General features: G+C 67.0%; 46 protein-coding genes and 1 tRNA gene (1 of these 47 only partly in view). 33 read left to right on the forward strand and 14 right to left on the reverse strand.

All coding sequences use genetic code 11. The features are described from left to right. Positions 1-698, reverse strand: a 698-nt coding sequence (locus JSV65_03860) for a hypothetical protein (GenBank protein UCH35496.1), incomplete at its 3' end; no start/stop codon positions are given. Positions 699-1,162: 464 nt separating this feature from the next. Beyond that, positions 1,163-2,233, reverse strand: a complete 1,071-nt coding sequence (locus JSV65_03865; protein ID UCH35497.1) for an acyltransferase — start codon at positions 2,231-2,233, stop codon at positions 1,163-1,165. A gap of 761 nt (positions 2,234-2,994) precedes the next feature. On the opposite strand from JSV65_03865, the gene JSV65_03870 reads away from it, so the two are divergent. The 27 genes from JSV65_03870 to JSV65_04000 all read left to right on the forward strand — a co-directional run bounded on the left by JSV65_03870 (position 2,995) and on the right by JSV65_04000 (position 36,080). Beyond that, on the forward strand, positions 2,995-4,650 hold the full coding sequence (locus JSV65_03870; protein ID UCH35498.1) for an FAD-dependent oxidoreductase: 1,656 nt from the start codon (positions 2,995-2,997) through the stop codon (positions 4,648-4,650). Between the two features lie 126 nt (positions 4,651-4,776). Further along, positions 4,777-5,895, forward strand: a complete 1,119-nt coding sequence (gene rodA, locus JSV65_03875) for a rod shape-determining protein RodA (protein ID UCH35499.1) — start codon at positions 4,777-4,779, stop codon at positions 5,893-5,895. A gap of 63 nt (positions 5,896-5,958) precedes the next feature. Continuing rightward, positions 5,959-6,468 (forward strand): DUF1844 domain-containing protein, encoded by a 510-nt coding sequence (locus JSV65_03880; GenBank protein ID UCH35500.1) that lies wholly within the window; start codon positions 5,959-5,961, stop codon positions 6,466-6,468. A 231-nt stretch (positions 6,469-6,699) separates the two neighbouring features. Then, positions 6,700-6,939 (forward strand): BON domain-containing protein, encoded by a 240-nt coding sequence (locus JSV65_03885; GenBank protein ID UCH35501.1) that lies wholly within the window; start codon positions 6,700-6,702, stop codon positions 6,937-6,939. Positions 6,940-6,968: 29 nt separating this feature from the next. Continuing rightward, positions 6,969-7,589: a guanylate kinase gene (gmk, locus tag JSV65_03890; GenBank protein UCH35502.1), complete on the forward strand. Its 621-nt coding sequence runs from the start codon at positions 6,969-6,971 to the stop codon at positions 7,587-7,589. 23 nt (positions 7,590-7,612) lie between these two features. Further along, on the forward strand, positions 7,613-8,830 hold the full coding sequence (gene coaBC / locus JSV65_03895; protein ID UCH35503.1) for a bifunctional phosphopantothenoylcysteine decarboxylase/phosphopantothenate--cysteine ligase CoaBC: 1,218 nt from the start codon (positions 7,613-7,615) through the stop codon (positions 8,828-8,830). A 52-nt stretch (positions 8,831-8,882) separates the two neighbouring features. Beyond that, on the forward strand, positions 8,883-10,025 hold the full coding sequence (locus JSV65_03900) for a methionine adenosyltransferase (protein ID UCH35504.1): 1,143 nt from the start codon (positions 8,883-8,885) through the stop codon (positions 10,023-10,025). Positions 10,026-10,222: 197 nt separating this feature from the next. Then, the gene (priA, locus tag JSV65_03905) at positions 10,223-12,685 is read left to right on the forward strand and encodes a primosomal protein N' (protein UCH35505.1); all 2,463 of its coding nucleotides are present in this window, start codon (positions 10,223-10,225) and stop codon (positions 12,683-12,685) included. Between the two features lie 338 nt (positions 12,686-13,023). Beyond that, positions 13,024-13,617 (forward strand): peptide deformylase, encoded by a 594-nt coding sequence (def, locus tag JSV65_03910; GenBank protein ID UCH36693.1) that lies wholly within the window; start codon positions 13,024-13,026, stop codon positions 13,615-13,617. A 34-nt stretch (positions 13,618-13,651) separates the two neighbouring features. Next, positions 13,652-14,602, forward strand: coding sequence for a methionyl-tRNA formyltransferase (locus tag JSV65_03915; protein ID UCH35506.1), 951 nt, complete (start codon positions 13,652-13,654; stop codon positions 14,600-14,602). A 28-nt stretch (positions 14,603-14,630) separates the two neighbouring features. Further along, the gene (locus JSV65_03920; protein UCH35507.1) at positions 14,631-15,002 is read left to right on the forward strand and encodes a tetratricopeptide repeat protein; all 372 of its coding nucleotides are present in this window, start codon (positions 14,631-14,633) and stop codon (positions 15,000-15,002) included. A gap of 195 nt (positions 15,003-15,197) precedes the next feature. Continuing rightward, positions 15,198-17,063: a DUF4445 domain-containing protein gene (locus JSV65_03925; protein ID UCH35508.1), complete on the forward strand. Its 1,866-nt coding sequence runs from the start codon at positions 15,198-15,200 to the stop codon at positions 17,061-17,063. A 52-nt stretch (positions 17,064-17,115) separates the two neighbouring features. Continuing rightward, a complete protein-coding gene (locus tag JSV65_03930; protein ID UCH35509.1) occupies positions 17,116-17,751 on the forward strand; it encodes a corrinoid protein in 636 nt (211 codons plus the stop codon). Between the two features lie 169 nt (positions 17,752-17,920). Continuing rightward, a complete protein-coding gene (locus JSV65_03935) occupies positions 17,921-18,673 on the forward strand; it encodes a zinc metallopeptidase (GenBank protein UCH35510.1) in 753 nt (250 codons plus the stop codon). A 218-nt stretch (positions 18,674-18,891) separates the two neighbouring features. After that, the gene (gene lepB / locus JSV65_03940) at positions 18,892-19,485 is read left to right on the forward strand and encodes a signal peptidase I (GenBank protein ID UCH35511.1); all 594 of its coding nucleotides are present in this window, start codon (positions 18,892-18,894) and stop codon (positions 19,483-19,485) included. Positions 19,486-19,580: 95 nt separating this feature from the next. Continuing rightward, positions 19,581-19,952 carry a multidrug resistance protein gene (locus JSV65_03945; GenBank protein UCH35512.1) on the forward strand — a complete coding sequence of 124 codons (372 nt, stop codon included), beginning with the start codon at positions 19,581-19,583 and terminating at the stop codon, positions 19,950-19,952. Continuing rightward, the gene (locus JSV65_03950) at positions 19,919-22,351 is read left to right on the forward strand and encodes a YfhO family protein (protein UCH35513.1); all 2,433 of its coding nucleotides are present in this window, start codon (positions 19,919-19,921) and stop codon (positions 22,349-22,351) included. Before JSV65_03945 ends, JSV65_03950 begins: the two co-directional genes overlap by 34 nt. A gap of 33 nt (positions 22,352-22,384) precedes the next feature. Continuing rightward, on the forward strand, positions 22,385-24,022 hold the full coding sequence (locus JSV65_03955; GenBank protein UCH35514.1) for a glycosyltransferase family 39 protein: 1,638 nt from the start codon (positions 22,385-22,387) through the stop codon (positions 24,020-24,022). 7 nt (positions 24,023-24,029) lie between these two features. Beyond that, positions 24,030-25,685: a hypothetical protein gene (locus JSV65_03960; protein UCH35515.1), complete on the forward strand. Its 1,656-nt coding sequence runs from the start codon at positions 24,030-24,032 to the stop codon at positions 25,683-25,685. Positions 25,686-25,688: 3 nt separating this feature from the next. Continuing rightward, on the forward strand, positions 25,689-27,179 hold the full coding sequence (locus tag JSV65_03965; protein UCH35516.1) for a glycosyltransferase family 39 protein: 1,491 nt from the start codon (positions 25,689-25,691) through the stop codon (positions 27,177-27,179). 14 nt (positions 27,180-27,193) lie between these two features. After that, on the forward strand, positions 27,194-29,647 hold the full coding sequence (locus JSV65_03970) for a YfhO family protein (protein UCH35517.1): 2,454 nt from the start codon (positions 27,194-27,196) through the stop codon (positions 29,645-29,647). Continuing rightward, positions 29,644-31,341 carry a glycosyltransferase family 39 protein gene (locus tag JSV65_03975; protein ID UCH35518.1) on the forward strand — a complete coding sequence of 566 codons (1,698 nt, stop codon included), beginning with the start codon at positions 29,644-29,646 and terminating at the stop codon, positions 31,339-31,341. Before JSV65_03970 ends, JSV65_03975 begins: the two co-directional genes overlap by 4 nt. After that, positions 31,338-32,270 carry a glycosyltransferase family 2 protein gene (locus JSV65_03980; protein UCH35519.1) on the forward strand — a complete coding sequence of 311 codons (933 nt, stop codon included), beginning with the start codon at positions 31,338-31,340 and terminating at the stop codon, positions 32,268-32,270. The genes JSV65_03975 and JSV65_03980 overlap by 4 nt, the downstream gene beginning before the upstream one ends. A 35-nt stretch (positions 32,271-32,305) precedes the next feature. Next, positions 32,306-32,854 carry a hypothetical protein gene (locus tag JSV65_03985; protein ID UCH35520.1) on the forward strand — a complete coding sequence of 183 codons (549 nt, stop codon included), beginning with the start codon at positions 32,306-32,308 and terminating at the stop codon, positions 32,852-32,854. 16 nt (positions 32,855-32,870) lie between these two features. Then, complete coding sequence (locus JSV65_03990) at positions 32,871-33,905, forward strand: glycosyltransferase family 4 protein (protein UCH35521.1); 1,035 nt, start codon at positions 32,871-32,873, stop codon at positions 33,903-33,905. After that, a complete protein-coding gene (locus JSV65_03995; GenBank protein ID UCH35522.1) occupies positions 33,902-34,876 on the forward strand; it encodes a glycosyltransferase in 975 nt (324 codons plus the stop codon). The genes JSV65_03990 and JSV65_03995 overlap by 4 nt, the downstream gene beginning before the upstream one ends. Before the next feature lie 85 nt (positions 34,877-34,961). Next, complete coding sequence (locus JSV65_04000; GenBank protein UCH35523.1) at positions 34,962-36,080, forward strand: glycosyltransferase family 4 protein; 1,119 nt, start codon at positions 34,962-34,964, stop codon at positions 36,078-36,080. 63 nt (positions 36,081-36,143) lie between these two features. On the opposite strand, the gene JSV65_04005 is transcribed toward JSV65_04000, so the two are convergent. Together JSV65_04005 and JSV65_04010 are read right to left on the reverse strand one after the other, a co-directional pair. Further along, positions 36,144-37,289: a site-2 protease family protein gene (locus JSV65_04005; GenBank protein ID UCH35524.1), complete on the reverse strand. Its 1,146-nt coding sequence runs from the start codon at positions 37,287-37,289 to the stop codon at positions 36,144-36,146. 197 nt (positions 37,290-37,486) lie between these two features. After that, a complete protein-coding gene (locus JSV65_04010; GenBank protein UCH35525.1) occupies positions 37,487-38,848 on the reverse strand; it encodes a hypothetical protein in 1,362 nt (453 codons plus the stop codon). 211 nt (positions 38,849-39,059) lie between these two features. Between JSV65_04010 and JSV65_04015 the strand changes: the two genes are divergently transcribed. From JSV65_04015 to JSV65_04040, 6 genes are all read left to right on the forward strand, one after another. Beyond that, entirely contained in the window at positions 39,060-39,998 is a 939-nt protein-coding gene (locus tag JSV65_04015) for a GNAT family N-acetyltransferase (protein UCH35526.1), read from the forward strand. Positions 39,999-40,142: 144 nt separating this feature from the next. Then, positions 40,143-41,474 carry a sulfatase gene (locus JSV65_04020; protein ID UCH35527.1) on the forward strand — a complete coding sequence of 444 codons (1,332 nt, stop codon included), beginning with the start codon at positions 40,143-40,145 and terminating at the stop codon, positions 41,472-41,474. A gap of 91 nt (positions 41,475-41,565) precedes the next feature. Continuing rightward, positions 41,566-41,895, forward strand: a complete 330-nt coding sequence (locus tag JSV65_04025; GenBank protein ID UCH35528.1) for a hypothetical protein — start codon at positions 41,566-41,568, stop codon at positions 41,893-41,895. Further along, complete coding sequence (locus JSV65_04030) at positions 41,888-42,889, forward strand: aldo/keto reductase (GenBank protein UCH35529.1); 1,002 nt, start codon at positions 41,888-41,890, stop codon at positions 42,887-42,889. The genes JSV65_04025 and JSV65_04030 overlap by 8 nt, the downstream gene beginning before the upstream one ends. A 353-nt stretch (positions 42,890-43,242) precedes the next feature. Further along, positions 43,243-43,317 (forward strand) — tRNA-Thr (locus tag JSV65_04035). Positions 43,318-43,401: 84 nt separating this feature from the next. Continuing rightward, complete coding sequence (locus JSV65_04040; GenBank protein ID UCH35530.1) at positions 43,402-44,271, forward strand: hypothetical protein; 870 nt, start codon at positions 43,402-43,404, stop codon at positions 44,269-44,271. Positions 44,272-44,737: 466 nt separating this feature from the next. On the opposite strand, the gene JSV65_04045 is transcribed toward JSV65_04040, so the two are convergent. The 10 genes from JSV65_04045 to rpoC all read right to left on the reverse strand — a co-directional run. Next, the gene (locus JSV65_04045) at positions 44,738-45,127 is read right to left on the reverse strand and encodes a hypothetical protein (GenBank protein UCH35531.1); all 390 of its coding nucleotides are present in this window, start codon (positions 45,125-45,127) and stop codon (positions 44,738-44,740) included. A gap of 949 nt (positions 45,128-46,076) precedes the next feature. Next, complete coding sequence (locus tag JSV65_04050; protein ID UCH35532.1) at positions 46,077-47,480, reverse strand: divalent metal cation transporter; 1,404 nt, start codon at positions 47,478-47,480, stop codon at positions 46,077-46,079. 322 nt (positions 47,481-47,802) lie between these two features. Then, positions 47,803-48,555 carry a methyltransferase domain-containing protein gene (locus tag JSV65_04055; protein ID UCH35533.1) on the reverse strand — a complete coding sequence of 251 codons (753 nt, stop codon included), beginning with the start codon at positions 48,553-48,555 and terminating at the stop codon, positions 47,803-47,805. A 228-nt stretch (positions 48,556-48,783) separates the two neighbouring features. After that, the gene (gene queA / locus JSV65_04060; protein ID UCH35534.1) at positions 48,784-49,803 is read right to left on the reverse strand and encodes a tRNA preQ1(34) S-adenosylmethionine ribosyltransferase-isomerase QueA; all 1,020 of its coding nucleotides are present in this window, start codon (positions 49,801-49,803) and stop codon (positions 48,784-48,786) included. 20 nt (positions 49,804-49,823) lie between these two features. Beyond that, positions 49,824-50,054 carry a DUF2905 domain-containing protein gene (locus tag JSV65_04065; GenBank protein UCH35535.1) on the reverse strand — a complete coding sequence of 77 codons (231 nt, stop codon included), beginning with the start codon at positions 50,052-50,054 and terminating at the stop codon, positions 49,824-49,826. Then, the gene (locus JSV65_04070) at positions 50,044-50,607 is read right to left on the reverse strand and encodes an epoxyqueuosine reductase QueH (GenBank protein ID UCH35536.1); all 564 of its coding nucleotides are present in this window, start codon (positions 50,605-50,607) and stop codon (positions 50,044-50,046) included. The genes JSV65_04065 and JSV65_04070 overlap by 11 nt, the downstream gene beginning before the upstream one ends. A gap of 98 nt (positions 50,608-50,705) precedes the next feature. Then, positions 50,706-52,280 (reverse strand): tetratricopeptide repeat protein, encoded by a 1,575-nt coding sequence (locus JSV65_04075; protein UCH35537.1) that lies wholly within the window; start codon positions 52,278-52,280, stop codon positions 50,706-50,708. Positions 52,281-52,290: 10 nt separating this feature from the next. After that, positions 52,291-53,451, reverse strand: coding sequence for a tetratricopeptide repeat protein (locus JSV65_04080; GenBank protein UCH35538.1), 1,161 nt, complete (start codon positions 53,449-53,451; stop codon positions 52,291-52,293). A gap of 187 nt (positions 53,452-53,638) precedes the next feature. After that, entirely contained in the window at positions 53,639-54,508 is an 870-nt protein-coding gene (locus JSV65_04085) for an ATP phosphoribosyltransferase (GenBank protein UCH35539.1), read from the reverse strand. Between the two features lie 262 nt (positions 54,509-54,770). After that, a protein-coding gene (gene rpoC, locus JSV65_04090) for a DNA-directed RNA polymerase subunit beta' (GenBank protein ID UCH35540.1) crosses the window boundary here: on the reverse strand, positions 54,771-57,671 show its 3' portion. 1,962 nt of this gene lie beyond the right edge of the window; only the last 2,901 of its 4,863 coding nucleotides appear in the window; the start codon falls outside the window, past its right edge; the stop codon is at positions 54,771-54,773.

Below are 57,671 nucleotides of genomic sequence, written 5' to 3' on the forward strand. Positions count from 1 at the left end.
ACCCAGCCGGTGCTGCCCGGCGCCGACAGGCCCGCCGCGGAGCCGAGGCCCGCCGCAATGCCCGCCACGTGGGTGCCGTGCTCGGCGAAGTCGGCGGGAGTGGGCGTGGCGCCGATCTGGTCGTTCCAGGCCGCGACCTTACCGGGGAATGGCCCCGGGATGTCCGCATGCTGGATGGTCACGCCGGTGTCCATGATCGCGATGGACGTGGTCGAATCGCCGTCGACGCCGTAACTAGTCCAGATGTACCGCGCGCCGGTCTGCTGCGTGCTCATGTAGAGGTGCGACTCGGAGCGCGCGTTCTCCTCAATGACTACCAGCCCGGTCACCGCCGCCTTAAGTTCCTCTAGGCGTGCCGACACCTTGCCCTGGTCGACCGGCAGCAGGACGTGGATCGCGTAGACCAGGTCCTTCCATGTGTCGGGTACGCTACCGCCCAAACTCTGGACCGCGCCGACATCCGCGGCCGTGGGCGCGTGGTCAAGGGACACTATAAGGTCGGCCAGGGTGGCGCCTTCGGCCTGCATGGTCGCCATGGACTCATCGGCAACCTTCTCCGCGAGAAAGTCGCTGATCTTGTCGCCGTCCGTGTCAACCACCGACGGGTCAACTATCCGGGGGTCCGATGCCGCCGACGCGCAGGTCATCAGTCCCATCGCCAGCACGGCCACCAGCAGCGCCGCACCGGCCTTCGCCATGCCATGTGGTATGGCTTTCATGATTACTGCTTGGCCTCCTTTTGTAACACTCCTTCGCCGACTACGCCGACGCGAGAAATGCGCGTAGACGACGCTCCGCAATCAGTGGGAAGAAAGCGTGGCAAAGGGAAATGCTTAGGCGATCACCTCCTCTCGCCGCATCCTATGCACGGGCGCGAACGGGATGTGTGCTCGCCCATCAGGCATACGGGCCCCGCGGCAAATGCAGCAACACCAGCGGCGACAGTATAGCCGGTCGCCGTACAGGATGTCAACCACAATGGGGGCCGTATTCGGAACTGTACCCGTGGATTCCTGCCCGTGGTGGAGACAAGTAACGGGCGGATTCGCGCCCTCGGATCCTATGGCCATGCGGCCGGACAGTGCTTGCCCGCCGAGGGCACACCGCCGCGCCCAACGTGGGATGGGCCTTCGGGAGGGGGGGCAGGCGTTCTCGCGGCGGCCTAGCCGGCCGGGCCGTCCCGCGACGCCGCCGGGTGCGCCCGGCGGCGGCTCCGCCGCATCGCGGGGGCTTCGACGTAGAGGTACGACATCACGGCAAGGGCGAGCGCGGCAGGCAGGCCGATCAGCAGGCCGGTTACGGGGGAGACGGCCGCCTTGAGCGCTTGGAACAGCGGCCAGTGGAAGAGGAAGAGACCGTAGCCGCAGATGCCCAGGGCGCGAACCGGTGGCCGTGATAGGGCGCGCCCCCAGACGCTTGCCGGCGCCGCCGTGACGCCAATGACAACCAGACCTGCCGCGAGTGACGGCAGGGCGGTGGCGATAGGGCCGTTGAGAATGCCGATGCGATAGTCCACGCCGTACCGCGTCAGTTCATAAGCGAGGACGCCGACTGCACCGAGCGGGGCGCACCAGCCGAGCCAGCGCGGCGGCTGCGAGGCGGCCAGTTGGCCCGCGATCATGCCGAGGAAAAAGGGAAAGGCCAGGTAGGGCCAGTTGGCAAGGAAACGGGAACCGGGCGCCGTGAACGCGTCGGGCGGAAAAGTCTGGAGAATGCCGAGGCCGACCGCGGCGAGGGCGAGGGCGAAGGGCCGACGGATGAACAGGACGCCCAACAGCGGCAGGATGGCATAGAACTGCATCTCGGCTGGCAGCGACCATGCCGGGCCAATGAGGGATCGGGAGTACGCAGCGAACCAGGAATGCGTAAACGTCAAATGGGAAGCGATGTCGCCGGGAAGGATCGGCCGGTGGAGCGTGACGGCGATAACGCCGCCAGCGGCCAGGGCGACGATGTATGCGGGGTAGATTCTCCAGACGCGCCGCCAATAGTAGCGGCCGATGCCGTCAACTCGGCAGGCCTTTGCCCAGGGGTAGTAGAGCAGGAAGCCGGACAGGGCGTAGAACACCATGACCGCCGGGCGGCCCCAGATGCCGAGCGCCGTGTGGCGATCGCCGATCAGCGGAGCGTGACCGATGGCGACCGCGAGAGCGGCAAGCCCGCGCAAGCCATCGAGCGCAGGAAATCGTATGCCAGACGAGGGCGGCACCAGGTTGTCGAGAATGCGTCGCAAGTCTCTCTCAGCCGCACTGCGCCGCACTCGCGGCGACGCGTCCTTCCGGACGGTGCCTTGCCTGGGCGAAATCTACCAACATTCAATTCTCGTATCGTTCGGCTCCAACAAGACCAACGGGAATTGTACCACAAAGCCGGCGGAAGCGATCGCTCCGCGCCACCGGGGGCGCCGTGCAAGGTGTCGGCGCTCCGGTTGCCTGCGCCTCGCGTCGACACGTCAGGAGCGGCGGTTTTGGTGTCTGAAATGGCGCGTCGCTCCAATGTCGTGCAGAGGATTAGCCAGGCATGCATCTTACGACCCCTGGGTGCGTCACTATTCCGGTTTAAGCTGTGCTTACGCTGGTTGAGTTGTAGCTCGTCAGCCTTTGACTCCGCGTGCTGTTCGTGCTACGAATCTGAGCACTCAACGGGCTAATCGAGGTGTGGCTGGCCGAGGCTATCACGCGCAGCGAAGAGAGGCGGATGCACGATCAAGCAGGGCTTAATTCCTGGCTCGATTGTGGGGTAGCCTCCGTTTGACTGCGCGGTTGGAAAGGTATCAGAAGAGTGGGGAGCCCGCCGGCGGCGCGCCCGAGGCGCCGACCAGCCGGTTCCGCTGCCGCAGCGCGGAGGGCCTCCCGGACTCCGCGCCCGGATGCTGTGAATGACGAATCGAGGGGAGAGAATCGGCATCACCTGAACCACACACCTGCCGCTCCTTGATGTAGAGATAGGATTGCGGTCGAGCTGCGATTGCATGATGGCGCAAAGGGGGGCCAGATGGCTGGCGTACGTCGCAGCGCGCTGTGGTCTGCGATGGGGCTGTTGTGCCTCACCGTAGGCGCCCTGGCATGGAACATGTTGTCCATGCGCGAGCAACTGCTCCGGGTACAGGACGAGGCAGACTTCTTTCGCCGGGCTTGGATACTCAAGGTCGGAAAGGCGCGGAAGTCCGCGGAGCAATTCGCGGTCTGGCAGGACCTCTACGACACGTGGACTCCCCCGGTGTTCGCCTGGACCGAACCGGCTAGGCGGAGACAGGACATAGATGTTCTGGTCATCGGTGGGAACCCGGGCGGAATTGCCGCCGCGATAGCGGCTGCCCGGCTGGGGGCACGCGTGACGCTCACGGATGAACACCCGTGGGTCGGCGGCGTATGGACGGTTGAGGGAGTCAGCGTGCCCGATGAGGTCGGACGTCACGTACCCCCGGACACCAAGGGCATTGTCGGCGAGTTTCAGCGCCGTGTGTGGCGCTGCTACAGGGACGACCTGGTGTCCAACCGGCTCAGCTCCTGGCCCTTTCTGCCCTGGGACGGCGCGCGGATCCTGGCGGATATGCTGAGCGAGGCAAAAGTCGACGTGCGGGTCGGGACGCGCTTCCTCGAGCCCATCATGCGCGACCGGGAAATCATCGGGGCCAGATTCCAATCCGGCAAGCGCGCTCTGGAACTTCGTGCCCCCCGCGTCGTTGACGCCACCTGGAACGGCGATGTGGCTGTCTCGTGCGGCTGTCGTTGCAGCAGCGGACGCGAATGCCGCGCCGAAACCGGCGAAGTGTGGGCGCCCCGGGAACCCGATAATCGTGAGAACTGCATCACCTACGTCCTGATCGTCAGGGATACCGGCAGGCGCGTCGCTCCGCCCCAGCGCCCGCCCGGCTACGACCCCGACCGCTACGGCCCGGGCGTCCAGTGGTACACTCCCGACGACTCGGCCCATCCGTCGCTCTACCAGTACGGCTTGCTCCCCAGGAAACACGTGATGATCAACTGGCCGGATTACGGCAACGATCTCGAGGTTCGCGGCTATTGCTGCGCTCCCCCCGCCGAGCGACAGCGCATTGAGCGAGAGGCGAAGAACCTGGCGCTCGGCTTCTGGTACTACCTCAAGACCGACCGCAATTACGCTCGCGACACCCGCAACTGGGCCCTCGCCCGTGATTTTGGCACTCCCGATCGCCTGCCGTTCTCGCCCTATCATCGCACCGGCCGGCGCATTCGCTGCGAGTACATCCTCAACGCCCACGACATCGTCCCGCGCTGTGAGTACCCTCAGGCGAGCGAGCCGCCGCCCACGGTCTTCGACGACATCGTGGCGCTCGGCGACTACCCCATCGACACCCACGGCGACTGGCCGAACCGGCCTAAGGTCGCGCAGCGCTTCTTCTCGATACCCTATCGTTCGCTCGTGCCGCGCAGCGTGGACGGGCTGGTTATCGGTGATATGGCGATCGGCAGCACGTTCCTCGCCCAGAGCGCGATACGATTGCAGCCGACGCGCATGCGCATCGGCCAAGCCGCCGGTGTCGCTGCTGCCGCAAGCCTCAAGCTCGGCGTCGAACCGCGCGAGCTCGATCCCGGCGTCGTGCGCACGCTCCTGCTCCGGCAGAACGCGTCCATTTATCCCCCTGCGGCCTTCGCGACCAAGCGGTGACGCACACCGAATCGCTGGCGCACGTCAGCCGTCGGCCCCGGCCCGGCGGTAGGCGCCGGTCCGGCGGCCGTTCGACCGTTGAGATCACAGGAAACCGCGCCGCAACCGTCGAACTCACACAAAGCCATGTTCGAGCGACGGCTGCTCAGGAACCTGGATTGGCCTCTTCTGGGTGCGGCTTTGGCGCTCGCCCTCTACGGGCTTGCGATGATCTACAGCGCCAGCTTCACCAATCGCGCCGCCACTGGCGGCGATCCCTTGTTCTTCGTCAAGCGCCAGAGCTTGTGGCTCGGAGGCGGACTGATTGCGGCGGCGGTATTCGCCTATGTGGAGTATCAGTGGTTCGCGCGCCTGCACCGCTTGATCTACGTCAGCATCTTGGTCGGGCTCGGCGCGGTGGTGCTGTGGGGCAACAGCGCTGGCGGCGCCGCGCGCTGGATCAGCATCGGCGCCTTTCGCCTCCAGCCGTCGGAGTTCGCGAAAATCGCCCTCATCATCACCCTCGCCGCGTTCCTGCAGCGGTACGCGGGGAAGGTGACGCGCGTTCGCACCGAGTCTATGGCGTTGTTGCACGTGGCGCTGCCTGCACTGCTCATCGCGTTTCAACCCGACCTCGGCACTGCCCTCGTGCTCGTCGCGCTGTGGTTCGTCATGCTGTTCCTCGCCGGCGCGCGCAAGCTGCATCTGGCGCTGGTCGGGGTCGCGATGCTTGTGCTGTTTGCCGGGGCCTGGCAGTTTGACCTGCTGAGACCGTACCAGAAGGCGCGCCTCGCTATCTTCCTCGATCCCGGCGTGGATCCGCTCGGCAGCGGATACCACATCATCCAGTCCAAGATCGCTGTCGGCTCCGGGCAGGTCTGGGGCAAGGGATACCTCGACGGCACCCAGAGCCAGCTCCACTTCATCCCCGCGCAGCACACCGACTTCATTTTCACCGTCGTCGGCGAGGAACTCGGGTTCGTCGGCGCCATCGGCCTGCTCGCCCTGTATCTCGTGCTGTTGTGGCGCGCGCTGTGGATCATGGATCGCGCCGACGATACCTTCGGGATGCTGCTTGCCGGCGGCGTCGCCGTCATGTTCGCCACCCAGATACTGGTCAATGTTGGCATGACGATGAATGTCATGCCGATCACCGGCCTCCCTCTGCCGTTCATGAGTTACGGCGGCAGCAGCCTGGTGGCCAGCATGATGGCGGTAGGTCTGCTGCTCAACGTCGGCATGCGCCGACAGCGGATACGATTCTGACGGCGCGGCGTCGGTGCCGCTGGTCGCGGGCACGGTCGCGCGCACGACTGCGGAGGTGGTGCTATGACCGATCACACGGACGAGAATGAAGGCCAGCTCGACCCGGGCTTCCGAATCGTTGACAAGCGCCAGGCGGGCAAGGACGAGGAGTCATCGGCGGAGCCCGCCGGCGAGGCTGAGAAGGCTCGCGAGACGAAGGCGGCCGAGCCGGAGAAGGAGGCCGCCGAAACACCTCGGGCCGAGCAGCCGCCGCAGGACGCCGCTGCGCCGACCGCCGAGGAGGCCGCGGCGGAAGAAGCCCCCCCGTTCGAGCCGATTGACGCGCACGGCCTCGTCCAGTTCTGCGTCTCGCTGCTCAGGGATTTCGCGTGGCAGCGGATGGGCCTAGTGCCGGACCAGGTGACGAAGAAGATCGAGCGCGACCTGGCTCAGGCGCGGATCGCCATCGACTGCGTCGAGGCGCTGCTGAAGCAGGTGGAGGCGACGGTCCCGGAAGCCGAGGGCCACCAACTGCATGCCGTCCTCAACGATCTGCAGATGAACTTCGTCCGCCAGTCCTCGCGCACGGAGTAGGCGCGCGGGGCGGTCAGGAATGGCCCGCGCCGCGCCAGTGCGGGTTTCCTTGACACGCGCACACGCGGCACCTATAATCCTAACAGTGCAACGGCGGGCGCGGCGCGCGGGCGATGCAGTCGCGGGGGTCTCCTGCGGAGAGCAAGTGTCGAGGTCCCCCGTGACCACCGTGTGGCAGTGGCTCGCGCCGGGGCGGCGCGCCCCATCGTTTACGCACGAAGGCGTTGGTAGATGACACTCGCCGACACTCGGCTGCGCCGAGACATCCAAAAAGAACTGGTCAAGCGCGACATTGAGAACGAGCTGATCCAGGTGCAGGTCTACAACTACGTCGTGTACCTCGAAGGGGAGTTGCGCGCAATACGCGGCACCAACATTGATTTGCGCCGCGAGCGCGAGATCATAGAGGAAATCGTGCGCAAGTTGAAGGCTGTGCGCGACGTCGTGAACAACCTCAAGATCCCGTTGTGACGCTGCACCGTGAGAAGGAAACGTCGGGTTTGAACACCGACAGCGGCTTCGTTATCGTGATATCGGGTCCCTCCGGCGTGGGCAAAGGCGCCATTGCCGATGCCGCCATGAAACGGTTCCCGCGTCTGCAGCGGTCGGTATCGGCGACGACCCGCGCGCCGCGCGCCGGTGAAGTCGAGGGCAAGCACTACTTCTTCCGCTCCGGGGATGAGTTCCGGCGCATGGCGGAGGGCGGCGAGTTGGTTGAATGGACGACCTACCTCGACGACTCCTACGGCACGCCGCGCGCCGAGGTGGACCGGATTCTGGCCGCCGGCAACTGGGCGCTGTTCGAGATTGATGTCGTCGGCGGACGCAGCATCCGGGCCGCATACTCCGATGCGGTGCTCGTGTTCGTTGCGCCGCCGAGCTGGGACGCGCTGGCGAAGCGCCTCGCTGGGCGCCAGAGCGAGACTGAGGGCGGCCTGGCCCGGCGCCTGGAGGTCGCGCGTCGCGAGATCGAGTGCGCCGGGGAATACGACTACGTCATCATCAACGATCGCCTGGACGACGCGGTGGACCTGCTGTGCGCCATTGTCAGGGCGGAGCAGGCACGTCCTTCTCGCGTCGATCTCAACCGTCTGCGCGAGCAGGCGCGGGCGAAGCCGTGAGCCGACGACAGGCTGAGCGACAAATGGACAACGCTTTGCGCGGCAAATGCATAGTGGTCGGCGTCACCGGCAGCATCGCCGCCTGCAAGGCCGCCGATATCGTCAGCCGCCTGCGTCAGGCGGGTGCCGAGGTGCATGTGGTGATGACCGCGGCCGCGACCCATTTCGCGGCTCCGCTCACGTTCTCCACCCTCAGCGGCAACCAGGTGGTCGTGGATATGTTCGCCGCGCCCCAGCACTGGGAGGTTTACCACGTGTCCCTGGCGGATCGCGCCGACGCCGTGCTCATCGCCCCGGCCACGGCGAACATCATCGGCAAGCTCGCGGCCGGAATCGCCGATGACATACTGACGTGCATCGCGCTCGCGACCCGCGCGCCGCTGATCGTGGCGCCCGCGATGAACGTCCACATGCTCGAGCATAGGCAGGTGCAGGCGAACATCGCCCACCTGCGCGGCCTCGGCTACCGCGTGCTCGAGTGCGACGAGGGGCGCCTCGCGTGCGGCTACGAGGGCAAAGGGCGCCTGCCCGATCCGGCGGCGATCGTCGCAGAAGTCGAACGCGTGCTGAGCGCGGCCCGCGACCTGGAAGGCCTGTCGGTCCTGATTACCTCCGGCCCGACGCGCGAGCCGATAGACGCCGTGCGGTTCATCTCCAACCCCTCGACCGGGAAGATGGGCTACGCCCTGGCGGAAGCCGCGGCGCGCCGCGGCGCTGAGGTGACCGTGGTCACCGGCCCGACGACGTTGCCTGATCCCTCCGGAATACAGGTCGTGCACGTGCAGACGACCAAGGAGATGCTGGCCGCCGTCGAGGAGCGCGTCGAGGGCGCGGACGTGGTCATCGGCGCTGCCGCGCCGTCGGACTACGCGCCGCAGAACCCGGTCAAGGACAAGATCAGGAAATCCGCGCCGCAGATCACACTGGATCTGGAGCGCACGCCCGACGTCCTCGCCCAGGTCTCTCAAACCACGCAGGACTGCATTCTGGTCGGCTTCACCGCGGAGACCGCGAGCCTCATCACGCGCGCCAAGCAAAAGCTGAAGCAGAAGCGCCTCGACCTCATCGTCGCCAACGACGTCACGGCTGAAGGCGCCGGCTTCGCCGTGGACACCAACATCGCAACACTCGTCTTCCCCGACGGGCAGGTGGAGCAGCTTCCGCTGATGAGCAAGCTCGAACTGGCCCACCGGGTGATGGACGTTGTGGCACAACTCGCCGCTGCGCGCCGGGGCGGCTGAGCGCCGCGCCGCTCGGGTTGTGCGACTACTCGAATCATCAATAGGAGGGTGCATGTCCAGCAGGTACGTGTTTACTTCGGAGAGCGTTACTGAAGGTCACCCGGATAAGATGGCCGACCAAATCTCGGACGCGGTGCTCGACGCGATCCTGGCACAGGATTCGCTCGGGCGCGTTGCGTGCGAAACCCTGGTCACCACCGGCCTCGTCATGGTCGCGGGAGAGATAACCACGGACTGCTACGTCGAGATTCCGCAGATCGTCCGTCAAACCGTCGAAAACATCGGCTACACGCGAGCGAAGTACGGATTCGATTTCGAGACCGCGGGCGTGGTCTCATCTATCCAGCCGCAGTCGCCCGACATCGCCAAGGGCGTCAACATCGGAGGCGCCGGCGACCAGGGCATGATGTTCGGCTACGCGTGCAACGAGACTCCCGAACTGATGCCGATGCCGATCATGGTTGCGCACAAGCTCGCGCGCCGCCTCGCCGCCATCCGCAAGGAGCAGGTCGTGGATTACCTGCGCCCGGACGGCAAGACCCAGGTCACCGTCGAGTACGTGGACGGCAAGCCCCATCGTCTGGACAAGATCGTCGTGTCGGCGCATCACCGCGCGGACGTGACGTTGGACACCATCAGGCGCGACGTCGTCGAGCACGTCATCCGCCCCGTCGTGCCCGCGGACTACCTCGACGATAATACGAGCATCCTCGTCAACCCGACGGGCCGGTTCGAGAAAGGCGGCCCGCAGGCTGACACCGGCCTCACCGGGCGCAAGATCATCGTTGACACCTACGGCGGCATGGCGCGCCACGGCGGCGGCTGCTTCTCCGGCAAGGACGCGACGAAGGTGGACCGCTCGGCGGCATACATGATGCGCTACATCGCCAAGAACCTCGTCGCGGCGGGCCTGGCTGACAAGATTGAGGTGCAGGTGGCCTATTCCATCGGTGAGCCCTCGCCGCTCGCGCTTGCGGTGGATACGTTTGGCACCGGCAACGTGGACGACGAGATCATCATCCGCCTCATCCGGGAGCATTTCGACCTCACGCCCGCGGGCATGATAGAGAAGCTCGACCTGCGCAAGCCTCTGTACACGCAAGTCGCGGCCTACGGGCACTTCGGCCGCACCGACCTCGACGTGGCGTGGGAGCGCACCGACATGGCCGAGGCACTCCGCGCTGCGGCCGCGTAAGCACGGTCGGCGGCGCGCTCCCGCGCCGCGCGGTTCAGCGCCCTGCGCATGGCGCGCCCGACGGCTGCGCCCGAGGTCTGCCCGTTTCCGGCGGAGGCGCGCGAGTCCGGCGGGCGCACAAGCGTCACGGACGATCCCGCGCATCGAACAGAAGAACGCGACACCCGGGCAGCGCCGAACTGCGCCGGATATGACCGATGCACGCTACCATGTACTGCGCCGACGTGCTTCCCAATCCGGGAAGGCCCTTCGACCAGGTCTTCACGTACCGTGTCCCCGATGAGCTGGCATCTCGCGTTGCCGTGGGCTGTCAGGTAGTCGTGCCTCTGGGCGCGCGCGCCGTGCCCGGCTTCGTCATCCGCGTGCACACCGAGCCGCCGCCGCTCGATCTCAAGCCGATCCAGGAAATCCTGCGACAGGCGCCGGCCCTGCCGGCCCCGCTCATCGAACTCGCGCGTTGGATGAGTGAATACTACATGTGCCCGATGGGGGAGGCGCTTCAACCCGTGCTGCCCCCGGGGAGCCCGCGGCTGTCGCGCCGGGCCCGGCTGGCCGTTCCCCCGGATTCCGAGGAAACGCGGCGCCTGTGTCGCGAATCAGCGGAATGCGCGACGGCGGTGAGCATTCTCGGCAAGGGCGGGTGGGTGGCGCTGCGCCGGTTGGAGAAGGAGGCCGGTGCTGGGGCCGTGCGCCTGCTGCGGGCCGCGGGCGTGCTCGAAACTGAAGGGCGGGTAGTGGCGGGGCGCTCGGCCGTGGCGACCATGGCTCAGTTGGTGCAGCCGGCGGGCGAGGTCCGGCATGCGGCGGACACGCTGCGGCGGCGCGCGCCGAAGCAAGCGGCGGTGCTGGAGGCGCTGCTCTCCGAGGGCGGTGGCGTCGAAATCGGGCGGCTGGCAAAACGGGCACAGACGACGACTGACGTCGTGCGTGCAGTCGCCGCCAAGGGCCTCGTGCGTCTGTCCCGGACCTCACCCCGCCGCGTGCCGTGGGGGGATGCGAAACCGGTCGCGGAGCCGCCTCCCGTGCTCACCCCGGAGCAAGCCGACGCAGTCGCGGCGCTGGGCGAGGCCATCGAGTCCCGTCACTCCGAAACGTTCCTCCTCTACGGCATCACCGCGAGCGGCAAGACAGAGGTCTTCCTGCAGGCCGCGGAGCGCGTACTTGCGTTGGGGCGGCAGGCAATCATCCTCATGCCGGAGATCTCGCTTACCGCGCAGGCCGTCGGTATCTTCCGCGGTCGGTTCGGCGACCGCGTCGCGGTGCTTCACAGCGCCCTCGGCCCGGGCGAGCGCTCCGACGAGTGGCGCCGCATCTACCACGCCGAGGCGCAGGTCGTTATCGGCGCCCGCTCGGCGCTTTTCGCGCCGTGCCCGGACCCGGGGCTGATCGTCCTCGATGAGGAGCACGACCCGTCGTACAAGCAAGACTCGCCGCCCCGCTACCACGCTCGCGAGACGGCGATAGAGCGCGGCCGGCTGGAGCATGCCGCGGTGCTTCTCGCCGGCGCCACGCCGAGCATCGAATCCTTTCACCGCGCTCAGCGAGGCGAATATACTCTCCTGCACCTGTCCGGGAGGATCGGTGATCGCCCGCCGCCGGCCATCGAAACCGTTGACTTGCGCGGGGCCCGCCGCCGCTACTCGACGACGCGGAGCGTCGCCGCCACGCACCAGTCCGTCTTCACTCCCCGGCTCGTGTACCTCATGAAACAGGCGCTCGATGCGGGTGAGCAAATCATCCTCTTCCTTAATCGCCGCGGCTACGCAACAGCGGTACTGTGCCCGGAATGCGGCGAGGTGCTGCGCTGCCAGCACTGCAACGTCGCGCTCGTCTACCATCGCGCCGGACGGACCGTCGAATGCCACCACTGTGGGTTGAGCGATGCGGCGCCGACTCAGTGCGGTCAGTGCGGCGGCGGCAACGTGCAGCTCTCAGGCTACGGCACCGAGCGGGTGGCGGAGGAACTGGACCGGCTGCTCCCCCAGGCGCGCCCCACGCGCATGGACCGCGACACCACCGGCCGCAAGGGCGCTCACGTGCGGATCGTCGAGGATTTCCGCCGCGCGGACGCCGACGTTCTCGTCGGCACGCAGATGGTCACCAAGGGATTCCACTTCCCCGGCGTCACCCTGGTCGGTGTGCTGTGCGCCGACGTCGCTCTCAACCTCCCGGATTTCCGCGCCGGCGAGCGAACCTTCCAGCTCCTCGCCCAGGTCAGCGGCCGCTGTGGCCGCGGAGACCGGCCCGGCCGGGTCGTCATCCAGACCTACGCCCCGGAGCACTATGCCGTCGCCGCCTCACAGGCGCAGGATTACGAGGCGTTCTTCGCCCAGGAACTCGAAGCGCGCCGCGAGCAAGGCTACCCGCCGTTCGGCCATCTATGCAATGTCGTGGCCGGCGCCCCTGAGGAAGCGCAGGCGCGCGCTTGCGTCGAGGCCCTGGCGTCGGCCTGCCGCGAGGCGGGCGTCGAAGGCGTCGCCGTGATGGGACCCGCGTCCGCCCCTCTCGCGAAATTGCGCGGCCGCAGTCGCTGGCACATGCTGCTCAAGGCGCCGCAGCCCGAGCACATCCGACGCGCCCTGCAGTCCGGCATGGAGCAGGCACCTCCCGCACGAGGGATTACCCTCGTCGTGGATATGGATCCCGTCTCGCTGATGTGACGGCGGGAGCGTCGGCGAGCTCGTCCGCCTACCGCCTGTTGATGTGTGCCTCTGTCACCTGTGTCATAGACTCCGCACGCCGGCTCTGGTACACTATACTATACGCAGCATCGGCCATGGGAGAAGTGGCCGATATTGTCTCGGAGTGGAACTGGCGAACATGATGCGCGGGTCTGTGGGCGTTGTGGGAGCACGCGAGCCCGGCAGATCACGACCGAGTGCCTATCGAGGTCCGTGTATTCGGGAAGGACGCAAGAGACGGCGGGGCGCCTCCCAAACGAACCTCGTCCAGAAGAGTCTACGTGTATTACCCGCGCTGCGGTAATACACGAGACTCTATAAGTGTTGAGGAATCGTGTGACGTGAACCCTGCGGATGAGATACTATGCTACGGGCATCCCGTGCTCCGCGGCAAAGCAGAGCCGGTGCAAAAGGTCGACGCTGAGGTCGAGGCGGCGATCGAGCGCATGACCACATGCCTCGAGCGGGCCGGTGGGTTGGGGTTGGCAGCCCCCCAGATCGGCTCGCGCCTGCGTGTCATCGTCTACGATGTCGGCGACGGCCCGGCGGCAGTCATCAACCCGCGCCTCCAGGACAGCGAGGGCGCCGAAGAGAGCCTCGAGGGGTGCCTGAGTCTGCCCCGCCTGTTCGGTGATGTGTCGCGCGCTGCTCGCGTTGTCGTCAGGGGCCGCGATGTACGAGGTCGCCCGATCAGGATTGAGGCGGAGGATATGCTGGCGCGGGTCATCCAGCACGAGATAGACCACCTCGAGGGCGTTCTCTTTGTCGATCGCGTGAACCCGGAAACGCTGCACTGGCTGATCGGCAAGGGCGGACAGGATGAGGAGGCCCAACGGGTGCCCACCACCCTCGCGGACGCTCTGAAGGTATTCGAGGCGCGCGTGGCCTCGCGGCACCGGGCGGACGGCTGATCCGGGCCGCGCTGCCGCGAGAGGGCAAATCGCAATGCGGATCGTCTTCTTCGGTACCACCGACTTCTCCGCCGTCATTCTGCGCGCCGTGCGAGAGTCCACTCACGACATCATCGCCGTCGTCACGCAGCCGGATCGTCCCGCAGGCCGGGGCAGACGGCTACGCGCGTCGGCTGTCAAGACCCTCGCGGGCGAACTCGGCCTCACCGTCCACGCGCCCGACGACCCGAATTCCGTCGAGTTCGTACGCCTCGTCGAGGAGTCGGACGCTGATCTCTTCGCGGTGGCCGCTTACGGACACATCTTCGGCCCCAGCTTGCTCGCTGCCCCACAGGGCGGTTGCGTCAACGTCCACGCGTCGCTGCTGCCGCGCTACCGCGGGGCCGCACCCATTCATCACGCGCTGATCAACGGTGACGCCGAGGCCGGCATCACCACCATCTGGATGGACGAACGCATGGATGCTGGTGACATGATACTCCAGCGCGCCCTGCCCGTCGCGCCCGAGGACAACGTGGAGTCGCTGGAGCGCAAGCTTGCCGACCTCGGAGCCGCCGTGCTCGTCGAAACCCTGGGGCTGATCGCCCAGGGCGTCGCTCCGCGCATCGGGCAAGACGATGCACAGGCGACCTATGCCCCAGCCCTCACCCGGGCTCGGGCGCAGGTGGATTGGCGCCTGAGCGCGACCGAGATCTGTAACCTGGTACGCGGCACGAATCCGACTCCTGGTGCCTACACGTTCGACCGCGGGAAAAGGCTCAAGATCCTGCGCGCGCGCGTGGCGGAAAAAGCCCCCCCCGAGGCAGGAACTCCCGGTCAGATAGTTGAAACTCGCACCGACGGGCTGCTCGTCAGGGCCGGCAGCGGAACGGTGCTGCTCATGCAGGTGCAGCCCGAAGGCGCGCGCCCGATGTCGGGCGCGGAATACATGCGCGGCTACAAGCCCGAGGCCGGCGCAGTTCTCGGAGGCAGCCCGCGCCAGTGACCCACGGACGCAGGCGGCGACCTTAGCGATGAGCGCGGAAGAGCTGGATCAGCACTACCAGCAGGGCACGGCGCACCGGAACGTCGGCGAGTACGACGAGGCGATGGCCGAGTTCAGGTACGTGTTGGAGCGCCAGCCGGATCATCTCGATGCCCGCCTCGGCCTCGGCTTGGTGTACGGTTTCGTCGGCATGTTCGACGAGTCTCTCGCCGAACTCAGACGCGCCGTCGAGACGGCGCCCGAGTCCGTGGACGCGCTCCTCTACCTGGCCAAGACCTGCTGTATGCTCGGGATCTACGACGAGGCGCGCGAGCACTTCACGAGGATTCTCGAGTTGCAGCCGGATCACCCCGAGGCCAAGAAACAGCTGTCACTTATCGCGTCACTGGACAGTCCGTAGATCCGGCGCCCGGCCGAAGACGCAGCGACTTCTCCGGCAGAGGCGTTCCTGCCTCTGCCGGCGGCTCGTTTTCTGGCGCGTTCGGCCGGCTGATAGCAGTCATGATCGTCGGCGGCGGTCTGAGCTCGGAGGTCTGCATTCGCCTCCCGCGTCCGTCGGGCTGCCGGCCTGTCCCGTAGAGGAATCGATTCGCAAATGTCGGAGATCCGCATAGAGTTCCTGCCCGACAAACGCAAGGTCCGCGTCGCTGACGGGACCTCGATCGCGGAGGCGGCGCGACAAGCCGGCATCGCGATTGAGAGCCCCTGCGGCGGCGAAGGGCGCTGCGGCAAGTGCCGCGTCAAGGTGCGGGGCGCGGTTCCGGCGGCGACCGCGGAGGAGATCCAGGCGCTCGGCGACGATCTGCTCGGTGTCGGCTTTCGCCTCGCATGCCGCTGCCGGCCGCAAGGCGATGTTGCCGTCTACATCCCGCCGCAGTCGAGATTGCTCGAACAGAGCATCCTCATCGAGGGCGTCGAGCGCGAGTTGGTCCTCGACCCGGCTGTCGCCAAGCGCGCAGCGGAACCGCCGACCCCCTCGCTCGACGATCAGCGTGGCGACCTGGAGCGCCTGTTGCACGCCGCGGGCCGGCCGCAGGTGCGCTGCGCCCTGCCTCTGCTGCGCGAAATCGGCGCCGCCCTGCGGGCCGCCGACTGGCGCGTCACGGCGGTGGTCGCGGGCGACGACCTGATCGCGGTCGAACCCGGGGACACGACGGGCTCGATCTATGGCATCGCCTTTGATGTCGGCACGACGACGGTAGTGGGTTATCTCATAGACCTCGCGACCGGCCGTCAGGTCGCGGTCGGCTCAGATACGAACGCCCAGGTCGCGCACGGAGAGGACGTCGTCACCCGCATCCAGTTCGCCTCCGATCACACCATGGGGCTGGAGCTTCTGCGCCGGGACGTCCTTGCCGTCATGAACGACGTCATCACCGAATGCTGCGAGGCGGCCGGGATAGACGCCGGCCAGATCTACGACGTCACGGTCGTCGGCAACACGTGCATGCACCACCTGCTGCTCGGCCTGCCCCCGGACAACCTCGCGGTGCTGCCCTACGTCGCGACCGTCACCGCCGCCCAACACTTCACCGCCGCCGAACTCGGCCTCGCCGTCAATCCTGCCGGCCGGTGCTATGTCCTGCCCAACATCGCCGGCTTCGTCGGCGCCGACACGGTCGGCGTCATCCTCGCCGCTGAACTCGATCGCTCCGAGGAGCTGCGGGTCGCCATAGATATCGGCACCAACGGCGAGGTCGTGGTGGCGGGCGGCGGCAGGATTGTCGCCTGCTCCACCGCCGCCGGCCCCGCCTTCGAGGGCGCCACGATCTCGCGCGGGATGCGCGCCACGTCGGGAGCGGTTGACTCCGTCGCGGTTCAGCAGGACGTTGCGTTCACCACGATCAACGGCGCCAGCGTGCGCGGCATGTGCGGCTCCGGTCTGATTGACGCCGTCGCCGAGCTGCGCCGTGCCGGCGTCGTGGACGAGACGGGACGCATGCTGCCGCCGTCACGCGCCGCCGAATTGCCCGGCGAAATCGGGCGTCGGCTGCGCGGAGAAGAAGACCGGCCTGAATTCGTACTCGCCTGGGAGCACGAGACTCAGGACGGCGAGCCGCTGACGATCACCGCGCGGGATGTGCGGCAGCTCCAGCTTGCGAAGGGCGCGCTGTACGCAGGAGTTGACATCCTGCTCGAGGAAATGGGGGCGGACGCGTCGCAGGTCGAGGAAATCCTGCTCGCCGGCGCGTTCGGGAACTACGTCAAACGGGAAAGCGCGGTCGCGGTCGGCTTGATACCGGCGCTGCCGCTGGAGCGCATCCGGTCCATCGGCAACGCCGCGGGGGTCGGCGCCAAGCTGGCGCTCGCCTCGAACTCGATGCGCGCCCGGGCGCAGGAATTGGCGGCGCGGGTGGAGTATGTTGAGCTGTCGCGGAAGCCGCATTTCCAGCTCCGGTTCGCCGACGCGATGATCCTCGCTGCCTGCGTTCCGGGGAAAGCAGAAGCCGCTGGAAGGTGAAGACGCGGGCAGTGGAGAAAAGCAACTCGCCTGTCCATAGAGGAGGTAGCCAATGGAGCTGAAAGACTTGGCCGAGGCCATTATCAGCGGGAACCGAGACCGAGCGAAGGAATTGACCGAGCAGGCGCTCGCGGCGGATATCGGGCCGGATAAGCTCATCAACGAGGGGCTCATCGCCGGCATGTCCGTGGTCGGCGAGAAGTTCAAGAACAACGAGTTCTACGTGCCCGAGGTGCTCATCGCGGCGCGCGCCATGCACGCCAGCCTCGACCTGCTGCGCCCGCTGATCGCGGAGCGCGGGATCGAGCCCGTCGGCAGGGTGGCCATCGGCACGGTCAAGGGCGACCTCCACGACATCGGCAAGAACCTGGTCGCCATGATGCTCGAGGGCGCCGGCTACGAGGTCAACGACCTCGGCGTGGACGTCAAGCCCGAGCAGTTCATCGAGGCGGTAAAAGACAAGAAGGTGCAGGTCATCGCCCTCTCCGCGCTGCTCACGACCACCATGCCCGCGATGGCTGAGACCATCAAGGCGCTGGCGGATGCGGGCGTGCGCGACAAGGTGAAAGTCATGATCGGCGGCGCCCCGGTCACCCAGACCTACGCCGACGAAATCACCGCCGACGGCTATGCCCCGGACGCCGCCAGCGCGGTGGACATGGCCAAGGAACTCCTCGCCACCGCGTGACACGCGGCAGGTTTCCGCGCGGTCGGCGGCGGGTAGGCATAACCGTAGTCCGCATGCGCGGACGAGTCACGGAGCGGCAGCTCGGGCAGTTGACGAGCTGCCACTCGGCATAAGGGGCACGTGGCCGTCTGGCGACCACGCTGCGACCGTCGGAGGTGAGGATCCGAACATGCCCTTCCTGTACTTCGATTGGACATTCTGGCTGGTCGTGCCGGCATTCGTCTTCGCTCTCTGGGCGCAGCACAAGGTGCGCTCCTCCTTCGACCGCTACTCGCGGGTGCGGTCGGCGTCGGGGTACACCGGTGCGCAGATCGCGCGCGAGTTGCTGCGGCGCGCCGAGGTCGCAGCCGCGACGGAGCAGGCGGGCGCCGCGCGAGGCGCCGAGGCCCTGGGGGCGGTCAACGTCGAGATGACCCCGGGCCAGCTAACCGATCACTACGACCCCTCGCAGAACGTCCTGCGGCTGTCTGAACCGGTCTACGGCAGCGACTCGATCGCCGCCATCGGCGTCGCCGCGCACGAGACCGGTCACGCGATACAGCAGGCGACGGGCTACGGCGGCGTCGCGATGCGCTCGGCGCTCGTGCCCATGGCGCAGTTCGGCTCGAAGCTGGCGCTGCCGCTGTTCTTCGTCGGGTTGATATTCGGCGGCGGCCAGGGCGGCGGGCTCAGCTTTCTCATGGACATAGGCATCCTGCTTTACGTGGCCGCGGTCGCATTCACGCTGGTCACTCTGCCTGTGGAGTATGATGCGAGCCGACGGGCTGTGACCTTGCTGCGCGATGGCGGCTATGTCTCCGCCGAGGAGCTGCCGTACGTGAAGCGGGTGCTCGGAGCAGCCGCGCTGACATACGTTGCCGCGGTGGCGGTAGCAGTGCTGACGCTGGTCAGGCTGCTGATTCTGCGCGGCGAGAGAGACTGACCGCTCATGCCTCGGCTCGCTTTCGCAGGCCCGTGTGACGCAATGCCGGCGTCGGCGGTGCCATTCCAACCATGGCTCATCGGCGAGGTGGCGTGGGGAGCCTGGCGCACCGCATCATGCGCGGCGGACCGGGCGCCGGCAGCCGATGACGGTACCATCAGCTCTACGCATCTCCGCCGTGTCAATCCTGCACGCCCCGCGCACCCGCGGAAAGAGCGATGAGTCCTGAAAAGGGCGAGCAGCAGTCAACGACGAACCATCTAGACGGGCTGGCACCGGAACAGCGCGAACGGGCTTCGGCCTCGAAGACGCGCGGACGGACGATCCGGCTCGCGATCGTGGTCGTCCTGATCCTCGCGACGGCCGTGCTGCTGCGGTTGTACGTGTACGAGTCCGACATCGTCGAGGGCAGCTCGATGAGCCCGGGCCTGCGCTCTGGCGACTTCGTTTTGATCTGCAAACTCGGATGTGACCGCTACCGGCCGGAGCGGTTCGACGTCATCACTTTTCGCGCGCCGGACGCGAAAGACGTGCTCATCAAGCGCGTAATCGGCCTACCGGGGGAGTGGGTTTGGGTGTGGGGCGACCAGGTTCTCGTTGACGGCAGCCGACTCGTGGAGCCGTACCGCGCTACGTCGCGCGGCGCGTACGATGCCCCGGTGTACGTGCCGGAGGGCAGCATTTACGTGCTCGGCGACAACCGGGATTCGAGCGAGGACAGCCGCACGTGGGGCCCGATTCCGGTATCCTCGGTGCGCGGCTCGGCGGTGTTCGTGTACTTCCCGTTCGGCCGCGCGCGACTCGTGCGGTAGCCAGCACAAAGCGATTGAGCCGGATGCACGACGCGCGCGAACCGGCTGAGTGACACCGCATTCATAGGACACGCGATATGAAAGGAGCACATTCCTTGCCTACTCTGTTGCTGGTATTCATCGCGGTGGTGCTGGCCAGCTTCGGCCAGATCGCCATGAAGCACGGGATGAATCTGACCGGGTCGCTCGGCCCGAGCCCGGGGGTCACGATCCTGTTCGGGCTGCTCAAGGCAGTATTCACGCCGTATGTCTTCCTCGGCCTCGCTCTGTATGCCATCTCGGCCATGTTCTGGCTGATGGTGCTCAAGCAGGCGCAGGAATTGAGTTACGTTTACCCCCTGATCGGCTCCACGTACGTCATCGTTCTCTTGCTGTCGTGGCTCTTCTTCAAGGAGCACATCACACTGGTGCGCTCCGTGGGGGTAGTGCTGATTTGCCTCGGCGTGGTCTTCGTGGCCAGGAGCTAAGGACGTCTGCGACAACGCGCGAGACGCTGCTGCGGCGCATCGCCGGGCCGCTGCTCATCGCCGCGCTCGCGATCCTGTTCCTCGGCCGCGCGCTGTTGACCGGCGATGTCATGCTCCCCGCGGACTATCTCCTTCACTTCCAGCCGTGGCAGGCGGAGGCCGGCCCCGTTGCGGAAGAGCATTGGAATGCCCTGGTCTGGGATTCCGTCGCGCAGTACTACCCCTGGCGAGCGTTCGCCCACGACAGCCTCGCCCGCGGCGTGATACCACTGTGGAACCCGTACCAGTTCTGCGGCACGCCGTTCGTCGCCAACAGCCAATCCGCCGTCTTCTATCCGCCTAATCTCGTCTTCTGGGTGATATCGCCCGCGCGCGCCTTCGGCGTCGCCGCCGCGCTTCACCTGTTTCTGGCCGGGCTGTTTGCGTATATGTTCCTGCGCGCGCTCGGCGTGGGCCGATTCGGCGGCACGTTCGGCGGGCTCACCTTCGCTTTCTGCGGCTTCTTCGCCGCGTGGCTGCAGCTCCCGACGGTCCTCAGCACGGCGCTGTGGTTGCCGCTTGCCCTCTTCTTCGCCGAGCGATACTTCGCCACGTACCGTCTGCGCTATGTGCTCGGCGCCGGGTTCGCCGTGGGGACGGCGCTCCTCGCGGGGCATCCGCAGATGTCTCTCTACGTCCTTGGCATGACCGCGGCCTACGTCATCTTCCGCGCGCTGACATCGTCAGGCGCGGTTCGCGGGCGCCTTGGGCGCGGCATCCTCGCAGGGGCTATCGCAGGAGCCCTCGCCCTGCTGTGGGGCGCGGTGCAGCTTCTGCCAACCGCCGAGCTGCTTCCGATGAGCCACCGGGCAACCGCCGCCAGTGCCCAGGGCTACGCGGCCTACCTGCGCTTCGCCATGCCGTGGCAACACCTCGTCACCCTTCTGCTCCCGGAGTTCCTGGGCAACCCCATCTATGGCACCTACGTCGGGCGCGGCAACTTCGCGGAGTACGCGGCGTACGTCGGCGTTGTGCCGCTGATCCTCGCCGTGCTCGGTGTTATCTGGCGGCGCGACAAGTACGCCTTCTTCTTCGCCGCCGTGGCGGCGTTCGCGCTCTTCGTGGCCCTGGGCACGCCGGTGAATCTTCTGCTGTTCTACGGCATCCCCGGCTTCAGCAGCACGGGCGGCCCGGCGCGGATGCTGTTCGTGTATTCCGCCGCGATGGCGTTTCTCGCCGGTATGGGCGCGGATGCTGCCGCGAACGCGCTGGCCGATTCCGCGACGGCGCGCCGGTTTGCCCGTCACTTCGCGCTCGGCGCCGCCGCGGCGCTGCTCGCCGCCGCCCTGTTCGCCGGCGTCCTTTCGGCAATGTTTGCCGTCCCGCTGCTGGGACTTCTCGGCGCGCCTGCGATCAACATTGTCGTGATGCTCCTCGTGCTGGCTGTCACCGTAGCCTCGCTGTGGGCGGCAAGCGGACGGACCGGGCTCGGCCGCGAGGCGGCGCTCGCGCTCTTGCTCATCGCGTCGGCGCTGGAGCTTGCGGCCTTCGGTGCAAGGTACTACCGTACCGCGCCGCTTGAGCGCGTCTATCCCGCGACCGAGTTGACCGCTTATCTGCGGCGCCACGTCCCGGTCGGCAGGCTCATGCCCCTCTATCAGTCATGGGGACTCGCGAAATTCCCCGACGCAGTCCTGCCCCCGAATTCGGCCATGGTCTATGGCCTCCATGACGTGCAGGGCTATGACTCGCTCTACCTTGCCCGCTACAGGTCGGTGCTGGCCGCAGTCCAAGGACGCGATCCGAGCCCACCTGCGAACGGCAACATGCTGCTGGGGTCGTCGGCCGACCCGTCGCTGTTGGCGGCATTGGGCGTCACTCATGTGTTGTCGCAGGCGTCTTTCGACATCCCCGGGCTCGCGCTCGAGCGTTCGGGGGAGGTGAATGTGTACCGCGTCGAGAACTCTGCACCGCGAGCATACGTCGCGCGCTCGACCGTGTACGCATCGGACATCGTCGGTGCGCTCGCGGAGCTGAGTCAAGCGAGTCGCGGCGGCGCGGTTCTGGAGATGCCCCCGCCGCAGTCCGTTCAGGAACCGCGGGCGGCGGGCTCACCGAACAGCGTCACCGTGCTGAGGCATGACCTGAACCGGGTGCGCCTCAAGGTATGGCATCCGGGATACGTCGTGCTGAGTGACGCGTACTACCCGGGTTGGCGCGCGCGGGTTGACGGCGAGCCGGCCGAGATCCACATCGCCAACGGCGCGTTCCGCGCGGTGCGGGTCGCGCCCGGCGGGCACGATGTGGAGATGCGGTTCGAGCCGTGCTCCTTCAGGCTCGGCCTGTTCGCGACGCTGATCGCGGTCGCCGTCGGCATGGCCGCGGCCGGCATGACCCTCGGCGTGCGCCGCCGACCGTAGAGCCGAACTGTTACGTGCGCGAGGCCGTATGGAATGAAGCCCTACCAGATCAAGCGCATCGAGCGGGCCGGCCTCGCGGTCATCATGCTCGCGGCGGTGGTGCTGCGTTTCGCCGGCCTGCGGTGGGGGATTCCGAACGAAGCGCACCTCTTCTCGTATCACCCCGACGAGGCGCCGATCCTCGGCGCCTCGTGGTACATGCTCATCACCGGCGACTGGGATCCCCACTTCTACAACTACGGGACGTGCTACGTCTATCTCATAGCTGCCGTTGCCAAGGGCGGCGCGGTGATGGGCTTCATCCCACTGCCCAAGGGCGGGTGGGCCGAACTGCACTTGATCGCGCGCTTCCTGACCGCGCTCATGGGGGCGGCGACCGTGTACCTCGTTTACTCGATCGGCAAGAGCCTGGGCGGCGTCCCGGTTGGGTTCGGCGCGGCGGCCCTGATGGCGATCCTGCCCGCGCACGTCGTCAACTCCCATTACGCGACCGTGGACGTGCCGGCGACGTTCTTCATTGCGCTGCTGTTCGTGATCTTGCTGCGATTCTTCGGCCGCGCGGAGCTTGGCTGGTATCTGGTCGCGGGACTGGCGCTCGGGCTCGCGGCGGCGACGAAGTACACGGTCGGTCTTGCTCTGATTACGCTCATCATCGCTCACTTCTACGCCTCGGACGAGTACGGTGAGTCGCCTTCGATCCTCTACCTTCTGGCGGCGGTGTTTGTCGCCGTGCTTGCATTCTTCGCGGTGACGCCTTACCTCCTGGTGATGACGCCGGAGGGTTTTCGCCTCAATCCCGATTTGGTGCGCGACGTGCGATTCGAGATGGAGCATATGCGGGTCGGCGGCACCTTCGCGTTCGCCAACGCCGGACTCGGCTGGATCTACCACCTGCTGCGTTCGCTGCCCGCGGCAATGGGCTACGTCGCGCTGGCATTTGGCCTCGTCGGCGCGGTGCTCATGATTCAGCGCGGGGGGCCCGTCGCGCTCGTCTTGTTCAGCTTTGCCCTGCCATATTTCGTGCTCGTCGGCGCGGGGAAAGAGATGTTCCTGCGCTACATGGTGCCGCTGCTGACGGTGCTGGCGGTGTCGGCCGCCTATGCCCTCGAGCGATTGCGTGAGGCGAGCGTGCCGAAGCTCGGCAAGTGGGGCGCCGTCGTCGCCCCGGCTCTGCTCGGGGCGGCGTGCATCTTCCTCACCGCCTGGTATGCCGTCCAGATGGTCGGCATCATGATGGCGCCGGACGTCCGCACCCGGGCCGCCAACTGGCTGCGCCCGCAACTCACAAGCACCGCCGACGTCGGCCTCGCCTCAACGCCGTGGTACTTCACGCCGCCGATTACGACTTTCAACGGCGGCCTGCGCAGCGCGGCGGACTTCCGCCGCTGGCAGGAGGAGGACGCGCCGTACCGCGTGACCGTCATCGGTTGGGATGCCGCGGCACTGCGGCAGGAACGGCCGGACTACTTCATCGTGAGTGACGCCGAGTATGCCGATCTCCTGCGCCTGCAGCGCGAGGACGCGGTCGGCCTCATGGATGCGCTGCCGAAGACGTATCGCCGGATCGAGGTCTTCGAGCCGCCGCCTCCGCTCCCGGCCTTGAGACCGGACAAGCTCGCATGCCCACCGGACTGGCTCTACACGTGGCCGCGAATCGAGGTCCACTATTAGCTCCGCCGTGCCCACCGTTCGCCAAACATCAGACCCGCCAGCAGGCGAGGCGAGCGCCGCCGAATGGCGCTGGGTCGCCCTGGTGTCACTCGCGGTGATCGTGGCGACGTGTATCCCTTACCTGTTCGGCTGGTTCATCACGCCGCCCGGCTCTCAGTATATGGGCTTGCTCGCCAATCCTGACGAGCACAACGTGTACCTCGGCTGGATGCGCCAGGCGGAGCGCGGCCGCCTTCTCTTTCTCGATCCCTTCACCACCGAGCCGCAGCAGGCCGGGTTCTTTCACGGGTTCTTCCTCACGCTTGGAATCGCCGCGCGGCTCACGCACGTCCCCCTGATCGGGGTCTATCACATCGCGCGCGTGATCTGCGGCATGTTGTTGCTCATCGGTATCTACGCGCTGGCAGTACAGATCCTCGACGGGCTGCTCGCGCGGCGGCTCGCCTGGGGGCTGGCTGCTCTGTCATCCGGCTTCGGCTGGCTCTACGCGGCCATCAGACCGGGGGCGGCGGTGCATCCCGTGGATTTTGGGCCGGGCCTGGTCATGCCCGAGGCCATAACGTTCCTTTCCCTGCTCCTCAATCCGCTGTTCTGCTTTTCCGTCTTCCTGATGGTCGTGCTGTGGACGGCGTACCTCGCGGCCGTGCGCGCGAACTCCTGGAAACTCGCGGCTCTGGCCGGAGCCGCGGGGTTCCTGCTCGGCAATGTCCACACCTACAACGTGATCACCGTTTGGCTGACGCTGGTTCTGTATATCGCCGGGCTCGCAATCATCGGTCGGCGTTTGCCCGCGCGGGAGGCGCTTTTCGCGGGCCTGGTCGCCGTCATGTCGGCGCCGTTCGTCATCTACCAGTACTCGCTGTTCCAGGCGAACGCGGTTTTCCGCGAGAAGGCGCTGACGCTGACGCTCACCCCGCCCGCGGCGTTCTTCATCGCCGGCTATGGGCTCGTGTTTCTGCTGGCGATTCCCGGCGCGATTGTGGCGCTCGGGCGACGGGACAAGCCGCAAGTGCTCCTCGTCGCCTGGGCCGCCGCGACGCTGCTACTGGTGTTCTTCGCGCCGGTTTCGTTTCAACGCAAGATGGCTGAAGGGCTGCATGTCCCGCTGTGCCTGCTCGCGGCGCTGTTCGTGGGTGGCTGGCTCGCGGCCAAGCTGCGCCACCGCATGGCTGCGACGCTGGCAGTGGCGTTGGTGATTCTCGGTATGCCCTCGAATGCGTTGTTCGTCGCGCGGGGCTTCCACGACTTGACGACCAATAATGCGGCATACGTCCACGTACTCATGCCACCGCTCTACCTGCGTTCGGACACCGTCGAGGCCATGCGCTGGCTGCGCGATCACGCGACGATGGACGAAGCCGTGCTGTGCGCCCCGCTCGCGGGCAGCTACGTCCCCGGAGCGGCAGGCACCACGGTGTTCATCGGCCACTGGGCGGAGACGCTGCACTATCCCGACAAACTCGGCGATGTCCTGTGGTTCTTCTCGGGCCGCCCGCAGCCAGGGGAGCGCCGCGAGTTCATGGAATCCAATGGACTGCGGTACGTTCTGTACACGCCGGACGAGGCCGCGCTGGGGCCGTTCAATCCGGGCGCTTCGCCCGACTTCGATCTCGTCCTGGCGAGGCCCCAGGCGCAGCTTTTCCGGTTGGCGCCGGCAGACTGAGTCATGCGCAAGGGAAATCTGATCTTCCTCGTCGTCACGCTGCTTGCCGGTATCGCAGCCGCGATTCTCGCGGCATCTGGTTCGTGGGGTGTGCCCGGGGAGTGGCAGTGGCAGCACCGCGTCATTCAAGGTGAGCGGTGGTGGATGCCGTTGCCGCCGTCCCTCGCGCTCATCGGCTTCAGCCTGTGGCTGCTCGGGAGAGCGCGGGAGCGCGGCCGCATTTCGGCGGCATGGGTGCTCGTGTTCGTCGTGCTCGCGTGCGTCCTACAGCTTTCGACTCTCGCCATAATGCACGATTCCACCGCCTATGCGGGCGCAGTCATCCTCAGTCCCGTCGCAACAACGTACTTCACGGAAGCGGCGCAAGTCGACGACATGCGCTCGTTCCTCCGCGATTATGCGAACCGCATGCCGACGTTCAGCCAGCACGCGCAGACCTATCCGCCGGGGCCGATCGTCTTCTTCTGGTTCCGCCAGCAGGTCATCGAGGGGTCCGCGGCGGTGCGGGGCTTCGCCGCAACCCTGATCGCCCTCGTCACCGGCTTTTCCCCTGCGGACCTGGCCGGCACCTACACACGGCTCTACGGGCGCCCGGTGGCAATCCCCGAGGCCATCGCCGCCATCGTCTGCGCATGGCAGCTCGGCCTCATCGGGTGCTTGAGCATTCTGCTGATCTTCCTCCTGGCTCGCGATCGCTGGGGCTATCCGGCGGCGGTGTGCGCGGCAGCGTTCTCGACCGCGATTCCGAGCTTCGTCCTCTTCACGCCCTCGATTGCGCAGCTCGTCGCATTCGAAACCGCGCTGACGCTCTACCTGTTCCACCTCGCCTGGTCGCGCCGCAGTGCAGCGTGGGGCGCTCTCGCAGGAGCAGTGTGGACTATCGCCGCCCTCACCAGCCTGGCCATGCTGGCCATTCCGCCGCTGCTCGTCCTGTGGGCCTTGTTCGACCGCGTCGCCGGCGGCGCGGGCAAATCCGCCGGTTCGCCCTGGCGGGTCGCCCTGGCGTGGGTGGGGGGATCGCTCGCACTGTTCGCGCTGGCCTACGGCGTGTTGGGCATTGACTTTCCGGCGATCATGGTCGCCGCCCTCGGCGCTCACCGCGAGGTGACCACGCAGGCGTTCGCGCGCACCTATTCGCGCTGGCTCGGCTGGAATCTGTTCGACTTCTGGATGTTCCTCGGCGCCGGGCTTGGTCTATGGCTCCTGCGGCAGATGTGGACTGAGATGCGCGCGTTCGGCCGTGGGCCGCGTGAGTCGCTCACTCCGCTGCTGTGGGCCGTCGTACTCACCGTCGCCGCGCTCGACCTGTCCGGCGTGGTGCGCGCCGAGGTCGGACGCATTTGGATGTTCCTCATGCTCCCGGCCGCTGCGGTCGCCGGCCGCTCCGTCGCATCCGTCGAACGCGCCGACATCGCCCTCGGCGTCATCCTCGCCACTCAGTTGCTGCAGATCTCCGCCTTCGAGCGACACCTAGCGCTGTTCGTCGTTCTGTGAGAGAATGATGCGGCATGCGCAAGCGTCACAGTCACGATAACGCGCACACTCCATTCGCCCGGGCCAAACCCCCGGGCGTCGGCAGTCGCCTCTGGCCTTACGCCACGCTCGTCGCTATCGCCGTCGCCTTCTGCGGGCGCGCGGTTTTCACCGGCAACGCCCTGGCGCCGCTCGACATGCTGCTGCTCATGTCGCCGTGGAATGAGTACGCCCACCGGTTCCCGGAGTTCTCCCACGTTCAGACGCCCATGCTCGATCCCGTGCAGCAGTATCTCCCGTGGCGCCTGTTCGCGACGGCGAGCCTCAGGGACGGCATCATCCCGCTGTGGAATCCTTACGCCTTCTCCGGCACGCCGTTCCTCGCCAACCTCCAGTCGGCCATCTTCTACCCGCCCAACCTGATCTTTCTCATCATGCCCGTCGCGCTGGGCTTCACGTACACCGCGGTCCTTCACTTGGCCCTCGCGGGGTGCTTCATGTTCTTCTTCCTCCGCGTGTGGGGCATCGCGAAATGGCCGGCGCTGGCCGCGGCGGCGGCCTACATGCTCAACGGCTACTTCATCGCGTGGCTGGAATACCCGGCGATCGGCCTGTGGGTCGCGGTCTGGCTACCCCTGATGCTGGGGCTTCACGAGCTGGGCCTGCGCCGGAGGAGTTGGGCGCTGACGGCTTTGACCGGCCTCGTCGTCGCCGTCCAGTTCTTCGGCGGCCATCTCCAGGTCGCCGCCTACGTCGTTTTCGCGTTCCTCCTCTACGCGCTGGTGCGCACGATCTGGAATGCGTCGGGCGAGAGTGGATCCAGCGTCCGACGCTGGGAGCCCATCACGCGGGGGGTCGCGGCGCTCGCCCTCGGGTTGCTGCTGGCGGCCGGGCAGCTTCTGCCGACTATGGAACTCGCGCCGCGCAGCCACCGCCCGCCCGTTTCGCCCGCGGCGATCCAGAACACGGCATTGCCGTACACTCACCTCGTCATCTACTTCGTCCCGAAGTTCTTCGGCACGCCTGCGGACGGCAACTACTGGGGCAACTACGTCGGCCGGCCGGATATCAACTTCTTCGAAACCGCGGGCTACGTCGGCATACTGCCCCTGCTTCTCGCTTGCTTCGGCGCGCTCGAATGGCGTCGCCCACTGACGAAGTATCTGCTCGCGCTCGGCGCCATTTCGCTCTTGCTCGCCTTGGGCACGCCTCTGTATCTGCTCTTCTTCTATGCGGCGCCCGGCTTCAAGCAGCTCGCAGGGGTCGCGCGCATTCTCTATCTCACTGCCTTCGCCGCCACCGGGCTCGCCGCGCTCGGGCTCGACCGCCTGTCGCGAGAGCCGCGCGCGCCGATGGTATCAGTTGCGGGGCTCTTTTCCATTATCGCGCTCAGCATCGTCAGCGCCGGTTTGTGGATCTTCCGCCCGCAGGTAGTCGCCTTCGCGCAGACCGGGGTCGAGCCCATCGCGTCCTTCCCGCGTTACCTGCTCGTGCAGGTCGTAGTCTTCGGCGGGCTCCTGATCGTGAGCTGGATTCTCATCGCGGCTCGCAGCAGATTGCGGGTTACGGTCTTCGGCGCCCTCTGTCTGGCGCTGATCGTCCTCGATCTGTTCCTTGCCTGGGTCCGCTTCAATCCCGTGACCGACCCGCGCATGGCGTTCTTCGATACCGGCGCGACGACGTTCCTGCGCGAGCACTCGCGCGACGACCGCATGCTCGCGATCGGCACCAGCTTCCGTGACTGGATGCCACCGAACACGCCGATGGCGTATTCCCTGCGCGACATCCAGGGCTCCGATTCCCTGTGGTGGGGGAGGTACCACCGCTTCCTCAGCGCCGCGCAGCCCGGCGCTCCCACATTCGATTGGCGCAGTCTCGATTCGCCTGCTCTGGAACTGCTCGCCGTGCGCCATGTGATCTCTCCCCACCCGGTGGAGCATCGGGGGTGGGAGCTGGTGCTCGACGACGACGCCTTCGTCTACCGCCGCCGCGCGCCGACGGCTCGCGCGCGCCTCGTGTCTGACTGGAGGGTGGCAACGGACGAAGAAGCGCTGCAGGCGGTGGCGTCGGGTGCTCCAACGATGCTCGCCACGCCGCTTCTCGACGCGGCGCCGAACGCGCGCGCCGCGCCCGGGGCGCCGCCGGGGTCAGCAGAGATCGTCGCCGACGGGATTGACATGGTCCAGGTGCGGTGCCGCGCTCCTGCGCCGCGAGTGCTCGTACTGGCCGATCCCAATTACCCGGGTTGGCGCGTGGAGATCGGCGACGAGGCGGCGCCGTCGCTTACGGCCGACTACGCCTTTCGCGCCGTGGAGGTGCCGAGAGGCGAGCACTTGGTGACGTGGCGCTACGAGCCGGGTGCATTTCGCCTCGGCCTTTTCTTCGGGCTCGTGGGAGCGGCGGCTGTGGTCGCCTGCCTGGCGGCGGGGACGGCCGGCGGCGAGCAGCGCCGCAAGGCCGCGCAGCGGAGCAACCAGAGCGCCACATGAATATGTCACAGGTCCGTCACAACCAGATCATCGCCGTCGCGCTCTTCGTTGTATCGTTCGCGCTCCTGGCGACGACTGCGGGGCACTACGGCCTGACCTACGACGAGCCGGTGTATCTGGGCCTGGGGCAGCGTCACGCGCAATGGTTCGCGGATCTGTGGCAGAGCATCCGCGGCGGCGATATCGTGACCCCCTTTTCGGCGCCGATGCTCGATTCCGCATGGAACGCGGGCAAGGACCAACAGCCGCCGTTGGTCAAGGTCGCTTCGGGTCTCGGGCAGCGTTGGCTTACCTGGCTCTTGGGCGAGTGGGCGGCCATGCGCTTGCCCAGCATCCTGCTGTTCTCCATCGCCGTGGCGGCGCTGTTTCTCCTGTGCGCGCCGTTGTGGGGCAGGATCGCCGGGCTGTTCGCTGCTCTGTCGCTGCTGCTCATGCCTCGCGGGTTCGCTCACGCCCACTACGGCGCGTTGGACGCCTCGATCGCGTCTCTGAGCCTGCTGACCCTCTTCGCCTTCCTGCGGCTGGCGGAGCACGACACCTGGCGTTGGGCGGTGATCGCAGGTGTTGCCTTCGGTCTTGCGCTCCTGACCAAGCTCAACGCCTTCTTCCTTCCCATCATGGTGATCGCATGGGCTGTGCTCTGCGCGCGGCATATGCTGGGCAAAGCCGCCGTCGCGCTGCTCATCATCGGCCCGGCCGTGTTCTTCGTCGGATGGCCGTGGCTGTGGCACGCGCCCGTGGAGCGCTTCGCCGGCTACATCGCGTTCCATCTGCGGCACTACCCCGTGGATGTCTTCTACCTCGGCCGGACCTATCACTATGCGCCGTGGCATTATCCGGGGATCGTCACGTCGGTGACCACGCCGCCCGCGGCGCTTCTGCTCGCGGCTGTCGGGCTGGCGAACATCGCGCGGGTGCGCCCGGAGCACGAGCGGCAGCAGGCCGTTGCCATTCTGCTCGGCATCGGTTTAGGCGTTTCGCTGCTGTTCTCGTCCTTGCCCGTCGCGCCAAAGTACAACGGCGTGCGACTGTTTCTACCCGCGCTTCCGCTCATTGCCGGCCTCGCCGGCGCAGGGTTCGGCATCGTCACGCACTACCTGCGCGCGGCGATGGCGCGATGGCGCGGCGGCCGGTTCGCCGGACGGGCACGCTGGCTCGCCGCCGCGCTCGCGCTGATGCTGCTTCTCCCCGGCCTGTTCGCGGTGGCGGCGACGCATCCGCATCAGCTCGCGTACTACAACGCGCTGGTCGGCGGACCGGCAGGGGCGCAGAAGAAGGGCTTCGAGACGATCTACTGGGGCGGCGTGTATCTCGATGCGCTTCAGGACTTCAACCGCCTGCCGCGTGACACGACGCTGTATATCACCCCCGCCGGTGTCGTCTCGCTCCTCGTCTTCTACCAGCGCGCGGGCATGCTGCGCGAGGATCTGCGTTTCGTGTCAACCGGCGAGACGCCGTCCGACACGCTCAACGCTGTCGTGTATTCCGACCTCGTCGTCTTCCAGTGCGCGCAAAGCGAATTCGACGACGTCTCGTGGCCGCTGTACCGGCGCGGTCGCCCGCTCATGAGTCGCATGCTCGGCCCGGCCAGTCTCGCGGTGCCGCTGCTGAATGGATACACCAGCGACGCGGCGCTCGCGGTGCTTAAAGAGAAGCGAGCGGCGTCCGACACGGAGGGGCAGGCCGCGCAGTGAATCCCATCAGCGCGATAATCCCGAGCCGCAACGGGCGCGACCTGCTCGCACAGTGCATACCCGCGTTGGAGCGGGCGCTGCGGCCGGGCGACGAGATAATCGTTGTGGACGACGGAAGCACCGACGGCAGCGCCGAATTCCTCAGGCGTCGCCATCCGCGCGTACGCGTCGTCCGCGTGACCCGCAGTCGCGGCTTCGGCGATCTCTGCAATCTCGGCATGCGGCTGTGCTATTTCGACCTCGCGCTGCTGCTCAACAACGACATGGTCGTCGCGCCGGATTCCCTCGAGCCGCTGATCGCCGCGCTGGCCGCGCCCGGCGTATTCGCCGTTGGCCCGCAGTACCGCATGCGCCGCGGGATACGGGACGGCTACCGGTGCAGCATATGCGGCGGCATCCACCGCGAGGGCATCCAGTACCACGGGCCCGGAATCATGCTCGACGCGCCGGCCGGCGGCGGCCTCTTCGACCGCCGCATGTTCTGGGAGCTGGGCGGCTTCGATCCGCTCTATCTGCCGTTCTACTGGGAGGACACCGACCTCGGCTACCGCGCCTGGCGCGCGGGCCTGCGTATCCGCGTCGAGCCCGCCAGCGTCATGTACCACGAGCACGGCGCCACCATCAGTCGCCTGCAATCACGCCATCGCGCGGAGGCGACCGAGGCCCGTAACTCCCTACTGTTCACCTGGAAGAACGCGCGCGATATCGACGTGGTCCTGCGTCACCTGTGGCGGCTGCCCCGGCGCATGGCCGCCGACATCCTGAATCGGAACGGCGCACCAGGCGTGCGCGGGCTGGCGGCGGCGTTGCGGCGCATGCCGCGCGCGCTGGCCGCGCGCGCCGCCGAAGGGGCGGGTCTGCGCTCGGATGCCGCCCTCGCACGCGCCGCGGTGCGCTATCCGCGCTTGTTCCTAGACCGGCTCGCATGATCCACAATAGGCCAGGACAAGGGAGCCCGCGAACCGTGCTCGTGCTGCAGGTGCAGCGCCTCGCCGCAATGGAGGAGCTAGAGGAAACCTGCCGCCGCGTGCGGGAATACTGTGGCGGGTGCCGCATTATCATCGTCGCCAGTGCGGCCACGGGCATGTTCGTCGAGCACCTCGGGTGCGCGGAGGACGTGCTGCGCATCACGCGATGGTCCGGCCGGCGGATGCGCGCCCTGGTGCGCCGCGCGCTGCGCCGAGGAGTCACCGACACGTGCATAGTCTATGATTCCACCGCCGCGCCGGGACCCGCGAGACTGGAGCTGCTGGCATTGGCGATGCGGACGCCGCTGTACTACCGACAGCTCGGCGGCGCGGTGAGGCCTTTGTCTCGGGGACGTCTGTGGGCGCGGTTCATCGCCGGCATAGCACTGGCGGGTCTTGCTGCGGGCTTCGGGGCGCTCGCAGGCGCCGCTGCGGGCGCGGGTCTGGTGATTACGCAGGCCTTGCTCGCGACCCGCCGCGGGCGCGCGCATCGTCGCCGGCACAGGATTCAGGATTGGAATGAGGAATGGCTGCGCAGACTGTAATCCCAGGAGCGGCCGCTTGAAGATCCTCATGCTGACCGGCTATTTCTGGCCGCGCATCGGCGGCGTGGAGAAACACGTCCTGCGCGTCAGCGAAGAGTTGGTCGAACTCGGTCACGAGGTCACCGTGCTCACGAGACGTTGGGATCCGGGATGGCCGGAGCAGCAGGATCGCCGCGGCGTCCGGGTGCGCCGCGCTGACGGCGGCATCTCGAAGGCTCCGCGCGATCCCCATCTGCGGCTGCTCGGCGAGGCGGACGTCATCCACTGCCACGACGCATATCCCTACCTGCGCTTCTATCTCCCGGCGCGGTTCGCGAGGAAGACCGCGCCCTTCGTCACCTTCCACGGCTACGAGGGCTATCCCATCCCGCGCACCGCACGGTGGCTCCGGCGGCGCCTCGCCAAGCGCGCTGCGGGAACGATCTGCATGGGCGAGTTCATCCGCCATTGGTACGGGCACGAGTGCGACGTCGTCTCCTACGGCGGCGTGGACGCCCCGCAGGGGCGGGTGCCCGACGCGGATCCCGCCGCCCCCGCGCTCTACGTCGGTCGCCTCGCGCCCGATACGACTATCATGGGGTACCTCGAAGCGCTGCGATTGCTCAGGCAGCGCGGGCGCGATGTCCGTTTCGTGGTGTGCGGCGAAGGCCCGCTGAGCGACAAGGTCGTCGCGGTCGCGCGCGCGGCCGATGTTGATGTCGTCATGCGAGGTTGGATCACCGACGTCGCGCCTGAACTCGACCAATGCCGCTTCGCGTTCGTCTCGGGCTATCTCAGCATTCTCGAAGCCATGGCGCAGCGGCGGCTGGCGTGCTCGCTGTACGACAATCCGCTCAAGCGCGATTACCTCGAGTTGTTCCCCGCTGCGCAACATATGGTCATCGCCGACGGGCCGGATCGCCTCGCCTCTGCCATCGAAGAGCAGATCGAGAACCCCTCCGCGGCGACCGCCACGATAGACGCCGCCGAAGCCTACGCGCGTGAACAAACCTGGCGTAAGGTGGCTGAACTGTATCTCGACCTGTACCGCCAGCGAGGCGTGACCCGATGAGCCGCATCTGCCTCATCACGACGACGCTTGAAGAGGCGGAGGGCATCGCCGAGTTTATGGACTCGATCCTCGCGCAGACGCGTGCGCCGGATCGCGTCGTCCTCGCCGACGGCGGCTCGACCGACGGCACGGTGGACATCGCGCGCGCCTACGCAGACCGGCTGCCGCTGACCGTCATCGTCATCGGGGGCGCGAATCGCTCGCGCGGCCGCAACGCTGCGGTCAACGCGTCGGACGAACTCATCATCGCATGTGTTGATGCGGGATGCGCGCTCGAGCCGGATTGGCTGGAGACGATCACGCGGCCGCTGGTCGAGCGCCCCGATGTAGACGTCGTCGCCGGCTACTATGAGCCCGAGCCGAGGACGTTGATGGAACAGGCGTCGGCTGCGGCTCTCGTGCCGCGCGCCGGCGAAGTGGATCCGGACGCATTCCTGCCGTCGAGCCGATCCATAGCGTTTCGACGCAGCGCGTGGGAGAGAGCCGGTGGCTACCCCGAGTGGACGCCGTTCAACGAAGACACAGTCTTCGACATGGCGCTCAAGCGCGCGGGAGCGGCATTCGTCTTCGAGCCGCAGGCGATCGTCCACTGGCGGCCGCAGGGCCGCCCCGCGAGCATCTTCCGCCAGTTCTTTCGCTACGCGCGTGGCGACGGGTTGTCGGGTCTGTGGTTCGGCCACTACGCGAAGGCGTACGCGGAACTCGCCGTCGCGGCCGCCATCGTGGCGCTCGCCGCCGCTGCGAGCCCGGATTGGCTGTGGGCGCTTGCAGGGCTGGCGGGCGTATATTGGCTGCGCGTTGGCGCGAGGGCGCGCCGTCGGGGCGCGGGTACCGCCGCTGCCCTCCTGGCGCCCGTCGCGATGATGATCGTTGACGTGGCTCACGTCTGCGGCTATACGATTGGCATCGTCAGCCGCGTGCTGCTCGGCGCGATGGGCCGCGCTCCGCGGGTCGGCGCGGCGCGCGGATGATTGTCATGTTGCGAGAAGCGAAGCATACTCGCGTGAACCGGCGGAGTTCCCTACTTCCGCCGGGACGACGTGCGCAGGACGAGTCATGCATATCGCGCACTTGACATATACCTACTTCCCTCTCGTCGGCGGCGGCGACGTGTACGTCGAGAACCTCCGCCGCGCGTTGGAGGCGGACGGCCACGAGCAAATCGTGCTGGCCCGGCGATCACACGAGACGGCTCCGTGGTTCGTTCCCGTGCCCAATCCCCTGCGCCACCTGCCCGCCGAGTTCTGGACGCACGTCTTCGGACTGATTCCTCGCGCCTCGCTCTTGCGCGCGCAAGACGCGATCATTGCGCACTACCCGGTGTATGCTCTCGCGGCGATGGCTGTTCTCGGGGCCTCGCCTGCGAGGCGGATTCCCCGTCCGCGGACGATCGGCGTTTCTCACGGAGTCACGTGGGATGACCGGCCCGGTTCCGCGCGCGCGTGGGTCAAGCGGGCGATCGCCGGAGCCGCCTTCCGGCGCTGCGCCGCGTTCGTCGCCAACGACAGCAACTTCTTGCGCGAGATGGGACTCGACGTCCAGGCGGGCCGGCGTTTCTTCGAGGAGGTCGCGCCCGGTCGGTGGTTCATACCGAACTGTGTTGACACCGAGCGCTTTCGTCCGGCTGAGGGGTGGCGGCATCTGCGCGAGATGCGCCCGATAATCGTCCCGCGCAACCTGTTCTTCAACCGGGGCGTGCACGTGGCGATCAAGGCCTTTGCGCAATTCCAACGGCACCACCCCTATACGCGCCTGGTCATCGTCGGCGCGCCGAGCCAGCCGGATTACGTGCGCGCTCTGCGCGTGCTGGTGCGCCGCCTCGGCCTCAGCGACGACGTCGTGTTCTGGGGCGCGGTGGCGCACGCGGATATGCCGGCGGTTTACGCCGCGGCGGAGATGGTCGTCATCCCCTCGGTGGCGGGGGAGGGGACGTCGCTGTCCGCGCTCGAGGCGATGGCCTGCGGGGTCGCCACAGTCTCGACCGATGTCGGCGGGTTGGCGGATTTGCCGACCGTGCAGTGCGCCCCTGACGCCGGCAACCTGGGCGAGGCTCTGGTGCGCTCCTATGCGATGCGCGCTGAGATCGGCGGACAACAACTCGCCGCGGTCCGGCGGACTTTCACGCGCGAGCGCTGGGAGGACGCCTGGGCGCGCGTGATTTCGTCGCTCGAGTAGGTGCTTGGCCGAGGCGTACCGCCCGCTGCCTGCCCAAGGCTGCGTTGTCCCTACTCGCTCCCGTCACATGCCCAGTTCCATCTTGGTGCGCAGGAAGCGCATGACATCGGTGCGGCTGATGATGCCCACCAACTCGTCGCCATCGGCGACCAGGAGCCGGCCGCTGTCCTTGCCCGCGATCGTGCTCAGGGCCTCCCATGCGTCCGCGTCGGGGCGCATGACGTCGTTGCCTTGGAGCGGCTCGACAACATCAGCCGCGCGCGTGTATGCCCATCGGTCGCGCGGGATCCGTCGCACGTGCGGCAGGGTCAGGATACCAAGGATACTGGCGGCGTCGGCGACCGGGAAGGCGGCGTGGTTGAGGCGCAGGAAGTAGTCGTCCACCGCCTGCTGCAGGGTCAGGTCGGGTGGGATCGTGATCACATTCGGCGTCATGATATCGCGCACCCGCACCCCCGACAGCGCGCTCTGCAGCACCTGCTGTTGATAGCTCGACCGCGCCGCGTCGAGCAGGAACCATCCGATGAAGATCGGCCACAGCCCGTTCTCCCACCCTTGTCCGCCGAGCACTTGGATGCTGACCAGGATCTGCAGCACGCCGCCCCCGATCAGCAGGTAGCCGAACCCCTGGCCCGCGGTGGCGGCGATGTACGTCGCGTGGCGCAGGTCGTTGGTGGCGCTCCATATGATGGCCCGCAGCAGACGGCCGCCGTCCAGCGGGAAACCGGGCACCAGGTTGAACCCGGCCAGGAAGAAGTTGATGACGCCCAGCCAGAATAGGCTGAACTGTATCGGGTCGTGCCCGGCCGCGCCCTTGGCTGCGAACCACAAGGCAAGGAACATCACGCCGAGCAGCGCGCTCGTCAGTGGCCCGGCCGCAGCCACCTTCAACTCGTCGTTGGCGCTCTTTGGCTCCGACGTCATCCGCGAGACGCCGCCGAAGACGAATAGGGTGATGCCGGATATGCCGATGCCCAGTCGTTTCGCCACCAGTGAGTGCGCCAGCTCGTGCAGCAGGAGCGAGATGAAGAAGACGATGGTCATGCCGATGCCGAGGACCCAGCGCGCGGCGGGCTCGAGGTCAGGGATCGCGCGGGGCAGTACAGTGGTGCTGATGCCCAGCGCCACGAGCGCAAAGATGATGAACCACGTGAAGTGCAGGTCTATCGAGATCCCGGCGATCCTGCCCAGATGAATCGAGCCCTGCATGGACTGTCTGACCTCCTCCCACCGTTCGTCAGCACCGGCGATCGCAGACGCTCGTGCGAGCCGTCCCGTCCGGTGCCCGAATCGCCTCGATGCTCGCCGGGTCGTGACGCACCCATCGGAGGTATTCGGCACGGCGGGGGGATAGCTTGTTCGATCCGCGCGCCAAGCGATACCCATGGAACCCGGAGAGCCGGCGCCTACTTCAACGCCGCCAGCGCGGCGTTGGAGTACCCAAGGCCGATGGCGGATAACGTTTCGGCCCTGATGCGTCCGTCGCGCACGCGGAACAGGCTCTCATGCGCGCGCTGGACATCCTGGGCCGCCCACGGGACGTACTGGCGCGCATTGTACTCCACTCCACGCACCGGGTAGCTGCGCGCGGCCAACCCGGCGGAATGCACCAGCGCCAGCCCGGGATTCGTCAGGTCCTGGACCCCGTACAGCATCCGCGCTTCGGCCGCCTTCGCGATGCAGAGCAGCATCGCCGAATGCCCCTTGCACGTCTTGAGCGCCACTCCCGACCAGCCCAGCCGTCGCGCCAGATCCACGGCCTCGGTATCGGTCGCGCTTTCGTCAATCATCACCGGCCTGATCGCCGCGAGTTCCTGCATGTCGAACTCGTCGGCCGCGAGGTCGCGCGCGGTCGGCTGCTCGAGATACAACAGCCGCTCAAATGCGATCGGGCACTCCGCCTCCAGCCGGCGCAGCAATTCGATGCAGTACTGCGGGCTCTCGCACACCTCGTTAGGATCCGCGGTGAGGCAGAAGTCGCCGACCGCCCGCGACTTGAGCACCTCCACGACTTGCTTGAAGCGCTCCACATCCCACTCCAAGTCGTTGCCGCGCAGCTTGAGCTTGAGGCAGAAAACACCGTCGCGCTCGATCCAATCCTCGAGACAGTTCGGCAGGCCATCGCGCGGATCGTCGGGCGTCAGCTCCTCACGGGTGAGCTTGTCAACGCCGCCGACGACGTGGAACACCGGTAACTCAGGCGCGTAGTCGCGGCGCAGGTAGTCCGCCGGATAGCGCCCATCGAAGTCAGGTCCCAGGTAGGCGCTGAGGTCGCGCTCCATGAACTCGCGGCCGCAGCCGTCATAGGCGCTGATCGCATTGACGCGTCCGAACCCGTCGTGCACCGCCGCGTCCACCGGCGACCCGCATACCAGCGCCGCCAGCGTGGGAATCTTCTGCGGCAAGGAACGTCGCCGACTCACCTCCTCGGCAACGCCGGACAGCTCCGGCCTGAGTTCCAGATATAACTCAAGCGGGTGCGCCTGGACCGGGCACTGGGCTGCCTTCCGGCAGAAAAGCCGCACCACTTCGCGCATCGCCGCGTCGCGCTCCTCGGGTGCGAGGTCTTCACTGGGATAGGCCCACGCGCAGCCGAGAAGGATGTTTCCCCATCCCTCCGCGGTCCGCCCATAGCCGTTCTCCACCCGCACGCGGACGGTGAGCGAGGTCGCGGTACGCACCATGCCGGTCGCCAACACCAGCGGGGTCCGGAATGCCTCCTCCTCGAACCTCGGCTCCACCTCGACGATGCGAACGTCGGTCTTCATCTCTCGCCTCCCAGACCGCCCCGGCCCGCCCCTGCCCGCGCGCTTCCGCACCGCCCACAACCAGACGGCCTCCATCGCGCCGCCACCATGGCTCTCGTGCTGCGACAGTCGAGATCCGACCTGGCGCGTTGTTCGCCGTTGCACAACCCAATCCTGCTCGTCGCTCCGGCAAGCAGGAGCGGGGCGGCACCGGCACAGAAACCTTACGGTCATGAAGACGGAGCCATTCACCGGCGAGGCCATCCCCGAAATCGTTGCCTTTTGGAACGCCAGTTTCCTCAGCCAGCGCCTGTTCGTGCCGCTGACGGAGGAGCTGTTCCGCGCGCGCGTCGTGGAGCGTTCCGCCTTTCGACCGGAGGGCATGCGCATCGCCCGCATCGCCGGCGACATCGTCGGCATCGGCCATGCCTCGCGCAAGGCGGATCAGGGATTTCTGTCACTGCTCTACGTCGCCCCGCGGTCGAGAAGTCAGGGCATCGGGAGTCGGCTCCTCGACGAGGTGATGGAGTGGTTGGGGCCGGTGCCGCGGGTACGCGCCGGAGCCGTGATCTTCGATCCGGTCTATGGCGTCCACTTCGACGACCGCCGCGCCTGGGGCGGCCCGAGGATGCCCTTTTGGGGCTCCAGCGAGGGGCTCGCCGCGCGCGCCGCCGACCTCGAGACGCGCAACTTCATGCTCAAGCGCGGCTTCGCGCCCGAGGATCCCGACTACTCGATGCTCGTCTCCGGGCTGCGCGGCCGGGACGAGAGCAGTCTCAACCGCCGCGAGCAGTTCGCCGTCGCGCGTCGCAAGTACGAAATCCGCGTCGCGCAGAACTCATCGAGTCGTCACGGGTCGTATCGCTTCGAGCTGCCGCATCGCTGCGTCCAGTTGTACGGCGGCGGTCGCCCTCTCGGCGAATGCATGTGGTTCGCGTTCGATGGCAATCTCGCCCTCATCTACGACTTCTACCTCGAGACTGAAGCGCGGGGCAAGGGCTTGGGCCGCGCCGTGCTGCTGCGCGCGCTGGCCGATATCAAGGACGCCGGGCTCGACCGCTGCGATCTGACGACCGGCTCGCGGCGCAATGCCCGCGCGGTCAAAGTCTATCGCATGGCAGGCTTCCGCGTGGACGAGGTGTGGCAGCCGTACTCGCGCGGCGAACGCTGACCCGTGCGCTAACGTGCCCCGGTTCATCACGCGAGGCCCTCTTACCGGTTTGGCTCCGCGATATCGTGTGCTCTCAAGCCACGTCGCGGCAGGAAGACGTGGTGGCCGCGCAGTAGAATCATGCAGTTCCGTTGATCGTCTTTGATGAACGTCCTTCTACTTGATATTGATACGCTGCGCGCGGATCACCTCGGCTGTTACGGATACGCTCGCAAGACGAGCCCCAACCTCGATGCCCTGGCGGCGCAAGGCGCGCTGTGCGAGAAGCTGTACGCTCCCGCGGTCCCGACCCAACCCTCGCACACGACGATGTATACTGGCCAGTACCCCATTACCCACGGCATCGTGAGCCACGGCGGCGCCGCGAGCCTCGCGGATGACGCACCGTTCCTGCCGGAGTTGCTGCAAAAGGCCGGCTACACGACGTGCGCGGTAGACACGATGCGCGCGATGAAGCCGTGGTTCGCGCGTGGCTACGAGTTCTACGTTGACCCGAGCGCCGGGCTCGAACATCGTCACGCCGCGACGTGCGAGCGCGTTAACGCCCGGGCTATCCCGTGGCTCCGGCAGCATGCCGATGAGCGCTTCTTCCTCTACGTGCATTACTGGGAGCCGCATACGCCGTACCTGCCGCCCGCGCGGTATCGCGGCCTGTTCTACGACGGCGATCCGACCGATCCCAAGCACGATACGCTCGCCGCCATCTATAGACAGCCCTTCGGCGAGTGGTGGCTCGAAAGCTGGTTCAGCCAATTCCCTCAGCCATTGCGCGACGCCGAGTACATCGTCGCCATGTACGATGGCGAGATCCGCTACGCGGACGATGGGGTGGGGGAGCTGCTCGCCGCGCTGGATGACACCGCTGACGCGGACGATACGCTCGTCCTCGTCTTCTCCGACCACGGCGAGAACATGTATCACCACGACGTGTTCTTCGACCATCACGGGCTCTACGAAGGCGTCATTCATTGCCCGCTTGTTGTGCGCTGGCCGGGGCGCGTGGCGGCGGGCACGCGCGTCCCTCACTTGGTCCAGCACACCGACCTCGCGCCCACTCTGCTCGACGCCGCAGGCGTCGAGATCCCGCAAGCAATAGAGGGTCGCAGCCTGGTTCCCCTGATAACCGCCGAATCGCATGCACCCCTCCATGATCGGTTGATCACCCAGGAATGCACGTGGCAGGCCAAATGGGCGTTGCGCACCGACGAGTACAAGCTCATCCTGTCGCGGGAGCAGGGCCGCGATCTTCACGACAAGCCTCCGCGCGAACTGTATCACCTGGCAGCCGATCCCGGCGAGCTGACCAACCTGGCCGAGCGTCAGCCGGACGTCGTGGCGGCGATGGAGAGCGAATTGGAGCAATGGATCGCGCGCATGATGGAGAAGAACGGTCTGGAACAGGATCCGCTCATCGCGCAGGGAATCACCCTGGGCAAGCGGTGGCGTAGCTGGGTCAAGGAGAAAGGGTACTGGTGATGTACGGCAAGCACGGGCCCTGGGCGTAAGGGCCGGGCTCGTGATTACTCTCACGGATGCCTCGCGACGAGACATGGCTGAGGAGGACGACATGGCCACGGTCACGGTCAATCCTGGGAACTGCAACTTCACGGCGCGCATCGAGGCGAGTGCCGACGCGGATGGCAACGTCCGGATCAGCCTCGCCTCTGAGTGCCCGCGCGCTCAGGACTTCGCGGCTCAGGCGGGCGCGCTGAGCGCTACCTGCGCGGCGGGATGGAAGTGCGCGGGCTTCTTCGTCTACGAGCCGGCCGCGAAAGCGAACCTGCACCCCGCATGCCCGATCCCGACGGCCGTGCTCAAGGCGCTCGAGGTCGCCGCCGGCCTCGCCTTGCCGCAAGATGTCGTGATCCGTTTTGAGGAAGCAGGCGCGGATGGGTGAGACTCAGCTAACCCGGCGGGACTTCCTGCGTGCCGCGTTCGGCACGGCTGCCGCGACGTTGCTCGGAGCGACCGGCGCAGCGCACGTCTTCGACGCACCCTTCGCGGGCGTGACCGAGCTGACCCGCGGCCGTCAGACGACTCTCCCCACGCGCATTCTCGGGCGCACCGGCGAGCGCGTCTCCATGCTCGCCCTCGGCGGCGACAACGGCTTGCACGATCCGGAACCCGCCGGGCAGGCGGAAGCGATCATCAACGCCGCGCTGGAGCACGGCATCACCTATTTCGACTCCGCCCGGGAGTACAACTTTGGCGAGGTCCACTACGGTCGCCATCTCGGCACACGCCGCAAGAAAGTCTTCCTGACCACCAAAGTGCACGCGCGTCCCTACGACGACGCCTGGCGCAGTGTCGAAACCAGCCTGCGCAACCTGCAAACCGACTACGTGGACCTGCTCCAGATCCACCACGTCCAGGACCTCGACGACGCCGACCGCGTGACGGCCAAGGACGGTTCGCTCAAGGCGGCCATCGAGGCGCGCGAGCAAGGGCTGGCACGCTACCTCGGTGTGACCGGCCATCGCGATCCGCAGGCTCTGGCGGAGATGCTGCGCCGCTTCGACTTCGACACCATACTCATGCCGATGAACGCTGCCGACGTGCACCACCTCCCGTTCCAGGGACAACTCATCGATACGGCGCTCGAACGCAAGATGGGCATCATCAATATGAAAGTCCTCGCGCGCGGCGCGCTGCTCCAGGGCGACAACGCCATCACCATGCAGGAGGCGGTCAACTACGCCCTCACGCTGCCCGTGACCACCGCGGTCGTCGGATTCATGAACGCGGGTCAGATCCCCCGGCTGGTCGAGGCCGTGCGCGGTTTCCGCCAGCTATCCGCCGATGAGATAACCGCGCTCGTCGAGCGCACCAAGCCGTTCGCGCGCACCGCCAACTTCTTCAAGCGCGATTCCGACGCTCCCTGGCCGCCATAGGCCTGTTTCTCGAACGACCTCCGAGCGAGCACGCAATCGCGCCATTCGCGGGCCAGGCTCCGCCGTGTCGCGGGCGCTCGACGCCGAGGAGAATGTCACAAGCAAGGCCAAGCAGGCCATCGAAAAGGCGCTGGGCGGGCCCTGACGCACTGTGCGGACGAGCATCCGCACGATTGTCCAGCGACGCACCGGGCGTTGGTCTTGTTGCGGCGCGGCGGAGGCGCTCGCCCACCTGACGATCCCTCTGCCCCGCGAGGTCTCGCTCGTCGGGGCCGGAGTGTTCGCCCCGAGGGCGCCGCGCATCTCTTGACCGTGCGTCGAAGCGATGGTATAGTCTTTGTGACCGTCGCCGAGCCGGCGTAGCTCAATGGTAGAGCAGCTGAATCGTAATCAGCGGGTTGGGGGTTCAAGTCCTCTCGCCGGCTCCATTTCCCCTCTTGACTGCCGGTGCCTCGACCGGGAACCCCATCACCTCGGCGTTACTGTCAGCCGTGGCTCGCAGGAGCCGGGGCGTGGACAGGGACCACGACCTGCGTGAGAGAGTCAGCGAGGAGGGGAAGGCGATGAGCGACCTCACGATTGAGCAACGCATCGCACGGCTTGAACGGCAGAACCGGCGGCTGAAGCTGGGGATATTAGCGGTGGTGGCGGTGGTCGCTGCCCTGGTATGCATCGCCGCGACGGAGCCGGTGGCGAAGGTAGTAAGGGCAGAGCGGTTTGAGGTGGTGGGCGAGACCGGGAACACACTCGCTGTCATCGGCGTCTTGTCGGATGACTTGCCAGCCATCAGCCTTTACGACAGGAGCGGAACGCCCCGCGCGGGTTTCGCTATCGCCGAAGACGGCGCTGCGGTCTTGCGGCTACGCGACGGGGACGGCAAGGAGCGCGCTGCCTTGAACGTGGCAGGAGATGGCAGTCCGGTCCTGCGACTTAGAGACGGAGGCGGCGGACAGCGCCTGGCGGCTGAAGTGGTAAGGGATGGGAGCCCGCACCTGACGCTGCGCGACCAGCAGGGAAGGGACCGCGCCTTGCTTAGCGTTCCTGGCGACCTCGGACCAGGCATAAGGCTGTATGACGAAAGTCGACGAAAACGTGTCTTCGTCTCAGTGGTGAAGGATGGTAGCCCAGCGGTGGGCTTGTGCGACTCAGAGGAGCGCGTGCGAGCCCGTATTTCCGTCGATGACCCTGGACGTGCGCAGCTAGCGCTCAACGACGGAGACCAGCGGACTGTGACCTTGCAGGCGCTCTCCCCGCTTGGGAGCGCGGGCCTGCATCTGTCGGACCGGAATGGACAGCGTGCCGGACTGACTCTTGCGCCGGACGGCCGCCCTAGTATGGGGCTGTACGATAAGGACGGAAAGGCCATTTGGGGTGCGCCATAGGACGTGTGCCAATTGCTGGCGCTGCCGCCGACGAACCTTGCTGCGATGAATCTCTTCGGAACAGAGAATGACCCCATACTCTGGCTGCGTGTTGCGCAGGTCGGGATTGCGGTCGGAATAGCCCTTGCAACCATCGGGTACGCTGTGTACCTGACCGAGCGGCATTGGGTGAGGCGTTGGACGCGCAAAGTGCGGAAACGTCTGGCGCGCCTGGTTCGACGAAAGTCACGTAGGTAGAGCATGCGCTGGCGCTACGGCGGTGACGAAGGGGTAAGCGATATCGCAGAAGGCAATGGCGACATGGGCGATTGGGACGACCGAAGGGCATGGCTGGCTCCATTGCTGCTACGCGCTACCATCCTCGCTGCGCTTGTGCTGGCGCCTCTCTTGGCAGAGCGCAACGGTTCAGGCTAATCCGCGAACGGCCCGCCTTAGCGACCACATGACTTGACCTGCCGTGCCGACGTCAGCCATCTGCGTCGTCGCCCGTCGCCGGCGCGCGCATCCTCGCTATCTCGGCTTCCCAGTCAATGCCGCCGTTAACGCCCTCGCAGTAGTCGAGACGCAGCACGCTGGCCCAGATGCGACCGAACAGCGTCCGCGCATCGTTCTCCACCTTCGCGGCCGGGTTCATACGCACCATGCCGCGCACGGTGAACGTCATCCCGTCGCGCTCTACCTCCTCACGGGCGGCATCGGCGCGGTCGCGCGCCTCCAAAGCCGTCCGGAGCAACGCCATCTGCTCCGGGTCGGATACGCGACCTGCATCAACTACCTCCCGCCACAACTGCTGCGACCGCTCGCTCAGGTGCGCTGGGGGCGGCGACTTGTCGCCCTGTGCCAGGTTCCTGTCCATGGTCATGCTCCTTCCAGGGGGTAGGGGTGGTCAATACCTGGGAACCTGCGAACTGAAAGCGCGCGCCAACCCTCCCGCGCGCACCCGCGAATTAGGGCAGGGGGGTGCGCGAAAGAAAAAAGGTGAAGGTCGGCACGGCGCTACCCCCTCGCCCGCTGTCGTATGATATGCATCGCGCTTCTGCCCTTACCCCACAGGGGTGCATACATGTAAGGCCACAGGGCACGGGGCGCGTACATGTCGCGGCGAACTACATAGTACCGAACGTGCAACTCGTCCCACCGAAGTTCACGATCTGAAAGCGGCGTGATTACGTGCAAGCGGTCCCGCCATATCCTGAGTCCTATAACCGTCCGAAGTCCATTCAGCAACATGATTCCACACGCTGATGCGGCAAATGCGATGGCGACGGCCACTGGGCCTCCTAGGAAGACCACTAAGCCAAACATCCCAATGGGGCCTGCCGCCATAACGACCCACCAGTACAGTCGCCATGCGCGGATTGACCGCTGACTGGTCTCAAACAGCATCTCGTCCTGTCGGTCTTCCATGCTCGACTAACGGCGTGCCAGCCTGGTGACGAATGGTTGGCTAGCACGCCAGCGTCACCGCGTCCACCTGTCGCGCGCTCCGGCTCGAGATGGACGATTCGAGAGCGGATAGGCAGCGAGTGACTCTGCCGCCAGCGCCAGATGGTGGACCTACGCGCACACGCCCTCGGGGATGCCGTCCGGCCAGAGGTCGCCTATGCGTGGGGGGGATGGTAATCGTAGCCCTCTCGCCGGGTCCAGTGTGTTCTGACTTCCGACCAGCGTTTTCGGCTCGTTTCACCCGCCGCCGGCCAGCTTCGCTATAGAGTCTCGGGTATTACGGTAGCACCGGCAATACCCGCGGACTCTTCCGGACGAGGTTCGCTTGGGAGGCGCCCCGTGGTCCCTTGCGCCCTTCCCTAACGCGCGAACCTCGATAGGTAGTCGGGCACCGCGGTGTAGATGAAATAGCCCGCGCTCGACGCCGACGCGACGACTGCGGCAATCATCCCCAGGTTCCACAGCCACGCCCTGGTGCCCACGGGCTTGGCGTCGCCCATGTACGCCCGGCGGTTGTGCAGCACGAGGAATGCGATGTACGCGATCGGCAGCAGCACGCCGCAGATCGCCGACGTCGGCACCGCCACCCACAGCAGGTTCTTCCACAACACCGTGCCCAGCATCCCGGGTGCGATGACGAGCGAGGCGAGTCTGTACCGCCACCCGACCGGCTCCCAGTTCAACATCTCGCAGATGATGAACGCGCTCGCCAGCATGTGCAGCGTGATCGTGCTCAGCACCATGCCGAGCACGCCGAGGTTGAAGATGACTCGCGCGAAGAACGGGCCCGCCAGCGGCGCCAGCGCCTGTGCCGCCGACTTCGCGGGCAGGGATATGCCGGTCGCCGGGATGTCCACCGTGCCCGGCAGCGTGTTGGCGGTGGCGATGATCATGAGGGATGTCGCCAGGACGAAGGGCAGCAGCATTCCCGTCATCAGGTCAAACCGCGCGAGGCCGCGATAGTTGCGCCCCCACCCGCGCGCCAGCAGCGTGTACGGGAAGAGGAACGTCATGTTGATTCCCACCGCCGCGCCGAACGCCCCCATCATCACCGAAACCCCGCGCGGGTCGCGCGGGATATGGAACGTGAAGTACCCGCGCAGCAGCTCGCCCCAATCCCTCACGCCGGTGCGAATGACCACCAGCGCGAAGGAAATGACGATCAACCACACCATGTACCGCAGCAGCCGCTCATAGAGCCGGATGCCCTTTATGCCGCGACCGTAGCTCCATGTGATGGCGGTCGCCAACACCAGAATGACCAGGCCGACCGGCCACGTCGGAATGGCGGCCCCCGCTAGGTCGGCCATGTCCTGCACCACCGCTCCCGCCAGCGCATACTGCGGGAAGTGCCAGATCAGAGTCGCCGCGAGCGACCCGAGCGCCCACGCCCACGCGATGGTCGGATGCACGTACGCTTTCATGGCATCGAACGGCCGCGCCCGCGTGGACAAGGTCTGGTAGGCGATCGCGCTCATCATGATGATGCCGAGCAGCATCGCCACCGGCTGCACCCACAGCAGCTGGTAGCCAAACAGCGCCCCGGCGAAGAGCGACGAACCCGCACTGCCCCCGCCCAGCGTGAGCGCGCTCTGGAGCCAGCCCGGGCCAATGCGCCGCCAGTACCCGGCCCAGCGCGATAACGTCGGCAGGCGCGCCATGCGCTCCAGTTCCGCCTTGTCGCGCTCCGCGGCTTCGGGATCCAATGCGCGTACCATAGGCAGGCCGCGCTTGAGGTCGGTGCGCTGCTCTTCTTCGGTCATCGGGCTCACCCTCCGCTTCCGACGCTGCTGGCGAGTACCACGCCGAACCGCGCCATTCCTTCTCCGCGCAGTGTTCGGGCGTCGCGGGCCCATGTCCACACGGCGCGCGTGCGGCTGTCAGTCAGGGAGTGTGACGAAGTGAACTCGGCTCCAGGGCGCAGTCCCTCCGCCCCTCAGAGAGAGGCTTGCCCACCATGGGCGGGCTGGGATGCCTCCGGCAGGTGGGGGAGGGTGGGCCGGCTTGGCCCGCACGGGCTTTCCGTTGCAGCGAGAGCACTCATGTCCCAGCGACGGCAAGGCCCGCCGATTGCAGATCGGCGCATCACGCACGCCGCGGCTTCAACGCGACGCAGACGACCGACACGCCGAATGGCAGCGGCACGCGCAGCAGCCACGCCGTCTCCAGCCGCAGCAGCCAGATGAGCAGGCGATTGGGGAGGTCCGACAGAGGGCGCAGCGCCGTCTTCGGGCGCCCGCGGTTGGGCGGCCCGAACAGCTTCTGCGCGATGCGAAACGCGAAGATGACCGGCAGCAGGGCGGTGATGCAGTATGACACGTCAAGTATCTGCAGCCCGGCGCGCTCCAGCAGCTTTCGCACGTCGCCCGCGCGGTAGCGCCGGAAATGATCCAGCGCTTCGTCGTGTTCGCTCCACAACGACTGGTACGCCGGCGCGGTGATGACCACGAGTCCCCCCGGCTTGCACACGCGCGCCATCTCGATCACGGCGGCCTGGTCATCGCTGATGTGCTCCAGCACATCGAGGGCGGTCACGACGTCAACCGCGCCATCCGCCACAGGCAGGCGCTCGGCGGTCCCGCCGATGAGCGGGAAATCGCCGCGGGAGCGCGACAGACGCAGGGCTTCCTCGGAGCGGTCGAGCCCGATAACGCGGCCCAATTGGCTGAACACGAGCAGCCCGGCACCGGCGCCGCAGCCGACGTCGAGGATGCGCGGTGACAGGGGCAACGCGCGCCGGTATTTCTGCACCAGCGCGCGCACCAGCTCCCGCCTGGCGACGAACCACCAGTACGTGTCCTCCAGGCGGAACATCTTGCGCAGTTCGGAAGGACGCATAGCAGATGTGACGCAATCGGCGGTCCGAGGCACACAAATGCCGAGCGATCCGCTGCGTGCGACCCGCTCACCGCCCGGCGCAGCGCCCGAGCGACAGGCCTCGAACTGCGGGCGACGGACTTCGGTGCGCGGACCTCGGACTTCGGACCACGAACTACGTCTTTCGCCGCGCGGCGCTCCGCTCCTGCGCTGACGTATACGCGATCCGAGGCGTCTACGGCGTCCAGGCTAGACCACCAGCATCGCATCCCCGAAGCTGAGCAAGCGATAGCCCTCGGCGACCGCCGCGCGATACGCCGCGAGCACGTTCTCCCGCCCCGCAAACGCGCACACCAGCACCAGCAGCGTCGAGCGCGGCATGTGGAAGTTCGTCAGCAGCACGTCCACCGCCCGGAAACGATGGCCCGGCGTGATGAACAACTCCGTCTCACCCTCGAACGGCTCGAGGGTTCCTCCCCGCGCCGCCGTCTCCAGCGCCCGCGCCGTCGTCGTCCCGACCGACACGCACCGACCGCCCGCCGCCCGCGCCGCTCGCATCGCAGTAACCGTTTCAGCCGGCACCGAGCACCACTCAACGTGCATCTCGTGGCGCTCCACTTCCTCCTCGCGAATCGGCCTGAACGTCGCGAGCCCGATGTGCAGCGTGACCCACGCCATGCCGACGCCCCGCTGCTCCACCGCGCGCATTGCCCGCGGCGTGAAGTGGAGCCCCGCCGTCGGCGCCGCGCTCGACCCGCGTCGCCGCGCGTAGATCGTCTGGTAATCCTCCGGTCGCTCCGGCGGGCGATGAATATACGGCGGCAGCGGTGTCTCGCCGGTGCGCGTCAGCGCTTCCTCGATGTCGCCGTCAGACGAGAAGACGAGCCGCCGCCCGCCGCCCGGCGTGAGGCCGGCCACCGTTGCTCGGAGCCCGCCGCCGAAGGTCAACTCGTCGCCCACGCGCACGCGCCGCCCCGGCTTGACGAGCGCGTCCCACACGCCGTTCTCGACCTCGCGCAGCAGCAGCGCTTCCACCGCGCCGCCCGACGGTTCGCGATGCCCGCGCAGCCGCGCGGGGAACACGCGCGTGTCGTTGAACACCGCGATGTCGCCGGGGCGCAGGTACTCCGGGAGGTCGAGGAAGCGCCGGTGCTCGATTGCGCCGCTCTCGCGATGCAGCACCAGCAGCCGCGAGTGATCGCGCGGCCGCACGGGAGTCTGGGCGATCAGTGACTCGGGTAGATCGTAGTCGAAGTCCGACAGGCGCATGTTGCCTCTGGCGGGTCGCCTCAGCGCCGCCACGCGTAGAGCAGCCACAGGATCAGGGTTAACACGGCGCTGACCACGAGCGACGTGACGATGGGGAAGACGAACGTGAACCCTGGTCGCTGGACGACGATGTCCCCCGGCAGGAGCCTGCTCCCGCCGAGCAAGCGCGACAGGCCGAGCATCAGCAGGCCCAGGAGGATGACGATGCCTCCCAGGGCGAGCAGCGCCTTGCCGAGGTAATCAAGTCCCACGACGGCGGCCCTTCCTCTTTCGCCGGCGCCCCTCCTCGGCTTCGATCTCACTGTACAGGCACCCGCAGTACTTCTGGCGGTAGAGGTCGAGCGATTCAGCCATTTCCCTGATCCGGGGGAACAGCGGCCGCAAGTCCTCGCAGTGAAACCCGACACCGGCCGCTCGCCCGGCCGCCTCTCCCGCCTCGCGGAGGCGCTCCTGATCCTGGTGCGGGCTGACCAACAGCGTCGTGGTGAACGCCTCGAACCCGTCGTCGCGGCCGGCGAGCGCGGTCTCGAACAGCCGCAGCCGATAGCATAGGCGGCAGCGCTCGCTTTCGCGAAAGGTTATCGCCCGAAAGAAGGCCCGCGGCTCGTACTCCGGCGCCGGCAGCGTGCGCAAGCCTGCCTGCTCGACGACTGCGCGAAATGCCTCCAGCCGCCGCTCGTGCTCGGACCGCGGGTGGATGTTGGGATTATAGAAATACGCGGTGATCTCGTGCCCGTCGGCGGCCAACTTCTCCGCCACCGGGAGCAGGCACGGACCGCAGCATGTATGTATCAGAATCCTCATAGCGATTTCCTAGATGCAGGGACGGCGGCGCGCGCGGCGGACACTCCCTCGGCGCATCCGGGCTGCCGCAGCGCAAGGGGCGGGGAGGGGAATCCGATTCATTCCTCGGCGGCGGTCCTCGTCGGCCACCCCGCCTCTGCGTCCAGGTCCCAGGCGCGGCTCCGTTCGGCAACTGCCGCCTGCCGCGCAATGATGGCCTCGTCGTAGTACCGGTCCGCCTCGCGTTCGAGGTAACGCAGCAGTCCGAAGTCCGACTGGTTGAGCAAGTTGAAGGCGAGCACGCGGTGCCGATGTCCGCGCTCCAACAGGGGTGGAGCCGCTGTCGCTTCCGCCGCGCGCGCGAGCGCATCGGATCGCTCGTGAAGAGCGCGGATCGTCTCGCTTACCTCGTGCCGGCTGACGGCTGCGCGCCCCAACGCGTCCCACTCCGCTCGCGCTTTCCTGAGGATCGCGTCCATCTCGCGGTCCATGAGTCGGGCGATCCGCACATAGGCCTGCGGCTCATAGCCGATAGGCGCGCCTTCCTGCTCGGCGAGCACGCGGAGTTGGCGGACTGCTTCCGCCGACTCGCCCTGTTCCGCGTATGCGTCTATCAGCTTCCTCCGTACCTCGTATGAGTCAGGCGCCTTCTCCGTCGCTTCGCGCAAGATGTCGATGTCCTCCGGGGACGCCAGAGCAGCCGCGATCTCTGCAGCACGCTTCGCCGCATCCTCGTTCGCCGGGTCGAGTTCGGCCACTTTGCGGTACTGCTCCCCGGCCCCCTCGAGGTCGCCCGTCTCCAGCAGCACCGCCGCCAGCTCCATTCGTACTTCCGCTCCCGCCCCAAGCTCGACCGCGCGTTTCAACTCCTCCGCGCCCGCGCCGGGATCCGCGTCCGCGACGAGCGTTCGTCCCAGCTCCAGCCGCGCATTCGTCAAGTCGGGATCCAACTTCAGCGCGATGTCGAGTTGGCGCCGCGCCCGCTCCGCCTCGCCCATCGCGCTGTAGGCGCGCGCGGAGCCGAGGTAGTACTCCGCCGTCTTCGGCGCGGCGGCGATCGCTCGGTTGAATTCCAGTGCCGCGATCCGCGGCATCCCGTCTTCGAGGAACCGCTCGGCCGCGGCGGCGAACCCGGCCGCATCACTCGGCGCGTCGCGCGTGACATCGCGGATTGACCCGGCGATCTTGTCCGCAATCAGGCCGGCGACGTCTTGCGCCCACGAAGCCAGGCGCCCGGCAGAATCCGGGGGAGCGGTCGTCTCCGTCTGGTGAATGACGGCTTGCCGACGATGAACTGCGGCGACAAAGGTCGTCAATCGAATCGCGGCGCCTGAGTCTTCAACCCACGCGCGCACGGTGGCGCGAGCGCCGAGTGCCACCCCAAGCGCCCGCGCCTCAGTGGCGCCGAGCGCGTCGCGGAGCCTGCCTCTTTCGAAACCAAGCTCATCCAGCGCACGGTGGGCACGCGGCGATGCCGCGGTGACGTAGGCGACCTCTGCGCGCGGCGCCAGCGCCTCGCTGAGTGCGGATCGAATCGCCGCGTCGAGCGTGGAGGCCGCCGCGGGCGGCAAGTTTCCCCGCTCCTGAACACCCAACCACAGAACATCCGGCTGGGTCTGAGCGACACCGGCCGAGCCGATCAACACAGAGATGATGGCGACGAAAAACGAGCGGGGAACTCCGAGCCTTGGCATGACTCCGATCCTATTCCGTTTCGAGCACCTTGAGGGCGGCCTCGGCCGTGCGAATCCCGTGGCGCGCCGCCTCGGCGTCCTCGCCGGCCTCGAACTGCTGATAGTACCGCCTCAGGCTTTGGCGATACGCCGTTGCGGCGTCCGCCGGGCGGTTCTCCTTGTAGTAGAGCCACCCCATTTCCTGATAGACCTCAGGCGAAGCTTGCCCATCATCAGACGTGACACGCTCGTAGATATCGAGCGCGCCTTTGATATCGCCGTCGAAAAAGCGAACGCGGGCAGCCGTGGGTGTCGGCTCGATGCCGGCCGCCGAATCAGCCGGCGCCGGTTCGCTCACCGCCTCGGCCGCAGGCACCGTGCCTCGAACGATGAATGCTTCCGGCGTCGGGATGGTAACCGTTACGACCGGCGAGGGCGCGGCAGTTATCTCAGCCGTCGGGGTTTCCTCCGGCTCCGGTAGCCGCTCCGGCGGCTCAACACGGGCGGGCAGCGCCTCAGGGGCAGTGGGCGCGAAGCCCGGCGCGCCGGGCACTCCGGCGGTGAGCGGAACCTGCGGCTCAGGTGCAACGGGTTCGGGCGCGGGGTATTCCGGGGCCGGCGCGGCGGTTGCCGCCCGCTGCTCCTGCACCGGAGCAGTGCCCCAGTTCCGCCACGTCATGACTGCGAGCACCGCGAGAACTGCCGCGCACACGGCGGCGAGCGACCACAGCACGACGTGGGTCCGCGGCGCGGCGGGCACAGGCGGCGGAGCGGCGGGAGCCGCGGGTATCGTCGCGGGCGCGGGTGCTTCAGGCGGGCGTGCGGCTTCGACCGGCGGGGTCGGGGGCGAGACCAGTTGCTGAAGGCTTTCGCGATCCGCCACGCTCTCCGGGCTCAGGCGCAAGGCGGTTTCGTACGCTTCTATCGCCTGTTCGCGCTGCCCGGCCCGCTCGTACAGTATGCCGAGCAGTGAGTAGGCCGACGTGGAATCGCGCTTGACGCTGAGAGCGCGCTTGCACGCGACGATCGCCTCCGCGAGCTTGCCCTCTTCGCTGAGCCGGAAGGCTTGTTCGAGGAACTGGCGCGCGCGTTCCTCATCGCTGGGTGGGGTGGGGGAGTCGAAGCGGGTGCCGCAGTCCTGGCAGAATGCGCTGCCGTCGGGGTTCTCGACGTCGCACTTCGGACATCGCATGGCGGGCGCCACCTTCTATCGAGGTTCGTGTATTGGGCAAGGACACCGCAGGCGCCGCGGCCGCCCCGAACGAACCTCGTCCGGAAGAGTCTTCGGGTATTAACGGCGCTGCGGTAATACACGAGACTCCATGGGTTGTCTTACCCGCCGCGATCTGCCGCCGAAACGCGCGGCGGGCTGGGCCATGCTACGGTATGACCTTATTCAGCGGATACTCGATGATGTCCTGCGCCCCCGCGCGCTTGAGTTCGGGGATTAGGTCGCGCACGCGCGCCTCGTCGGCCACGGTCTCGACGGCATGCCATCCCCCGTGCAGCAGCGAAGACACCGTGGGCTCTTTCATGGCGGGCAGCAACTTGAGTACGGCGTCCAGGTTCTCGTTGCTGACGTTCATCTTGAGCCCGACCTTGGCCTCCGCCTCCAGCGCCCCTTTGAGAAGCACGGCGAGGTTGTCAACCTTGGCCCGCTTCCAGGTGTCGCCCCAGGCCGCGGGGTTGACGATGAGCTTGGTGTTGGTTTCCAGGATGGTATCAACGATGCGCAGGTTGTGCGCGCGGAGCGAGCTGCCGGTCTCGGTGAGATCTACGATGGCGTCCGCGACCTCCGGCACCTTGACTTCCGTCGCACCCCATGAGAATTCGACGCGCGCCTTGACCCCGTGTCGTTCCAGGTATTGCTCGGTGACGCGCACGAGTTCCGTCGCTATGCGCTTGCCCTGCAGGTCGGCGGCGGCATTGATGTCGCTGTCGTGAGCCACCGCGAGCACCCACCGCGCGGGCGCCGCGCTCTGCTTGGAGTAGATGAGGTCGGCCGCCTCGACGACGTCCGCGCCGCTCTCGAGCACCCAGTCGAGCCCGGTCAGCCCCGCATCGAGCACTCCGTCCCCGACGTACCGCGGGATTTCCTGCGCCCGGAGCAGCAGGCAGTCGAGTTCCGGGTCGTCAATCGCAGGCACGTAGGAGCGGGCGGCGATGGTCACATTGTACCCCGCGCGCTTGAAGAGCCTGAAGGTCGCCTCTTGCATGCTGCCGGCCGGCAGCCCCAATCGCAGCGCCACCTGATGTGCCTCCTTCCGCCGGGATAACGAAGACGTACGGGCTGCAAGCAAGCCCGGAATCAAGCCAAGAACGGCGTCGCGGCCGAGATCCTCCGAGCGCTTCGCCCGTGCGAGCGGATCCCGCGATGTGCCGCGCTATGCAGCCCCGCGCAGTACGGGAGGGCAACCCCGGATGGCACACGGAGTCGCAGCTTCGTCCCGACGACTTTCCATGACTCGGCCCGACGCGGCGTGGCGGGCGCGCCTCAATCGCAAGCACCCGCTAGATCGCCACCTCGTCGCCGCCCTCCTCAGCGGAATCTTCCGTGTCTTCGTCTTCGTCGAGGTCGGTGTCGTCCTCCTCTGATATCGAGAGGCCGAACAGATCCTCATCCTCCGCGGTGAACGTGCCCGACGCCTCCTCGATCGCCCGCAGCAGGAGGTCCTCCTCGCGCGGTTCCTGCGGCAGCGCCAGGAGCGGCTCCTTTTCGCGTGGCCCGACGACCTGAACGTTGCGATAGCGCTCCATGCCGGTGCCCGCCGGGATGAGGCGCCCGATGATGACGTTCTCCTTGAGGCCGACCAGGTGGTCGACCTTGCCCTTGATCGCCGCATCGGTGAGCACCCGTGTGGTCTTCTGGAACGAGGCCGCCGACAGGAAGCTGTCCGTATTGAGGGACGCCTCGGTGATGCCGAGCAGCATCGGCTCCGCGGTCGCGGATTGGCCGCCGAGTTGCTCGATGCGCCGGTTGACCTCGTCGAACTCGAACCGGTCAACAATCTGGCCCGGCAGCAGCCCGGTATCGCCCGAGTCAACCACCCGCCGCTTCTTCAACATCTGGCGCACGATGACTTCGATGTGCTTGTCGTTGATGTCAACGCCTTGGGTGCGGTATACGCTCTGGATCTCGCGCACCATGTAGTCCTGTACACCGTGCAGCCCCTTCATCTGCAGCACTTTCTGCGGGTCGAGCGGGCCCTCGGTGAGCGAGTCGCCCTGCTGCAGGTAGTCGCCCTCTTCGACCTTCAAGTAGCCGCGGTACGGCACCAGGTACGATTTGCGGATCTTGACCGACGTCACGCCCTTCTGCTGCAGCCGCGCCACGACCTGGGGCGTCAACTCTTTGCCTGCCTCCGCTACGCTGCGGCTGTCCGCGGTGACCTTCTCCGCCAATACCTGGCCGATGACCTTCTCGTCCAGGGGCTGCTCTGAGTGGATCACCACGGTCTTCACGCCGGTGGTGTCCACCGCCGCAACCGTGCCGTCCACTTCCGAGACGATCGCCTGTCCCTTGGGGCGGCGCGACTCGAACAGCTCCACGACGCGCAGCAGGCCCTTGACCTGCTCCTCCAGCACCTTCAGCATCTGCTGGATCTTCTTGACCCGCTCGCGCTCGTAACCCTCGGCCTGCTCCTCGAAATGCACCAGGCCGCGCCGAATGTCCGCGTGAAGCTCGCGCAGCGTTTCCTGCCGCTTCTTCTTGACTTCCGCGACACCGGTCAGATACTGAGCAGCCACGCCTCCGGTATGGAATGTGCGCATGGTCATCTGGGTGCCCGGCTCGCCGATCGACTGGGCCGCGATGATGCCGACCGCCTCGCCGACCTCGACGGCTCTGCCCGTCGCAAGGTCGCGCCCGTAGCACTGGGCACACAATCCTTGCTGCAACTCGCAGGTCAGAGTAGACCTGATGGTTACCTCCCCGCGCGCGAGGCCGCCGCGTTCGCGCAGGTCGTGGGCGGCTTGGTGGGCCTGCGCCAGCGCCTTCTTGGTAACCCGCTTGCCCTCCTCGACTATGACCTCGCCGCTGGTCAGGTCAACGATAGTCTCGGGTGCGGGGGTCTTCTCTCGCAGTCTGCGGCACGCGTCGAGGAACTGCTCGCACTCGTTCACGACGTTCATGATGGTGGCAAGCGGCGGCTCGATCTCCTGCTCGCCGATGCGCTCGCCGCACTCCATGCACGTGTGGACCCGCTGGAGTTCCCGGTGGCACTCCGGGCACATCCCTTGCTCCAACCACGTGGTCCTTTCCGACGCGGTCTCCGTCTGGGCTATGCCCGACGGCAGCGCCTCGGCCTCCTCGGCCGGCTCCGCAGCTTCGGGTTCGCCCTGATCGGCGGCGGGCGCCTCTGTCTCGGCGGCTTCTGCATCCGCCTCGGCCTCCTCGCTTCCCGCTTCCTCGGTCGTCGGCTCGCCCATGAAGAGCGCGGCGATGTCCGGCGCGGTCTCTTCCGGGGGCAGCTCAGCCTGCACCGGCGCGGCCTCGAGGTCGGCTTCGGTGAGTTCGATACCGCAAGTCTCGCACGAGTACACGGTGGCGAGTTCGCCGGCGCAGCGGGTGCATGGCGGCACCGTGCGCATGCCGATTTCCTGGCCCGCGCGCAGGATCGGCTTGCCCGTGATCGGGTGCACGATATCAACCGCGGCCGCCCGCCCGTCAATGCGCTGGTCGAGGGATTCGATCTCCTCGGTGCCGTCGCGGATGGCGGCAACCGTGATCCCAGCGGTCGAGCCGCAGTCGTGATCGCGGATAATCACATCCTGCGCGACGTCAACCAAACGCCGCGTCAGATACCCCGCATCCGCCGTGCGCAGTGCCGTGTCCGCCAGACCTTTGCGCGCCCCGTGGGTGGACACGAAGTACTCCAAGACCGACAGTCCTTCATGGAAGTTCGACTTGATGGGTAGGTCCTCGATGAATCGCCCGAACGGGTCAGTCATCAACCCGCGCATACCCGCGAGCTGTGCCAACTGCGGCAGGCTGCCGCGCGCGCCGGAGTTGGCCATCATGAAGATCGGGTTGAACGGGTCAATGTTTTCGAGGATGGCGTCGGCCAGCTCGCTGGTGGCGACGTTCCACAGGCGGCACACCTCGTCCTCGCGCTCGCCGGCGGTGATCAGGCCCTCGCTGTAGTTCTCATTCGTCCGGCGCACGCGCGTCTCGGTGCGCTCGATGATCTCATCCCGCCGCGCCTCGGGCACGTCCATGTCGGTCATCGAGATCGTAATACCGGCGCTCGTCGCGTACTTGAAGCCGATCTCCTTCAAGTCGTCCAACAACTCCACCGTGCGCGTCGTGCCATAGTGCTGGTAGCAGGTCTCGACGATGTCGCGCAGCTCCCAATAGTCCACGACGCGGTCAATGAACCTGACTTTCGGTGCCAGGATATTGTTGAATATGAG

Source organism: Armatimonadota bacterium (assembly GCA_020354555.1).
Lineage (GTDB): Bacteria > Armatimonadota > Hebobacteria.

Excerpts from the sequence above, each read along its gene's own strand:
- JSV65_03870 (UCH35498.1), top strand. The coding sequence starts at position 2,995 with ATGGCTGGCGTACGTCGCAGCGCGCTGTGGTCTGCGATGGGGCTGTTG.
- rodA (UCH35499.1), top strand. The coding sequence starts at position 4,777 with ATGTTCGAGCGACGGCTGCTCAGGAACCTGGATTGGCCTCTTCTGGGT.
- JSV65_03880 (UCH35500.1), top strand. The coding sequence starts at position 5,959 with ATGACCGATCACACGGACGAGAATGAAGGCCAGCTCGACCCGGGCTTC.
- JSV65_03885 (UCH35501.1), top strand. The coding sequence starts at position 6,700 with ATGACACTCGCCGACACTCGGCTGCGCCGAGACATCCAAAAAGAACTG.
- coaBC (UCH35503.1), top strand. The coding sequence starts at position 7,613 with ATGGACAACGCTTTGCGCGGCAAATGCATAGTGGTCGGCGTCACCGGC.
- JSV65_03900 (UCH35504.1), top strand. The coding sequence starts at position 8,883 with ATGTCCAGCAGGTACGTGTTTACTTCGGAGAGCGTTACTGAAGGTCAC.
- priA (UCH35505.1), top strand. The coding sequence starts at position 10,223 with ATGCACGCTACCATGTACTGCGCCGACGTGCTTCCCAATCCGGGAAGG.
- JSV65_03915 (UCH35506.1), top strand. The coding sequence starts at position 13,652 with ATGCGGATCGTCTTCTTCGGTACCACCGACTTCTCCGCCGTCATTCTG.
- JSV65_03920 (UCH35507.1), top strand. The coding sequence starts at position 14,631 with ATGAGCGCGGAAGAGCTGGATCAGCACTACCAGCAGGGCACGGCGCAC.
- JSV65_03925 (UCH35508.1), top strand. The coding sequence starts at position 15,198 with ATGTCGGAGATCCGCATAGAGTTCCTGCCCGACAAACGCAAGGTCCGC.
- JSV65_03930 (UCH35509.1), top strand. The coding sequence starts at position 17,116 with ATGGAGCTGAAAGACTTGGCCGAGGCCATTATCAGCGGGAACCGAGAC.
- JSV65_03935 (UCH35510.1), top strand. The coding sequence starts at position 17,921 with ATGCCCTTCCTGTACTTCGATTGGACATTCTGGCTGGTCGTGCCGGCA.
- lepB (UCH35511.1), top strand. The coding sequence starts at position 18,892 with ATGAGTCCTGAAAAGGGCGAGCAGCAGTCAACGACGAACCATCTAGAC.
- JSV65_03955 (UCH35514.1), top strand. The coding sequence starts at position 22,385 with ATGAAGCCCTACCAGATCAAGCGCATCGAGCGGGCCGGCCTCGCGGTC.
- JSV65_03965 (UCH35516.1), top strand. The coding sequence starts at position 25,689 with ATGCGCAAGGGAAATCTGATCTTCCTCGTCGTCACGCTGCTTGCCGGT.
- JSV65_03970 (UCH35517.1), top strand. The coding sequence starts at position 27,194 with ATGCGCAAGCGTCACAGTCACGATAACGCGCACACTCCATTCGCCCGG.
- JSV65_03975 (UCH35518.1), top strand. The coding sequence starts at position 29,644 with ATGAATATGTCACAGGTCCGTCACAACCAGATCATCGCCGTCGCGCTC.
- JSV65_03995 (UCH35522.1), top strand. The coding sequence starts at position 33,902 with ATGAGCCGCATCTGCCTCATCACGACGACGCTTGAAGAGGCGGAGGGC.
- JSV65_04000 (UCH35523.1), top strand. The coding sequence starts at position 34,962 with ATGCATATCGCGCACTTGACATATACCTACTTCCCTCTCGTCGGCGGC.
- JSV65_04005 (UCH35524.1), bottom strand. The coding sequence starts at position 37,289 with ATGCAGGGCTCGATTCATCTGGGCAGGATCGCCGGGATCTCGATAGAC.
- JSV65_04010 (UCH35525.1), bottom strand. The coding sequence starts at position 38,848 with ATGAAGACCGACGTTCGCATCGTCGAGGTGGAGCCGAGGTTCGAGGAG.
- JSV65_04015 (UCH35526.1), top strand. The coding sequence starts at position 39,060 with ATGAAGACGGAGCCATTCACCGGCGAGGCCATCCCCGAAATCGTTGCC.
- JSV65_04020 (UCH35527.1), top strand. The coding sequence starts at position 40,143 with ATGAACGTCCTTCTACTTGATATTGATACGCTGCGCGCGGATCACCTC.
- JSV65_04025 (UCH35528.1), top strand. The coding sequence starts at position 41,566 with ATGGCCACGGTCACGGTCAATCCTGGGAACTGCAACTTCACGGCGCGC.
- JSV65_04030 (UCH35529.1), top strand. The coding sequence starts at position 41,888 with ATGGGTGAGACTCAGCTAACCCGGCGGGACTTCCTGCGTGCCGCGTTC.
- JSV65_04045 (UCH35531.1), bottom strand. The coding sequence starts at position 45,127 with ATGGACAGGAACCTGGCACAGGGCGACAAGTCGCCGCCCCCAGCGCAC.
- JSV65_04050 (UCH35532.1), bottom strand. The coding sequence starts at position 47,480 with ATGACCGAAGAAGAGCAGCGCACCGACCTCAAGCGCGGCCTGCCTATG.
- JSV65_04055 (UCH35533.1), bottom strand. The coding sequence starts at position 48,555 with ATGCGTCCTTCCGAACTGCGCAAGATGTTCCGCCTGGAGGACACGTAC.
- queA (UCH35534.1), bottom strand. The coding sequence starts at position 49,803 with ATGCGCCTGTCGGACTTCGACTACGATCTACCCGAGTCACTGATCGCC.
- JSV65_04070 (UCH35536.1), bottom strand. The coding sequence starts at position 50,607 with ATGAGGATTCTGATACATACATGCTGCGGTCCGTGCCTGCTCCCGGTG.
- JSV65_04075 (UCH35537.1), bottom strand. The coding sequence starts at position 52,280 with ATGCCAAGGCTCGGAGTTCCCCGCTCGTTTTTCGTCGCCATCATCTCT.
- JSV65_04080 (UCH35538.1), bottom strand. The coding sequence starts at position 53,451 with ATGCGATGTCCGAAGTGCGACGTCGAGAACCCCGACGGCAGCGCATTC.